Origin of the sequence: Kushneria indalinina DSM 14324, from assembly GCF_003385845.1 — a bacterium.
GTDB classification, from domain to species: Bacteria; Pseudomonadota; Gammaproteobacteria; order Pseudomonadales; family Halomonadaceae; genus Kushneria; species Kushneria indalinina.
The window spans coordinates 1-56,055 of sequence record NZ_QRDJ01000009.1 but is presented as its reverse complement, the minus strand read 5'-3'; the positions used below and the strand labels follow the sequence as shown (position 1 = coordinate 56,055).

Here is a 56,055-nt window from a genome sequence, read left to right as displayed (position 1 = left end):
GCAAGCGCTGCATCATTCGGTACGGCGCTGACGATGGCATCGGTGAAAAACACCCGGTAGAAGAATTTGCCGGCGACCGGGAACTCGCCCGCGCGATGCGGCATGTCGGGCCGGCGGCCCAGGGCCAGATCGACGGTGACCTGCTGATGGCTGACGCCGTCGACCTTCTCGAAGAGATCGCAGTGCGACTGGGAAATGCGGGTGTTGATCTCCAGCAGCCAGATGCGGTTTTGCACCTCGTCCCAGAAGAACTCGACGTTGAAGGCGGCGTTATCAAAGCCGATGTGGCGCATGACGGTGGTGGTCAGCTCGCACATTTTGGCCTGGATGGGCTCGGGCAGCCTCGACGGGTAGTGGTAGCAGAGGAAGCTGAGTACCCGGGGGTAGCGCAACGAATCGACAATACCGTAAGGGTTGACCTGCCCTTCGTGGACATAGCCCTCCACCGTGCACTGCCAGCCGCCGATGATCTCCTCGGCCATGCAGAAGCCGCCATCCACGGCGCGCACCTCATCGGGCACCTCGGCCTGGTCGAGGATGAAGTTGAACGGCGCCGAGATCAGGCCGATCTGCTCGCGCAGTTGAGCGATGGCGGCGGTGAAATCCTCGGGACTGTCGATGCGAAACCCGAGCCGGGAACCGGACGACTTGATCGGCTTGATGAAAAAGGGGAAGTAGAGCCCCGCCTGGCCGATGACCGTCAGGGCATCGTCATCAAAGGGGTCGAAAGCGGTAAAGCGCGGAATATAGTTGCCGATCACCTCGCGCTGCACCAGCCGGCTCCAGTACTTGTGCTCGCACTTGAGCAGGCTCTCGAGGCTGGGGGTGCGGGTGTGAAAGCGCTCGCACAGCAGCGGCAGCATCGTCGAGACGGGAAAGTCCATATAGCCGACGATGGCATCGATATGGCCGTCGAAGGCGGCAAGCGTGGTGCCCGCGCGTTCGACCATTGCCTCGATGGGAAAGATTTCGGTGTCGTACACCTCGGCAGGCTCGATGACCCCGAGGAAGTTGTAGTGCTCGGCGCCTCTCAGCCGACTTAATCGCGCACGATTGAAATCATTAAGGCCTACCACGAAAATATTCTGCGTATTCATGTTGTTATCCCTCTGCTTGCCGTGAAGGAGCGGGTGCAGCGGCGTGACAACCGGGGTTGCCTGCTACTCAAGCGTAGCGCGCTTCCTTTCGTCAGCGGCGTTTCCTGGACTATTGCGGCGTATCAAGGAAAGGCGCGAGCGCGGGAATAAGGCGGCGCGGTCGCCGGCGGTTCGAGCGGCCCCCGTGTGGGCGCCAGCGTGTCGGGCAGGGGATCAAAGGGCGGGGCGACCCCGGCAGGTCGCCCCTGCCGGGGCTCAGCGCGGCGCCGGCGCGTGATGCTCATGCCAGTGGCGGGCGATGTCTACACGGCGGGTGACCCACACCCGGTCATGCGCCTCGATGTGATCGAGAAAGCGCTGCAGGGCGCGAAAGCGCCCGGGCCGGCCGATCAGGCGGCAGTGCAGACCGATCGAGAGCATCTTCGGCGACTCGGCACCTTCCTCGTAGAGCACGTCAAAGGCATCTTTGAGGTAGTTGAAAAACGGGTCGCCGTAGTTGAACCCGCCCGGCGAGGCGAAGCGCATGTCGTTGGTGTCCAGCGTGTAGGGCACCACGAGATGATCGCGCGTCTCGCCATTGGCGTTATCGACCGGCGTCCAGAAGGGCAGGTCATCGCCGTAGTAATCCGAGTCGTAGAGAAAGTGCTCGTGCTCGCCCACCAGCGCGCGGGTATTGGGGCTGTCACGCCCGGTGTACCAGCCCAGCGGCAGCTCGCCGGTCAGCTCACGATGCAGCTCAATCGCCTGCACCATCATGGTGCGCTCCTGCTCGGGGCTCATGTCCTGATAGTGAATCCAGCGCAGCGCGTGGCAGGCGATCTCGTGGCCGGCTTCCTGAAAGGCGCTGACCACTTCCGGGTGGCGCGCCATCGCCATGGTGACGCCAAACACCGTCAGCGGCAGGTTACGACGCTCGAACTCGCGCAGCACGCGCCACACGCCGGCGCGTGAGCCGTACTCGTAGAGCGATTCCAGACTCATGTGGCGATCGGGGTAGGGGGCGGCGCCGACGATGTCGGAAAGAAACGTCTCGCTGTGGGCATCGCCGTGCAACACGCTGTTCTCGCCGCCTTCCTCGTAGTTGAGCACGAACTGCACCGCGACCCGGGCCCGGCTCGGCCATTTCGGGTCCGGGGGATTGGCGCCATAGCCGCGCAGATCGCGAGGGTAGTGATCGAGATAAAGATCGTGGCTCATGACAGGCTCCGGCTCAGGTGTTCAAAGGCGCCGTAAAGCGGTTTGGCCAGCGGGGCGGCGCGATCCCCTCTTTTGGAGACCGGATAGCCGGTGGCGCTGGCCGCTCCCAGCAGCGCCACGCCGGCGGTCACACCGTCGATGACCGGCACGCCCAGCGTGTCGCCCAGCCGCTCGGCCAGCTCGCTCATGCCGGCGCAGCCCAGCAGGATGGCGTCACTGTCATCCGCCTCAAGGGCCTCGCGGCAGGCGGTGAGCAGCGTGTCGTAGACGCTGTCATCGTCGGATTCAAACGCCGCCACCGGCAGCTCGCAGGCGTGCAGCCCGGCGCACTGCTCGCGCTTGCCGTATTCATGCAGCAACCGCTCGGCGATCGGCAGCGTGCGCGCCAGCGTGGTCACCACCGAGAAACGCCGCGCCACCATGGCGGCCATCTGCATGCCGGCCTCGGCCACGCCCATCACGGGGACGGAGGCCACCTCACGCGCGGCGGCCAGGCCCGGGTCACCGAAGCAGGCGATCAGGTAGCCATCGACGCGCGTGTCGCCGCGCTCGGTTTCGATCATGCGCTCGAGAAGCCCGGGGACGGCCATGGCCTCGTCAAAGTGGCCTTCAAGGCTTGCCGGGCCGTGGCGCGAGGTGTGTATGAGGATCTCGCCGCGCGCGACGCGTCGGGCGCTGGTGGCGATGCCTTCGCTCATGGCGGTGCTGGTGTTGGGATTGATGACACAGATGGTTGGGGTATGAGAGGTCATGAAGCACTCGGTTCGCGGTGGTGGCCAAAAAGATGTTCGAAATCGGGCAGGGCGTCGCCGCTGGCGGTGAAATCAAGGCTGGCCTCGATGTCGGCCAGGTGCTGCTGCATCCAGTGCTGTATGGCGGCGAGCTCGCCCGTCGCCAACAGATCGATCAGGGCCGGGTGTTCACAGGGACAGCCGGCCCGGTGGCGCCCGTAGACGGCAATGATCAGAGAGGTGCGCGAAATCAGCTGGGAGAGCGCTTCAGACAGCGATGCGTTGCCGGCAACCGCCATCAGCCGCGTATGAAAGCGCGCTGACAGGCGAATGGCCTGTTCACGGCTGGCGTGGTGCTCCTGATCGGCAATCGTGGTCAGGGCCTTAAGGTCTTCCGGCGTGAGGCGGGTGACCACCTCGGCCAGCAGCGCCCCTTCAAGCAGGCGCCGCGCCCTGAAAACGTCGCGCGCCTCGCTCGGGGTGGGGCTGGTGATCTGGGCGCCGCGGTGGGCGCGAAGCGTCACCAGCTGCTCCAGCGCCAGACGCTGCAGCACGCGACGAATCATGGTGCGACTCACCCCGAAGGCGCCGGCCAGCGCGTCTTCCGGCAGCCGGGCCCCGGGGGAAAGACGATGCTCGACGATGGCCTCCCACAGCGCCTGATAGATCGCATCATCGCTGCGGGTCTCGCGCCCGGTGGCAAGACCTGCCAGCAGGTGGAACTGACCGGTATCGTTCATGGGGCTCCTGTCATGCTTTTGCTGTCGAATGCTCTCCCTCGGAATTGTATACAAGCATTTTCCATGCCACTGCCTTTCAATGCCTGTTCCGGGCAGACGTTGTCGGCAGGAACGCTATCAGAACTTTCTGAGCGGTGCATTTTGTATACGATAAGGCGTCTTTTTGGTGCACATAAAAGGTGCGCGGCACTTTTGTGGTGCATACCTGAGATGGCCTTTTGACTATGGTTGTAGCTCTTGAGCGCGCTTTAAAAGCGCCGCGGGCGGCCTTTTGAATCAAAAATAATATTTAAAACAGAAGGTTGTAACCAAAAGGCAATTTTTTAATTGCGCATGGTCCAATCTGGCACGGGGATTGTATACGAAGAAGGTGACAGGCGATGTCGACCATCCGGCCATCGCAGGGCTGCCAGCGGCAGCGTAACGATCCTTCATGGAGTCGCTCATGAACCGCACCAAGACCGAGGGGCAGATGCCCGCTGCGCCCGACCCGCACCTCTATAACGAGGATCTGGCGCCGGCCAGACAGAACTGGAATGCCTATAACATTTTCGCCTTCTGGATGGCCGATATTCACAGCGTCGGGGGCTACGTGCTGGCGGCCAGCCTGTTCGGCCTGGGGCTGATGGGCTGGCAGGTACTGATTTCGCTGCTGGTCGGCATCCTGGTGGTGCAGATCTTTGCCAACGCCGTGGCGCGGCCCAGCCAGCGCACCGGCGTGCCCTTTCCGGTGATCTGTCGCATGGCCTTTGGCACGAAGGGCGCCAACGTGCCGGCGGTCATTCGCGGGCTGATCGCGGTGGTGTGGTACGGCATCCAGACCTGGCTTGCCTCCAACGCGCTGCTGTTGGTGCTGCTGCGCTGGTTCCCGGGGCTCGAGTCCTGGACGCAGGTGAGCTTTGTGGGTCTGTCCGCGCTGGGCTGGCTGTGCTTTGCGCTGATGTGGGTGCTCCAGGCACTGGTGTTCTGGCGCGGCATGGACACCATCCGGCGTTTCAACGACTGGGCCGGGCCGCTGGTCTATGCGGTCATGTTTGCCCTGGCCGGCTGGATCGTCTGGAGTGCCGGCCCGAGCAACATCAGCCTGTCGCTGTCCAATCAGACCTTAAGCGGCGGGGAAGCGCTGTGGCAGATGGTGGTTGCCGCGGTACTGGTCGCCGGTTACTTCGCCGGCCCCACGCTGAATTTTGGTGACTTCTCGCGCTACTGCGCCACCGAGAAGGCCGTGCGTCGCGGCAACTTCTGGGGGCTGCCGGTCAACTTCCTGGTGTTTTCCATCATCACCGTGGTGGTGGTCTCCGGTACGCCGCAGGTCTTTGGTGAAATGCTGACCGACCCGATCGAAACCGTGGCCCGCATCGACAGCGTCACCGCCGCCGTGCTGGGCGTGTTTGCCTTTGTGGCCGCCACCATCGGCATCAACATCGTGGCGAATTTCGTGGCGCCGGCGTTTGATTTCTCCCACGTCGCGCCGGAAAAAATCAGCTGGCGCATGGGCGGCATGATCGCCGCGGTCGGCTCGATCTTTCTGACGCCGTGGAATCTGTTCAACAACCCCGAACTGATCCACTACACGGTCGGCGTGCTGGCCGGTCTGATCGGGCCGCTCTACGGCATTATCCTGATGGATTTCTATCGGGTACGTCGCCAGAAGATCGATCTGGATGCGCTCTTCTCCTCTAAAGAGGGCAGCACCTATCACTATCAGGGTGGGGTCAATCCGGTCGCGCTGCGCTCCCTGATCATGGGCGGACTGGTGAGCGTGCCGATCAGCCTGGCGCCGCTGGGCGATATCAGCAGCTTCGCCGTGTTCTTCGGCGGTGGCGTGGCCGCACTCGCCCACGGCTGGCAGTCCGGGCTGTGGCGTCGCGGCACCGCCGGCAAGCCGGCCGCCTCGCGCTCCTGAGAACGGCAGGGTCGAGACGGGCATCAGGTGTCGAAGGGCACCGGATGCCCTTTTTTATGCGCCCTCTCCGGACGGCAGTGCCAGGGGTCGTGAGGCCAGTGACATATACGACTTTAGCCGTAAAAGGTCGATGTCTATACTGCAGGGCGTCCTTCGGGGCCGCCCCGACTCACGCCCATTCATGACGTACGGCCCCGCGCCGCCGGGGCCATGACTCTGACCACAACGACCTGACGGGAGCAGGAGCATGTCCTTTTCATTGATGGCGCTGGCCATCGCCGCCTTTGGTATCGGCACCACCGAATTCGTGATCATGGGGCTGCAGTCGGCCGTCATGGCGGATCTTGATATCACGCGGCTGCAGGCCGGCCTGCTGGTGTCGGGCTATGCCATGGGGGTGGTGATCGGCGGGCCGATACTGGCCGTGATCTCCTCCAAAATGCCGCGCAAGGCGACCCTGATGGGCCTGATGGGCATTTTTATCGTGGGCAACCTGGCCTGTGCGCTGGCGCCCACCTATTCCCTGCTGATGATGGCGCGCGTCTTTACGGCGCTCTCCCACGGCGCCTTCTTCGGCATCGGCGCGGTGACGGCGGCCAGCATGGTGGTGCCTGAAAAGCGCGGCCAGGCCATTTCGCTAATGTTTGCCGGACTCACGCTTGCCAACGTGCTGGGTGTGCCCTTTGGCACCTTTCTGGGGCAGCTGGCCGGCTGGCGCTCGACCTTCTGGGCCGTCACCCTGATCGGGGTCATCGCGGTGCTGTCGCTGTGGCGCTGGGTGCCGAGCCATCTGCCGCGCAGTGAGGGACGCGTGCTGGGCGAGTTTGCCGCGCTCAAGAGCAAGACCGTGCTGATGGCGCTGCTTTGCAGCGTGCTGGCCTCCAGCAGCCTCTTTGCGGTCTATTCCTACATCGAATCGCTTTTGACTGATGTCACCGGTATCCCCACCGGCTGGGTGGCCTGGGTGCTGCTGCTGTTCGGCGCCGGCCTGACGCTGGGCAGCGTGGTCGGCGGGCGGCTCTCCGGCGGCCGGCTGATGCCGCCGCTGATCGGGCTGATGCTGATGACGGCCGCCATTTTGATGATTTTCGGTATCACCGTGCATACGCCGCTGGCGGCCATGGTGACGCTGTTTCTGTGGGGCGTGGTGGCGTTTGCGCTGGTGCCGATCCTGCAGCTTCTGATCGTCGATCAGGCGGTGGAGGCGCCCAATCTGGCCTCGACCCTCAACCAGAGCGCCTTTAACCTGGGCAACGCCTTCGGCGCCTGGCTGGGCGGCATGGCGCTGGAGCGCGCGCTGCCGCTGGAAGATCTCCCCTGGCTGGGCAGCGCCGTGATGCTGGTGGCGCTGGTGGCCGCCCTGTGCACCTGGCGGGTGCTCAACCGTCGCCTGAGCCGCATCGAGGCCGGCGAGCACCGTGAGGCCCAGGCCGACACCGCCACGGTGCAGTAGCCCGGCCCCGCGCCGGGGCAGGCTCAGCCACTGTCGGGGCCGAAGGTCTGCGGCAGATACAGGATCAGGTCGGGAAAGAAGATCAACAGCGCGATCACGCCCAGCATCACCAGCAGATAGAGCATGGTGGTGCCGAGTGCCTGCAACAGCGGAATGCCGCCGATGCGCGCCGAGATCATCAGACACAGCCCGTAGGGCGGCGTGATCAGCCCAAGGCCGAGCGCCATGACGCTGATCACGCCGAACTGCAGCGGGTCGATGCCGGCCTGGGCGGCCAGCGGCTGAAAGATGGGCGCCAGAATCGCCATCGCCGGCAGCGAGTCCATGAAGGTGCCGACCAGCAGCATGACCACTGCAATCACCACCAGCAGTACGGTCGGGTCGGTGATCTCCACACCCACCATCAGCTGCGGCGGAATGCGATAAAAACTGATCAGATAGCCAAAGATCGCCGCGCCCACCAGGCTGAACAGCGACAGCGAGCAGAGCCGGACGGTATCGGTCGAGGCGTCCAGCACGCTTTTGAAGTTCAGCTCGCGATAGACCACAAAGCCCAGCAACAGCGCATAGAGTACCGCCATCACCGCCGCCTCGGTCGGCGTCATGATGCCCAGCGTAATGCCGCCGATGATCAGCACCGGAATGCCGGCGGCCAGCAGACCGTCCTTGCCGGAATGCAGGATCTCTTTGAAGGTCGCGCGCTTGCGGGTGGGCACGTCGTAACGGCGCACGTAGCCCAGGTTCATTAAAAGCTGCGTAATGGCGATCAGAATCCCGGGAATGATGCCGCCCAGAAAGAGCCCGGCAATCGAGGTGCTGGTCAGCGCGCCCCAGACGATCATGTTGATCGACGGCGGAATGATGATGCCCATGACCGAGGAGGCGGCGGTGACCGCCACGCTGAAGTGCGCCGGATAGCCCTCCTTTTTCATCGCCGGGATCAGCACCGTGCCGATACCGGCGCTATCGGCGGTCGAGGAGCCCGAGACGCCGGCAAAGAGCATGCTGACCAGCACGTTGACATGCGCCAGCGCCCCCTTGAAGTGCCCGACCAGATTGAGACACAGCGTGATCAGACGGTCGGTAATGCGCGCGGCGTTCATCAGATTGCCGGCCAGCAGAAACAGCGGCACGGCCAGCAGCACGAATGAATCCATGCCGTAGTACATGCGCTGGAACAGGATCCAGGGCGTCAGACGCGGGTCGAGCACGATCACGCTGAACGAGGTCAGCACCAGCGCCATCGCAATGGGCACGCCCAGCACGATCAGTACGCCCAGCAGCACGAACAAAAGCCAGGGCAGCAGAAACAGCAGATCACCCGTCATCATGAACGTTTCTCCTGTGGATCGTTGCGGGCGGTGGGTGGGGTGTCGATGTCGGCGGTGGGCGGGGCCGTCTCGTCGATGTTCGAGGGGGTGTCGAGCTCGCCCTCCATGACGTCCATCCCCCGAGTGGCGCCGAGCAGCAGCCGCTGCAGACTGAACAGCACGATCAGCACGCCGCAGACCAGAAACGCCGAGTAGGTCACGACCATCGGCAGCTGGGAGGCGCTGGCGATCCGGTTAAAGCCGGAGGCGGCAAACGCCTGGCCAAACACGATGAAGATGACGCCCACGCTGAGACAGGCCAGATCGCGCAGCACTCGCGTCAGCCGGCCCATCCACGTGTGGCGGGCAAAAGCTTCCAGCACGAAGTGATCGGCGTGCAGCACCCCGATCGCCGTGCCCAGCATGATCATCCATTGAAAGGCGAAGCGGCTAAGCTCCTCGGTGGCATGAACCGTGGGCAAAACGCCCAGATTGCGGCTGGCGATCTGATAGAGAATCAGCAGGATAAAGCCCGCCAGCAAGAGCAACAGCACGACGTTGAGCGCTCGCTCGATGCCGCGGTTGAATCGGCCCAGGGCCGCGATGAATCCCATGGCGCGTCTCCTCAGTCGGTGTGGATGATCAGGTTGTAAACATCGCGCAGATCCATGTCGTCGATCACCTCACCCAGCGGTTCGGCCACCATCGCCTGCATGCGCTCGCGGTCCATCGGGTAGAACGTCGCGCCTTCCGCCCTGAGCTTTTCCCGGGACTCCCGGTCCAGACGAATCTGCAAATCGCGAGCGTACTGCTCGCTCTCGCTGGCTGCCGCCTGCACCGCGCGCTGCTGCTCGGAGGACAGCGACTCCCAGGTCTGCGCCGAGACGGTCAGCAAACGCACGGTGATGTCGTGCTCGGAAAGTCCGATGTGCGATGCCACTTCGTGAAAGCGCATGCGATAAATCCACTCCGCTTCGTTGAGCAGCCCGTCGATGGCGCCGAGCTGCAGCCCGGTATAGATCTCCTGATACGCCAGTACCGTGGGCCGGGTGCCCAGCGCCGCCCAGGCGGTCACGACCGGGCGGGTCGGGTTGGTGCGAAGCTTCATGCCCTTCAGGTCATCAAGGCTTTCCAGCGGCCGGGTACTGACGATCTGGCGGGTACTGCCGCCGTAGTAGGCCAGCACCTTCACGCCGGTTTCGTCCTCGATGCGCCGGGCAATCTCGCGGCCGGCCTCGCCGTCGAGCACGTGCGCCCAGTGGTCGATATCGCGGTAGAGAAACGGGATCGAGAAGATGCTGGCGGTGTGGGAAAGCTCCGAGATCAGCCCGGGATTGACGATCGAGAAATCCAGCGCCCCGGCGGTCTGCTGCTCGAACATCTCGGTTTCATGGCCCAGCACCGAGTTGCTGTAGAGGCTGACGGTCAGTTCGCCGTCGCTCTTTTCCTTCAGCAGCTCACCAAAGCGCTCGGCGCTGGCGTGATAGGCGGTCTCCTCGGTGGCGCCGTGACCAAAGATCAGCTCGCGCGCGCCGGCCGAGGCGGGGGCCAGCACCGACAGGGCCGGCATCGTGATCGCCAGCAGCAGCGGCAGGCTGCGGCGCAGCGTGGGCAGACAAAAGGTCATGACGGCTCCCGTGAACGGTGAAGGCAGTGGTCGGCGCTGGCGCGCAGGTGCAGCGAGGTGTCCAGCACCAGGCGCTGCGGCTCGCCGCCGGGGTGATCAAGGCACGCCAGCGCCAGTTCGGCGGCGGCACTACCGATGGCGTGGGGGTGGGTGGCAATGCTGCTCAGCGCCGGTTCGCTGAGCGCCGCTTCATCGCTGTCGTCGATGCCGATGACCGCGCAGTCGACGCCCGGCGTCAGGCCCAGACGGGCCAGTGCCAGCAGGGCGCCCAGTGCCATCAGATCGTTGTGACAGATCAGCGCGGTGGGCGGTGTGGCCTCACTCATGATCTCCAGGGTGCGCTCGAGCCCGGCGCGGCGGGTCAGCTCTCCGCGCCCCGTGCGGATATCCGGGACCAGCCCCGCGTCCTCCATGGCGGCCTGGAAGCCTGCCATGCGGTCGCGGTCGGCGGAGCTGTGCCCCGGGCCGGTCAGCAGGGCGATGTGGCGATGGCCCTGGCCGGCCAGATGGGTCACGGCGCGAATCATGCCGGCGCGAATGTCGGCGCCGACATAGTGGCCGCGGGGAGACGCGCCGACGTGGCGCATCACTTCGATGCAGGGCAGGCCCCAGCGCTCGAGGGTGTCGAGCAGGGTCTCCGGGGTGTTCTCGGCCGGGCAGAGCAGCAGGGCATCAATGCGCTGCTCGCGCAGGCGATTGATCAGGCGCTGCTGGCGCTCGGGGCTGTCACCGGTGCTGGCCAGAAACGAGACGTAGTCGGCGTTTTGAAGGGTCTCGTCGATGCCGGCCACCATGGCGCCGAAAAAGGGGTTGGCGATGTCGTGCACCACCACGCCGATGGTATGGGTGCGGGCGCTGCGCAGGGTGGCGGCGCCGCGGTTATAGACATAGCCCAGCGTCCTGACGGCGGCCATCACTCGTTCACGGGTGCTTTTGGCCACCAGCGGGCTCTCCTGAAGCACCAGCGAGACGGTCGAGCGCGACACGCCGGCGTGTGCGGCCAGATCCTTGAGTGTGACGGGCTTGCCTGACGGGGGCATGGGAGTGTCCTGCCGAGTGAGCGTTTTGGATCGATCCAAATACGTCCGACAGGCTAGCGCTGGATCATGGGCAACGCCTATTGCGCTTTAGTGCTACGACCTCGGTCCAGGAGCGAGCCGGGCGGCGTCGGGGCAAACGTCACGCGGGCCAGTGTGCCGCCGTCCGGGGCTTCATGCAGAGAGATGCTCGCCCCCAGCGCCGTACAGATCTGGCGGGCGATCGCCAGACCCAGGCCGGTGCCGCTGATGGCGCGGTCGGCCTCCTCGGTCGGCGGCGCCTCTCGGCGGGCCCGGTAGAAGCGCTCGAAGACCCGCTCGCGCTCGGCTTCGGGAATACCGGGGCCATCGTCCTCGACCTCGATGACGGCGCCGGTCAGCACGCGCACCGTGATGTGGCCGCCGGCGGGGGTATAGGCCTGGGCGTTGCCGATCAGGATCGCCAGCAATTCGTTGATCAAGGCGCTGTCGGCGTGAACGCTTACCGGCTGCGGCGCCTCGAGCGCCAGGGTCAGGCCGCGCTGCCAGGCCAGCGACACCATGCTCATGCAGAAATCCCGCGCCGTGTCGGTCAGATCCAGCGGGGCGAACTCGCGCCGGCGGATATCGTTTTCCACCCGCGCCAGCGAGAGCAGCCGATTGGCCAAAAGCGTCAGCGCTTCCAGATCGCGCTGAGCGCTTTCAAGCGTTTCGCGCAGTGCGTCGGTCTCCTGCGTCTGCGTGCCCAGCTCCAGCCGGGCACGCAGGGCAAACAGGGGCGTTCGAAGCTCGTGGGCGGCATCGGCCACAAAGGTGCGCTGGGCGCGCAGGGTGTCGTCCAGGCGCTCGGTGAGGTGGTTGATGGCATCGATCAGCCCGCGCACCTCGCGCTGGACGTTGTCGGTCGGCAGCGGTTCGAGATTGTCCGGCGAGCGGCTGGCCACCATGTCGGTGATGCGCCGCAGCGGGCGCAGGGCCGCATCGATGGCCAGCATGAAAAGCAAAAAGGCGCCGATGGCAAACAGTGTCAGGCGCATCAGCGAATCTGCCAGCAGCTCGCGCATCAGCTGGGCATGGATGTCGCGATGCTCGGCCACCCGCACCTCGACCATGCCCTGATAGCCCGGCTGGCTGACCGGCACCAGCAAGGAGACCACGCGCACATCGCGCCCGCCGTAGGTGGCGTCATAAAAGCGCGCCAGCGACGGATAGCGGCTGGTCATCTCACTCGAGGCCGGCGGGGCGGGCAGGTCATCAAAGCCCGCGATCGAGCCCTGCTCCGGGGTGATGACCTGATAAAAGGCGCTGCCGCCGCTGTCGAGCGAAAACGGGTCGAGCACGGCGCGCGAGATCCTCGCCTGCAGCTGGCCCTCCCGGACGGTCAGCGACTCGCCCAGCACCCGGGCGGCGATCAAAAGCGGCCGGTCGTAGGCGCTGCTCGCCACCCGCCAGGCATCCAGCCAGGCGCCACCCACGCCGATGCCGATCAGCAGCAGAAGTGCCGCGCCGATGCGCCGGGTCAGGCGCCCGCGCAGGCTGCGCGGCGAAAGGCTCGCCTTCACGCCACAGGGCCCGGGGCATCAAGGGTCTGGGCTTCAAGCTGATAGCCCAGACCGCGAAAGGTGACGATGCGCACGTCGCTGCCCTCCAGCTTGCGCCGCAGCCGTGAGACATAGACCTCGATGGCCTCGAACGAGCTGTCCTCTTCCATCGAGAACATCTGAGCGGCCAGATGCTCCTTGCTGACCGTACGGCCCATCCGCGCCATCAGGGCCTCTAAAAGCGCCAGCTCGCGTGGGGGCAGGGTCAGCGGCTGGTCCTGCAGGGCGAAGCTGCGCGCGCCGAGATCAAAGGCCAGTGCGCCGCAGCGATGGATCTGCTGGCCGTCGTGGCGGGTGCGGCGGATCAGGGCGTTGATGCGTGCCTGAAGTTCGGACAGCGAGAAGGGCTTGATCAGGTAGTCGTCCGCGCCCAGGTTGAGCCCCTTCACGCGGTCGTTGATGCTGCCGCGGGCGGTCAGAAGCATCACCGGCAGGCGCGTGTCGCGCTTTCGCAGCCAGCTTAAAAGGGCAAAGCCGTCCATCTCCGGCAGGCCGATATCCAGCAGCAGCAGGGCGTAGCTTTCGGTCTCCAGCGCCGTGCGCGCCGACAGCCCGTCATGCATGACGTCCACCCGCCAGCCGGCCTCTTCCAGCGAGCGCCGGATACTGTCTGCCAGCGAGGGGTGGTCTTCGACCAATAGCGTACGCATTGCCGCTCCCGTGAAAGGTTGCTGAAAGCCTGCCGGACTATCGTGCCAGCAGGCGAAGCCCGGACCCATCGGTGCCGTGTCGGCCCCGGGTGAGGGCCGCCGGGACAGTATGCACGGCGAACAGTCGGTGACCAACGCAGCAACCATGACGCGCTGCGACGCCGTCAGCGTTCGGGACTTTGCAGGCCACACAGCACTTGCAGACCACACAATAACAGCGCCGGGCAGCTCGCCGGGCCGACGTGAGGAACATCCGACATGACAATGACACGACGTACTTTCGGCAAGGGTCGCATGGCAGCCGTGGCGCTGATGGGCGCTCTGAGTCTGGGCGCAGCGGTTCAGGCCATGGCCGCGGAAGAGCCCCGGCGGCCCGAGTGTATCGCGCCTGCGGCCCCCGGCGGCGGGTTTGACCTGACCTGCAAGCTGGCCCAGAGCGCGCTGGTGCAGGAAAACATTCTCTCCTCGCCGATGCGTGTCACCTACATGCCCGGTGGCGTCGGCGCGGTGGCCTACAACACGGTGGTCGCCCAGCGCCCGTCGGATGCCAACGCCATCGTTGCCTGGTCCAGCGGCTCGCTGTTGAACCTCTCTCAGGGCAAGTTCGGTCGCTTTGACGAAAGTGCGGTGCGCTGGCTGGCCGCCGTGGGCACCAGCTATGGCGCCGTTGCCGTGCGGGCGGATTCTCCCTACAAAAATCTGGATGATTTGGTGCAGGCTCTGCGCAAGGACCCCAGCAAGGTCGTGATCGGCGCCGGTGGTTCGGTGGGCGGTCAGGACTGGATGCAGACCGCCCTGCTGGCGAAGGCGGCCGGCATTGATCCGCAGAAGATGCGCTATGTCGCGATGGAAGGCGGCGGCGAGCTGGCGACCTCTCTTCTGGGCGGGCATATCCAGGTCGCCAGTACCGATATCGCCGACTCCGTGCCCCACGTTGAAAGCGGCGACATGCGCATTCTGGCGGTGTTCTCCGAAGAACGTTTGCCGGGTGACGTGACCGGGGAGATTCCCACCGCCATCGAGCAGGGTTACGACGTGGAGTGGCCGGTCATCCGCGGTTTCTACGTCGGACCGGAAGTCAGCGATGAGGCCTACAACTGGTGGAAGGATGCCTTCGACAAGCTGCTGGCCTCCGAGGACTTCGCCCAGCTGCGCGAAAGCCGTGAACTCTACCCCTTCTCCATGACCGGTGATGAGCTCAACGACTACGTCACCAAACGCGTCGGTGAGTACCGCGAGCTGGCCGGTCAGTTCGGTCTGATCCAGTAACTTCGATACCGGCGCAGGGGCGCTCCTGGGGCCCCTGCGCTGCTGGCCGTTCGTCCGGAGCCTGCCATGATCTACCAACGACTCTTTCTGGTGGCACTGCTGGTCGTCTACGCAGTGCTGGCCTACGCCGCGACCACCTATGAAGCGCCCTTTTCCTACGAGCCGGTCGGGCCGCGCGCCTTCCCGCTGCTGCTGCTGATCCTGCTGGCAGCCGGCACGGTCTATCTGATGATTCGCCCCGGACAGATGGCCGAGGAAAACGCCGACACCCCTCTGACCGGCCAGGTGCTGGGCCGGCTGGTGCTGTGTGTGCTGGCGCTGGCGCTGTTTGCGTTTTTCTTCGAAAAACTCGGCTTTATCGTCTCGGCCTTTCTCTTCGCCATCGCCATGTGCCGGCTCTACAACGGCGGCTGGGTGACCAGTGTCATCACGGGCGCTGTCATGTCGGTGGCCTTTTACATGCTGTTTGATCGAGTGCTGGACGTGCCGCTGCCGCTGGGCGTGCTGTCAGGACTGGGAGTCTGAACCATGGAAACACTGGGTTATCTGGGCCAGGGGTTTGGCGTGGCAACCACGCCGCTGAATCTATTCACGGCCCTGTGCGGCACGCTGATCGGCACCGTGGTGGGGCTTTTGCCGGGACTGGGGCCGATCAACGGCGTGGCGCTTTTGATTCCGATCGCCTTTGCGCTGGGCCTGCCACCGGAGACCTCGCTGATCCTGCTGGCGGCGGTTTATCTGGGCTGCGAGTACGGCGGACGCATCTCGTCGATTCTCTTGAACATTCCCGGTGAGGCCTCGGCGGTCATGACCGCGCTGGACGGCCACCCGCTGGCGCGACAGGGCAAGGGCGGCATTGCGCTGTCGATCTCGGCGGCCGGCTCCTTTACCGGCGGGCTGATCGCGACCATCGGCGTGACCATCTTTGCCCCGCTGCTGGCGAAGTGGGCGGTGGCGTTCGGCCCGGCCGAATACTTCGTGATGATGGTGTTTGCCATTACCTGTCTGGCGGGCATGGCCGGCAACAAGCCGATGAAAACCGCCGTGGCCTCGCTGATCGGGCTGCTGCTGGCCTGCGTGGGGATCGATGCCAACAGCGGCGTTTATCGCTTCACCTTCGGCAGTCTCGGTCTTGCCGACGGCATTCAGTTTGTGGTGCTGGTGCTGGGGCTTTTCAGCATCAGCGAGATTCTGGTGCTGCTCGAGCGCACCTATTACGGCCAGAGCGCGCTCAAGACCAGCGGTCGCATGATGTTCAACATGAAAGAGGCGATGCTGGTCAAGTGGACGGTGCTGCGCAGCGGCGTGGTGGGCTTTTTCATGGGGATCCTGCCGGGCGCCGGAGCGACCATGGCCAGTGCCGTGGCCTACATGAGCGAAAAGCGCATGGCCACGAAGGACAACCGCTTTGGCAACGGTGACCTGCGCGGGCTGGCCGCACCCGAAACCGCCAACAGCGCCGCGGCCTGTGGCTCGATGGTGCCGATGTTGACCCTGGGCGTGCCGGGGTCGGGCACCACGGCGGTGATGCTCGGGGCGCTGACCCTTTACAACATCACGCCCGGGCCGATGCTGTTTCAGACCGACCCGCAGCTGGTGTGGGGCCTGATCGCTTCGCTGTTTATTGCCAACGTCATGCTGGTGGTGATGAACATTCCACTGATTCGCGTGTTCACCAAGATTCTGGCCGTGCCCTACTGGGCGCTGGTGCCGGGGATTGCGATCGTCACCGCCATCGGTGTCTACGGCGTGCATGCCACCACCTTCGATCTGTTTCTGATGATCGTGATCGGCGTGGTGGGCTACATCCTGCGCAAGTTCGACTTTCCGCTCTCTGCCGTGCTGCTGGGCTTTATCCTGGGCGGCATCATGGAGCAGAACCTGCGTCGGGCGCTGTCGATCTCCAACGGCGAGCTCTCGATTCTGTGGTCGAGCCCGATCACCTGGGGCGGCTGGGCGCTGGTGGTACTGATGCTGGTGCTGCCGATGTATCGCGGCTGGCGTCGCCGTCGTGCCGCGGTGCCGGCCAACCCCTGAGCCCGATTGCCGTTCACGTGGATTGTCGCTCACGCAAAAGGCCCGCCATTGGCGGGCCTTTTTTATGCGGCCTTTTATGGAGCAGCCGGGACTATCGGGCCCCGGACCCGGTGAAGATGGTGCGAATGGTGCGGATCACGACCAGCAGGTCCATCCAGAACGAGAAGTTGCGAATGTAGTAGAAGTCATACTCGAGCTTGGTGCGCGAGCCTTCGACTTCCGAGGCGTAGCCCTGCTCGACCTGGGCCCAGCCCGAGATGCCGGGTCGGACCACGTGACGATAGCGAAAGAATGGGATATCGCGCTCATAGGCCTCGGTCAGTGCCGGGGTCTCCGGGCGCGGGCCGATCAGGCTCATCTCGCCCTTGAGTACGTTGAAAAGCTGCGGCAGCTCATCGATACGGTACTTGCGCAAATACTTGCCGACCTTGGTGATGCGCGGGTCTTCGCCTTCCTGAGTGGGACGAACATCGTCAGGGTTCACGTACATGCTGCGCATCTTGTAGACGTCGAACTCCTCGCCCTGAAAGCCTGAACGGCGTTGGCGAAACAGGATCGGGCCCGGGTCGTCGCGCTTGATCATGATCGCGGCCACGCCCATCAGCGGCAGCGCCGCCGGCAGCATCAAAAGCACCGCGGCGATATCGGCCAGGCGCTTGAGCAGTTCATAGCCGGTTCTGGGCATCAGGGAGCCGTAGCGATTGCCGTGGATCTGATCCAGCCCGATGCGGCCGGTGCTGGCCTCGCCGAAGCGGCGTGCATCGTAGACCGGAATACGCATGATGGTGCAGTCGGCCAGAAAGCGCTGCCATTCGTCGCTCAGGTCGCAGGAGAGATCCACGATCACGCCATCGACGCGCAGATTCTCAAGGTCCGGGCCGCTCAACCAGCGCTGATCGATGTCCTGATGGCCGAACCACTCTCCGATATTGCCCAGCGGCACCAGCGCCATCTTGCGACGGCGGTAGCGCCGCGCCACCCGATACCCCACCCAGCCGCACAGCAGTGCGAGCAGACCTGACATCAAAAGCTGCCCCATATGGAAGGGAATGGCCAGCAGCTCCAGTACCATCAGTATGAGCAGGTAAACGGCCGTCACCACCGCAAGGACATACATGCAGGGGTCGGTGCCCGGATGGCGGGAGAGCTGATGCACGGTACGAAACGCCACCATATAGGCGATGGCGCTGGCCAGCAGGGCAGTATTGGCGCCGTCATGCTCTATTGTCGAAGTGAACCAGCCCCATCCCCACAAGGCCGGCAGCAGGGAGGTCAGCACCAGGCCAAGTAGATAATGAAACCGAAAGCTCAAGAGAATGCGCTCATACCACAGCGAGTGCCGGTGATTGCTGCGCACCGGTCGTGTCGTCATTTCCATGACCTGTTCCTGAATGGATATCTTTTATTGATTAATAACGGTTTTTCAAGGCATCAGACGACTTTACGGCGACAGGGGAGCCGGTCCGTCAGCGACATTTTATTCTGATGTGGGGAGTAACATCGTTTTATTTGACAGGATTATCTATGCAATATTGTGCATTGATAAATATGTTGAGGATTATTACTTTTTTAAGTGGTTAAAATGCTTCCGGGTATTAGAGGCTGTGAAAATAAAAGTCTGACGTTCGTTGTTCATGCAGGAGCAGGTCATCTGATGAGGCCTCTTATGGGCTGACAGCCTTTCGGAACACTGTCCAAAAGTACCTTTAACGCGGGCCAGGACTGAGCGCGCGGGCATTTTGGCGTGCTTACATTTCGTTACTCCAAATAGACCTTTGGGTAATCTCGTTACCTGCAGATGTCAGGCATGATGAATGTGTCGATTAGATGACGCGAACTGAATATCGGACGATATTTGTTGTATCCGATAAATATCGAGTTGCTGATTTCAGTTATATATCCTTGTGGCCTTTAGTGTATAAAAATAATGGCTTCGTTGTCTGGCCCTTGAATAATAACAGTTGATAAAAGTGGCCTGACCCTCATTGAATATCGTGATTATCGCGATCAGGGAGTAACGTCATGGGAATTCTGATTGTTTATCTTGTAGTGACAGCACTGGCCGTCCTTGCCGTTTTCTCCGCCATGGGCGTTTCGGCCAATAGTGGTCATTTCATGGAAAGCGCTCCTGTCGCCGAGGATGAGCCCCGGCCGCAGCACTCGTAGTCATCTACAGTTGCGTGGCGCTTTACAGGCGCTTTCAACACCCGGCCACGTGCCGGGTGTTGTGCTATTCGGCCAATGTATCCGACCCGTGTGCCGGGGAGCTCAGGCGTTTGCCGAGGCGTGAGTCGGCAGCCACTTGAGCACGCGCTGAATCTGGCGGTCCCAGTAGCGCCACTGATGATCGCCGGGGCCGTCATGCCACTCCAGCGCAAGCGCGCTCTGCTGTGCGGCTTCCTTGAAGCGAAGATTGTCTTCGTAGAGAAAGTCTTCCCGCCCACACCACTGAAACAGCGCCGGCTGACAGGGCTGCGGCGTGCGATAGCGTGTCAGCAGGGCAAAAAGATCATCGTCGGTGCCGGCCGGATTCCGGTCAAAGATCAGCGGATACTCCGGCGGCGGCGTGTCGCGCTGGCCTACCGCCACGATATCCAGCGACCCGGAAAGGCTGGCCGCTGCGGCAAAGCGCTCGGGCTCGCGCAATGCCCACTTGAAGGCGCCATAGCCGCCCATCGATAGCCCCGCGACAAACGTCTCCTCCCGGCGTGTCGAGATGGGAAAGAGCCGCTCGCTGATCACCGGCAGCTCCTCGCTCAGAAAACGATACCAGGCCGGGCCAAAGGCCATGTCGGTGTAATAGCTTCGTCCCACCTGCGGCATGATCACGGCAATGCCGTAACTCTCGGCGTAGCGCTCGATGGCACTAAAGCGCTGCCAGGCGCTATCATCTTCTGACAGCCCATGCAGCAGATAAAGCACCGGCGACGGCGCTTTGGCATGCTCGGGAACAATGGCGTTGAGAGAGAGCGTCACGTCGAGTATCTGCGAGGCGAAGCGGCAGGTCAGCTGTGCCATGATGGGCTCCGGCGGTCATGTCATGTGAACGTATAAAGGTGGCGAGCAGCGCCCTGTCGGCAGACGTTATCCCTTGATCAGCGTGCGATATTCGCTGGTGCCTGTCACGTCGGTGCGCTTTCTTTCATGAGTAGAACGAGTCCCCATGGCCGCCAGCAGAAAAGTCACCATTGCCGACATTGCCCGTCATGTCGGGATGACCAATATCACGGTCTCGCGTGCGCTCAACAAGCCCGAGCTGGTCAGGCCGGCCACGCGCGAGCGCATCGAGCAGGCCGCCCTTGAACTGGGCTACGTGCCCAACGCCTTTGCCCGCGGTCTCAAGCGCAGCGACAGCCGCCTGATCGGCGTGGTCACGGCAAGCCTGGATAACCCCTTCTACGCCGAGATGATCAAGGCGATCTCGCGTCACGCCAAGCAGCATGACTACGCCATCATGCTCTTTGATACCGACAGCGACCCGCGTCTCGAGTCCACCGCCATCGACACGCTGTTGAGCTATCAGGCCGCCGGGCTGATTCTCTCCCCGGTCTCCGATGAGCCCGACTATCAGCCCGACTATCTGGTCCGACTCAAGGCCAGCGATATCGCCGTGGTTCAGCTCGATCGAACCCTCCATGACAGCGGCTTCAGCGCCGTGGTGCTGGACAATCTCTGGGCCGGCGAGCGCGTGGCGCACTATCTGCTGGAGGAGGCACTGATAGCCCAGCGTCGCACCGAGCGGGATCGCCTGCTGGTGGTGGCCGGCCCCGAGCGCTCGCGCATCACGTGTGAGCGCCTCGAGGGCGTGCGGGAAGCCTTGAGCGCTCAGGCCGGCGAGGTCACCATCGATGTGCTGTGGGGCGACTACACCCTGGCACCGGCCGTAACGCAGGTACGCGACTATCTCGGCCGCCACGGCGTACCGCGGGCCATTTTCGGGCTCAATCAACTGATCACCCTGGGCGCGCTCAAGGCGCTGCGGGAAGCCGGTATCGGTCGCGATCAGACCTGCGTGGTCGGCATTGACCGGCTGCCCTATCTGGAAATTTTCGATATCACCGTGCCGTGCGTGGTGCACGACGGCTACCGCGCCGGTGCTCAGGCCCTCGAGCAGCTGCTGGTACAGATGCGCGACCCGCAGGCAGAGGTGTGTACGCTGACCGTGCGTGGTGAACTGGTGACGTAAAATGCATCCGCCTGCTGATGATGGAGCTATCGACCGCGCACCGGCATGTCGTTGGAGATTCGGTTTTCAAAACGGATGAAAGTGCCATCATTGTGAATATCGCAATGTGGAAAATTCATCTTCCAACGAGCACTGCCATGATCATTTCCGCGTCTACCGACTATCGCCGCGCTGCAAAGCGCCGGCTGCCGCCCTTTCTCTTTCACTACGCCGATGGTGGCTCCTACGCCGAGCACACGCTTGAGCGCAATGTCAGCGATCTGGCCGATATCGCCCTGCGCCAGCGGGTGTTGACTGACATGTCGGAGCTGTCGCTTGAGACCGAGCTGTTCGGTCAGACGCTGCCCATGCCGGTCGCGCTGGGCCCGGTGGGGTTGACGGGGATGTATGCCAGAAGAGGCGAGGTGCAGGCCGCGCGCGCTGCCGAGTCGAAGGGCGTGCCCTTTACCCTGTCGACGGTCTCGGTTTGTCCGATCGAGGAGGTGGCCCGCGCGACCGACCAGGCCATGTGGTTTCAGCTCTACGTGTTGAAGGACCGCGGCTTCATGCAACATGTGTTGGAGAAAGCATGGGCGGCAGGCGTTCGCACGCTGGTCTTCACGGTGGACATGCCCACCCCCGGCGCGCGCTATCGCGACGCTCACTCCGGCATGAGCGGACCCTTTGCCGCGCAAAGGCGCATGTTTCAGGCGGTGACGCACCCGCAGTGGAGCTGGGATGTCGGTATTAACGGTCGCCCGCACGATCTGGGCAACATCTCCGAATACCGCGGTCAGGTGACGGGGCTTGAGGACTACATCGGCTGGTTAAGCAAGAATTTCGACCCGGCGATCTCGTGGAAGGATCTGGAGTGGATCCGCGATTTCTGGAAGGGAAGCATGATCATCAAGGGCATTCTCGACCCGGAGGATGCCCGCGATGCGGTGCGCTTCGGCGCCGACGGCATCGTGGTGTCCAACCATGGCGGGCGCCAGCTCGATGGCGTGCTCTCGAGCGCCCGGGCGCTGCCGCCGATCGCTGATGCCGTCAGCGGCGATCTCAAGGTGCTGGCGGATTCCGGCGTGCGTAACGGGCTGGACGTCGTGCGCATGATTGCCCTGGGGGCGGACGCCGTGCTGCTCGGACGCTCATGGATCTTTGCCCTGGCCGCCGCAGGCGAGGCGGGTGTGACCAATCTGCTTGAGCTGTTCGAAAAGGAGATGCGGGTGGCAATGACCCTGACCAGCAAGCGCTCGATCGAGGAGATCGACGAAAACGCCCTGGCCAGCGCACTGGAGACGCTCAGGCAGTAGGGCGTCTCAATGCATACAGCCGGCTAGTCCCTGCTGGGGCTCGAGCGTTGGGGCTTTTTTTGCGGGTCTTGTGCATCACGCTCACCGTCGCACCTTTCATCGTCGTTTTGATCACCCTCGTCCTTTTCAGGGTCTTTGGGGTCCTCGTTGTCATTGTTGCTGTCGCGCTGTTCCTGAAGGCGTTTCTGGCGAAGCTGCTGGCGATAGCCATAGGTGGCGTTTCGCACGGTGTCGTCACTTTCAAGCCCGGACCCCAGCGCACCGCCGACGGTTGCCAGCGAGGCGGCGAGCCATCCGAGCGCGGCAAACTCAAGTGCGCCGACTTCATGGCCAAGCGTTTGCCCCATGACCGCCGATGGCACAAAAAGAAAGGCCGTGGCAAAGAACAATAGCGTCAGCAGAAGGTAATAAAACAGCACCCCGATACTCAGCGTGCTGACCGTGGCGATATTGTAAAGATTGGCGTTGGAAAACGCGTCCTTGTGGCGCACCGGCTCCCACAGGCCGTGATCGATCATGATCCATATCACCATGGCGAACATGGAAAGCAGCATCAGGATCAAAAAACGCCATGGCTCGTAGCTGTCGGCCAGTCGCCACATCGAGTTAAAAATCATCCCGTAGGCGCCGGTCGCGAAGGCGGCGGCACCGATGCGGCGAAAGGCCGGGAAAATCGACCATGGACGATTGGCCCGGACCATGCCGCCGATCAGCTTGAAATAGCCGGGCACTTTGAAGCGGGCGATGAAGCGCACGTCGAGGTCGCTGTTTTTCTGACAGATGTCGCATCTAACAAAGGGTGCCACCCATTCAGACAGCCGCCGTTTGACCAGCCGCTCGGCTTCCTTGCGCTGGCCCCGCCGAGTTTTATCGTGGTACTGGCAGTAGGTGCTTCGCCCTTCCGGAGAGCTACCGAAGTGCAGCTCGCTGACCAGCTGAATAATTGCCTCTTCCACGCGTCGGGCGATCGGTGACGCCCCCAGTGCCGGTTGAGACAGAATTGCTACCCCGCGGTTGCCGCTGGCACTGGCCGCCAATGGCTTGCCACTGTGAAACAGGGGCAGGTCCGTCAAACACACCACGTAGGTCCAGCCGTGCTCACGCTTGAAGCGTTCGGCTTCATTCAGGATGTCATCAGCGTCCTCGTCGGTGCCAACCATCGGGTCGGTAACGGTCTCGATACGCCAGTCGTTATCGCTGGCGACCTGGCGTGAGAGTCGCTCGTTCAGGCGCTCCCGAATTTTTTCGACGATACGCGTGGGCAGTTCCGGTGCGGGTAAAATGCCCAGTACCCAGCAGGAGCGCTCTTGTTCCCGGGTGGTCTCATGCCTGGCTGTCATGTGTAGAGTAATCTTCGCTGAGGTGATGACACGGTGATGGTAATCGCTGGACGAATGAATGAGTGTGGCTGCTGGTGTCTCAAGGGGGTGATGCGTGCGACATGGCCGCAGGCGCACGGCGCTTGATGGGTATTTGCGATGCGTTGGCCATCATCGACAAAACGCCGCGCAAGGGCGCAGCGTCGAGACGAAAAGGGCACATTCGGCGTTGGCAGGCAAGTGGCTGGAATCGGTGCTCATCGTAGACAGTCGTGATGCCTGACAACATAACTTGAGTAAACACTCACCCCTGAGTCGGCATTTTTCGCTGGCACGTGGCGGGAAAGCCCCACGGGAGAGGCGTGCAGTCCACTGACCGCTGATAGCACGGCCCTATGCCCCCGTTACCCTGACCTCATCCGTGCACGGCGCTATACTTGAGATCTGAATCGTTTTTCATCGCCTCAAGGAGAGCCCATGCCGGCCCAGTTTCCCCAGGCCCGTCTTCGTCGCCTGCGCTCAAGCAGCGCCCTTCGCGACATCGTGCGTGAAACCTCGCTGAAAGCCGAACACCTGGTCTATCCGATCTTCGTTGAAGAAGACACCGACGAATTCACGCCGATCGAGGGCATGCCGGGGCAGTCCCGCATCCCGGAAAGCAGACTGGCTGATGAAGCCCGACGCCTGAGCGCGCTGGGGCTGAGAAGTATCATGCCGTTCGGCATTTCCCATCACAAGGATGAGACTGGCAGCGACGCCCTGAAGGAAGACGGCATGGTGGCGCGCATGGTGCGCATCATCAAGGAAGCCGCGCCGGAGCTGGTGGTGATTCCGGACATCTGCTTTTGCGAGTACACCAGCCACGGTCACTGCGGCATCCTGAAGGGCAACACGGTCGACAACGACCTGACCATCAAGAACCTCGGCATTCAGGCGGTGCAGGCTGCCAAAGCCGGCGCCGACATTATCGCGCCGTCGTCCGCGCAGGACGGTCAGGTCGCGGCGATCCGCGAAGCGCTCGATGAGGCGGGCTTTGAAGACATCCCCATCATGGCGTATTCCACCAAGCTTGCCTCCGCGCTGTACGGCCCGTTCCGCGAAGCTGCCGGCACTGAGCTCAAGGGCGATCGCAAGACCTACCAGATGGACCCGATGAACCGCCGCGAAGCGCTCAGGGAATCGCTTGCCGATGAGGCCGAAGGCGCGGATTTTTTGATGGTCAAACCGGCACTGGCGTATCTGGACATCATGGCCGACATCCGCCGCAACAGCCTGCTGCCGCTGGTGGCGTATCAGGTCAGCGGCGAGTACGCGATGATCAAGTTCGCCGCCGCCCAGGGCGTGATTGATGAATCCGCCGTGGTGCGTGAAACGCTGGGTTCCATGCGCCGCGCCGGCGCCGATCTGATCATGACCTACTTCGCCCCGCAGCTGCTGGAGGAAGGGTTGTAAGCACTGCCCGCTGCCAGAGTTTGAAATGAAAACCGCGCCTCGGCGCGGTTTTTGGTGGCGTTTTTTTCTGGTAGCGCCGAGCCTTTCCCGGAAACTGACGAAGGGATCCATCATGGAAAAGTTGAGAATTGACCTGGTATCCGATGTCGCCTGCCCGTGGTGCGCGATCGGTTATCGTCGCCTGGAGCAGGCACTGGAAACGCTTGATGGCGAGATCGACGTGGAGCTCGTCTGGCAGCCCTTCGAGCTCAACCGGGATATGCCGCCCGAGGGTGAGCCGATTCTGGAACACCTATGTCGCAAGTACGGCAAGGACGCGGCCACCATGGAGCAGTCCCAGCGTGAGATCATGGCGGTGGCTGAAGAACTTGGATTGAATTTCCGTGGCGCCGTTGAACGTCGAGCGAACAATACGTTCGATACCCATCGCGTGCTGGCGTGGGCCGCAACCCAGAATCGAGCGACACCCCTGCAGCTGGCACTGTTTGAGGCCTACTTCGGTGAGGCGAAAAACCCGTCAGACCCGGAGGTTCTGCGCGAGAAGGCGATCGCGGTTGGACTTGACGGTGACGCTGCCGAGGCCATCGCACGCTCTGATCAGTACGCGGACGAGGTTCGAGCGGCACAGCAGCAATTTATGGATGCAGGCGTGAGCGCCGTGCCGGGCTTCATCCTCGATGGCCGCTACCTGATTTCCGGCGCCCAGCCCGCCGATGTGCTGGTCGATGCGCTTCGTCAGGTGGCGGAAGAAAACGCTAATCGCCAATGATCCAGAAGCGCTGACCCTCTCCCAAGACACACCCTCCTCAAATCCGGATAATGGCGGGTAATTCGCCCCGCGCGTCACCCGTCACCAATCCGGTTCTGCCTCATGGAAATCAAGGTCAACTATCTCGACAACCTCCGTCAGGAGGCGAAGTTCGATGACTTCACCGTCCTCACCGACCAGCCGATTCGCTACAAGGGCGATGGCTCCGCGCCCGGCCCGTTCGATTACTTTCTGGCCTCCACGGTGCTGTGTGCGGGGCACTTCGTGCGCGTGTACTGCAACGCCCGCGAGATCCCGACCGAGAACATCCGGCTCTCCCAGAACAACATCGTCGACCCGGACAATCGCTATAACCAGATCTTTCGCATTCAGGTCGAGCTGCCGGACGACATCTCCGAGAAGGACCGCACCGGCATTCTGCGCTCGATCGAGCGCTGCTCGGTCAAGCGGGTGATCCAGAACAACCCCGAGTTCCAGATCGAGGTGGTCGATAACATCGATGAGGATGCCCAGGCGCTGCTGATGGGCGGCACGGCTGGAGAGGATGGCGAAGGGGAGAGCACCTGGATCGAGGGCAAGGACCTGCCGCTGGAGCAGACCATTGCCAACATGACCGGCATTCTCGAGCGCCTGGGGATGAAGATCGAGATCGCTTCCTGGCGCAACATCGTGCCCAACGTCTGGTCGCTGCACATCCGCGATGCGGCATCGCCGATGTGCTTCACCAACGGCAAGGGCTCGACCAAGGAAGCCGCGCTGTGCTCGGCGCTGGGCGAGTTCATCGAGCGCCTGTCCTGCAACTTCTTCTACAACGATCAGTTCTTTGGCACCGAGATCGCCAACAGCGATTTCGTCCATTACCCCAGCGAGCGCTGGTTCCAGCCGGGCGAAGATGACGCCTTGCCGGAAGGCGTGCTGGATGACCACTGCCGGGCGATCTTCGATCCGGACGGTGAGCTGCGCGCCTCGCACCTGATCGACACCAACTCCGGGCGTCGTGATCGCGGCATCGTTGCGCTGCCGTTCACCCGCCACTCGGACGGTGAAACGGTCTGGTTCCCCTCGAACCTGATCGAGAATCTGTATCTCAGCAACGGCATGAGCGCGGGCAACACGCTGGCGGAAGCCCAGGTGCAGTGCCTGTCGGAAATCTTTGAGCGGGCGGTAAAGCGTCAGATCATCGAGCAGGAAATCGCCCTGCCGGACGTGCCCGAGGAGGTGCTGGCGCGCTACCCCGGCATCAAGGCCGGCATCGATGCACTCGAAGCCCAGGGTTTTCCGGTACTGGTGAAGGATGCCTCGCTTGGCGGGCGCTACCCGGTCGCGTGCGTGACGCTGATGAACCCGCGCACCGGCGGCGTGTTCGCTTCCTTCGGCGCGCATCCGAGCCTGCAGGTCGCGATCGAGCGCAGCCTCACCGAGCTGCTGCAGGGCCGCAGCTTTGAAGGCATGGACGATCTGCCCCAGCCGACCTTCAACTCCCAGGCAGTGACGGAGCCGAACAACTTCGTCGAGCACTTCATCGACTCCTCCGGCGTGGTCTCCTGGCGCTTTTTCAGCGCCCGCGCGGATGTTGCGTTCTGCGACTGGGACTTCTCCGGCGCGACGAACGAGGAGGCCGAGCGGCTGTTCGGGATTCTCGCGGAAGACGGCCATGAGGCCTACGTGACCCACCATGAGGACCTGGGCGCGCCGGTGTGCCGCATTCTGGTGCCGGGCTACTCCGAGGTCTATCCGGTGGATGATCTGGTGTGGGACAACACCAACATGGCGCTCAACTACCGCGAGGACATCCTCAACCTGCACGCGCTGGAAGATGAGCAGCTTGCGGACCTTCTCGAGCGGCTGGAGGAGAGCGAGCTCGACGAGCAGATGAAGATCGTCACGCTGATCGGCATCGAGTTTGACGACAATACCGTCTGGTCGGAGCTGACGATCGCCGAGCTGAAGCTTCTGATCAGCCTCGCGCTGGGGCAGTACGAGGAAGCGCTCGACCGCACGCAGATGTTCTTGCAGTTCAACGACAACACCCGCGACCGCGGCCTGTTCTATCAGGCGCTCACCGCGGTGCTCGAGATCGCCATCGATGACGAGCTTGAGTTCGAGGACTACCACAAGAACCTCTCGCGCATGTTCGGCGAGGAGAAGATTCTCGCCGCGGTCGGCTCGATCAACGGCGACGTGCGCTTTTACGGTCTCACCGAAACCAACATGAATCTGGCAGGCATTGACCGGCATCAGCGTTTGATCACGAGCTACAAGAAGCTGCACGCCTGGCGGGCGGCGAACGCTAAACGCTGATGACAGGTCATCATGTTGTGCATGGCGCCCACTTTCGAGTGGGCGTTTTTGTTTTGGCTGTCGCTATACGCCGGTCCCATTATCGATCTCGCTATAACTCTATCAGCAATAACTGCCAACACACGGCAGTAGAAAAGTCACCTCAGACTTTGGTTAGCGTTGCTCTCGGTATAATAGGTAGTTACATTAAGTAGATGCTACTAGAGATGGCTTGGATTAATAGAGCTTACGCAAGGACTAACGTATGAAGGCAGCCGGCAAATTTCGATAATCCGTAGCTCCGAGCCATGTAGTAAGGTTGCTATCTACTATATCAGGTTTGATAGCCGATCCAGAGTACACATTGCCTCGTTTTTAAGCGCATATGCACTCTCAAATCAATAAGCGAGCCTACCAAAAAGAGGAAATTATGAGTCTTTTGAAAGAGTACGAGGATGAAGCTCGAGTTGAAAAGAAAGATGGATCTGTAATCGGTCCATATAAGGCCGCGTTTCCTGGCAAGACTATTTTTATTCTCGATGAGAAAGCAGATGTAGAAGAGGGCGACATAATTCTTCGTAAACTGCCCAGTGATAAAGACGAGCGTTGCATAGTCACTGAAGTTACCTTCTATAAGCGTGGTGTAACTGGCATGGGCGCACATTATCAAGTCAAGTATCGCAAAGGCGGACAATCTGAAATACAAAAACCTGCGCACACGATCAATATTCATGGAGCCCAATCGGTTCAGGTCGGCGACTACAATACCCAGAATATTGTGAATTCCTTTGAAGCCTTGGTTAAAAAAATCGAGTCTGCAGATCTTTCATCCGAGCAGAAAGAGGAAGCTAAAGGGATGCTACGTAAATTATTAGAGCATCCCGCTGTTGTATCGGTTATTGGCGCTGCGACTGGCGCTGTTTTTTAGGGGTATAGATTATCGTAAGCTATCACTTACAATACCTGCCGCAACTGAAATAATTAAACATGATCAAAAATAAAATCTGGAATTGATATGGCTTCAAAAATGCCTGCTGCTATAGATAGCAAAAGTAAAGAGGTTACTATATCTATAGCTGAAAGATTAGATTATACCTCTCCTCTTGAATGCGAGTTCTGTAATGCCAAAGTTAGTTTCGTAAATGGTTTTACACGTGAGGTGGGTGACAATATTGTTTTTGTGAATCCATACTTTAGGTTAAAAACAGGCAACGCTCATGGGCCAGAATGCAGATACAATATTAAAGGTCAGGTAAAGATAATTGCTAGAGAGTCTGATGAAAACTTTTTAGCTCAAACAGAGTCAGGTAAATTCGAGTTGCGGCTTTTAGCCGTAAAAAAAGCTATTAAAGAGCTACAAAATTTGGCAAGAGAAAAAAGAAAAAGAGGCCCATATAATCAAAAGGAAAACGAAGATAAAGAATACGTAAAGTCGGGAAAAAAGCTCGGGTCTTATATTAATAGTGCTGTAAAGGTGTTGAGGGTTCGGTCACTTTGCGAAGAAGATAAAGATATAGAAAATCTGCTAGAACTAGTTTTTGATGGTACTCGTCTTCCATGGAAAGACTTTTATTATGAAGATAAGGATTTTTTTAGATGTTACTCAAATGTACGTGAAGCAACCGTTTCTGTTCCTGTCGCAATTGTTGGAACTGTTAAGTCTGTAAAAATTATCGATGGAAAAAACGGTCAGTTTTTAGTTATAAATTTAATTGGCCCGTATAAGAAAAATGAGGAAGGAATATTGGATGCGGTTAATGTGTCTATATGGTCTTCTGATGTGGAATTGTTTAATAGCTATAAAGCTGATGATATGTTATTGGCTTTTGGTATCTTTGAGGCCAAAGAGATAAGTGAAAAAGAAATCAATTCTTCTGTATCATCTGTCAAAAAATTTCGTAATCATGACTTAAGGCTATGGCTTGTAAGCAAGTCACAGCTGTGTAAAGTGAATGGTTAAATCGACTTTTTTTATTGCATTTAATTTGTGAAAAGCAGACTGCGCAGTTGGGGGTGATTAGATTAAAATTCTTTTATTAGATGTTTCTCCGTGATTTTCGACGTTAAGTTTTTTAAAAAATGATGATGTGATTGTTGATGTTGCACTTTTTGTCACGTAATAAGTTCTATGGCGTAAAGTGGAGTGCTTATGAAAGAAAAGAGTATAAGTGTTTTAGAGTTAACGATGTTTAAGAATGGTGCATCATCCTTTCTTCATGCTTTAGACGAGGCCGGCATCGCTCACAGTCGAGTTGTTATGTTTTCTACGGCCCCCCAAGGCTCTGGGTTCAAGGAAATAGTCAGCGCTGTTTCTGACGCCATGCCTTGGAATGCAATCGCAAAGGTAATTGTTACTTGGATCGAGTCCAGAAATAGCAGAGAGGTAATTATTACCACCAAAGAGGGGGAGACATTCCATGCGAAAGGTTATTCAGTTGCGGAGGTAAAAGAACTCCTTCCACAGTCTTATAGCGTGATGGTGGTCGATGCTAAGCCTGACGAAAAATCACAATAGAGCGCGCCTCAAGGCCGTCGGTGTGCCGTTGTATCGAGACATACAAGAGAACTGGTACGACGAGGGCGAAATCCTGTCGGGCCAGCGCGAGCCTTGTTCAGGATTCGGATGGTTATCTGCTGGGCTTTACCTGGTACTTGGGCGAGAGAAGCAAGTAAGTCCTTTTTTCCTATCCTCTTGCTTCACAGTGTTACTCCCACTCGCCCAATTCTATTTGCTTTGAGGCATCTGCCCCAAAGCACCAGCCCAACCCCCTACCTCGCCGTATACCCCCCATCGATCGGCAAGCACACCCCACTGATCATGCCCGCGCCGTCGCTGAGCAGAAACAGAATCGGTTCGACCACATCGGCAAGCTCCGCAAAGCGGTGCAGCGGTATGGCCGCCAGCATCGGGTCGCGCTTTTCAGGCTCCGACCACACCTTCTGCGCCATGGGCGTGAGCGTGACGGTCGGGTTGACGCTGTTGACCCGAATCTCATTGGTGCCCCATTCCAGACACAGCGCCCGGGTGATGGCGTCCATCGCCGCCTTGGAGGCGCTGTAGGCCAAATGATCATCCAGCCCCACCAGGGAGGCCTGACTTGAGACGTTGACGATGCTGCCGCTACGACCGTCGTCGATCATGCCGCGCGCCACGCAGCGCGCCGCCATGGCGGCGGCGCGGGCGTTGGTGTGAAAGACGTGGTCGATGGCTTCCGGCGGCAGGGTCAGGGCCGGTTCCACGTGGGTGATGCCGGCGCTGTTGACCAGCCCGTCAAAGGGGCCGTGCTCGGTGATGGCATGCTCAAGCGCGTCGGTGTCGGTCAGCTCGAGAGTGCAGGTGGTGCAGCCGGCCTCTTGCAGTGCGGCCAGCGCCTCGGGGTTGCGCCCCAGCGCGACGACCTCGGCGTGCTGCTCGCGCAGAGCCAGCGCCACGGCCTGGCCGATGCCGCTGGTCGCGCCGGTGACCAGATAGCGCCGGCCCCTGAGGCCGGCGTATTGGGTGGTGGTGAGGGTCTCGCTCATCGTGTCCTCGCTTACGGTACCAGCAGTACCTTGATGGATTCAGCGGCGGTCGCCATGCGAAAGCCTTCCTCGAACTCTGCCAGCGGCAGCTCGTGGGTGACAATACCGTCGGTGGTCACCAGTCCGCGCGCCATCAGATCGATCGCCACCGGGAAAGTGTGCGGAGAGAGGTGCGCGCCGCGCACGTCGAGCTCCTTGCGATCGCCGATGATCGACCAGTCCACCGTGGTCTCCTTGCCGAACACACTGAACTCCACAAAGCGCCCCAGCTTGCGGATGATCTCGAGGCCCTGACGCACGCCGCTGGGCGCGCCGGTGGCTTCGATGTAGACGTCGCAGCCGTAGCCGCCGGTGAGTTCCTTCACGCGGGCGTTGACGTCATCCCTTGAGGGGTTGAGCACCACGTCGGCACCAAACCGCTTGGCCAGTGCCAGGCGCTCATCGATCATGTCGACCACGATCAGCTGCTTCGGCGTCTTGAGCCGGGCGACCTGCACCATGGCCAGGCCGATCGGGCCGGCACCGGCGATCACCACGGTGTCATCAAGCTGAATGTCTCCGCGGTTGACGGCGTGAATGCCGCACGCGAGCGGTTCGATAAAGGCGGACTGGGCCAGGTTAAGGCTCTCCGGAATGCGGTGCAGACGCGCCTTCGCCGGGATGCGCATGTACTCGGCCATGCCGCCCTCGGCGACTTCATGCTGAAAGCCCAGAATGTTGTGCACTTCGCACATCCAGTAGTGGCCGCCGTCGCAGTAGCGGCACTTGCCACACGGTACGATCTGCTCGGCGATCGCCTGGTCGCCCACGCGCACGTCAAAGTGTTCCTCCGCGCCCGGGCCCATCTCGATGACTTCACCGAAGAACTCGTGACCGGCCACCACCGGCGCCTTCACCCAGGCAGGCTGGCCGTTGCCACCCCAGAACATCTCGGCGCCGCCGCGACACTTCACGTCGCTGGCGCAGATGCCGCAGGCGCCGATTTTCAGAATCACTTCTCCCGGCCCGGCGGTCGGTCGGGGCACCGACTCCAGTCGGTAGTCGTTGGGGGCGTGGCACACCACCGCCTGCATGGTGTTGGGGGTAGCCGTGGTATCGCTCATGGTCGGACTCCGGTGGCAACGAGGTTTAAAAACAGGTGGCAGGGCTCAGGCATTGCGGCCGCGCCCGATATAGATGGCCAGCAAAATGATGGTCCCCTTGGCGACATCCTGAAGGTAGGGCGACACGCCCATCAGGTTGAGGCCGTTGTTCAAAATCGCCAGCAGCATGGCGCCGACCAGAGTGCCGAGAATCGCGCCGCGCCCGCCGGCGATCGCCGCGCCGCCGAGCACCACCGCGGCAATGGCATCGAGTTCAAAGCCGGTGCCGGCGTTGGGCTGGCCGCTCATCAGGCGGGAAGTGATCACCAGGCCTGCAATCGCCGCGGTCAGGCCGCTGATGGTGTAGACCAGCAGCTTGTAGCGCGGCACGCGAATGCCGGTCAGGCGGGTGGCTTCCTCGTTGCCGCCAATGGCGTAGACGTAGCGGCCAAAGGAGGTGTGGTGCAGCACCACATAGGCGACCAGATAGACCAGCAGCATGATCAGGATCGGCACCTGAATGCCCACCACCTCGCCGCGGCCAAAGAACGAAAAGCCGGCCGGCAGCCCGGAGATCGGGTAGCCGCCGGTGTAGATCAGCCCCAGCCCGCGGGCGATGCCCATGGTGGCCAGCGTGACGATAATTGGCGGCATGCGGGCAAAGGCCACGCAGGCGCCGTTGAAGGCGCCAAAGACCATGCCCAGCAACAGCCCCATGATGACCGCCACGGTGGGCGGCCAGCCGGCGGCCATCAGTCCCGCCATGATGGTGCCGGACAGCGCCATCACCGGTCCCACTGACAGATCGATGCCGCCGGTGAAGATCGCAAAGCTCATGCCCACCGCAATGATGGCGATGATCGCCCCCTGGCGGGCGACGTTGGTGAGGTTGTTGGGCAGCAGAAAGTTGTCATTGGCCAGCGCCATGACGATGAACACGGCGATAAACCCGACCAGCGGGAAGAAGACCGGCGAGTGCAGCAGGCGCGAGGCGCGCGAGCGGCGCTGGCGTCGGGGCTGGGGATTGGCGTCGGATGTTGGTGTGCTCATGAGGCGCGCTCCAGGGTGGCCACCGATTCATCCGTGGACCCCGTGGGGTTGTCGAGAGAAATCTGGCGGGTGGCGTGGGTCATGATGGTGCCGGCCTCGATCTCGTCGCCTGACAGTGCCGCCACCACGTGGCCGTGGTTGAACACCAGCACCCGGTCGCACAGGCCGGTAATCTCGGGCAGCTCCGAGGAGATCATGACAATCGAGATGCCCTGGGCGGTAAGCGTTTTCATCAGCGCATAGATCTCGGACTTGGCGCCGACATCGATGCCGCGGGTGGGCTCGTCAAAGATCAGCACCCGACAGCCGCGTTCCAGCCAGCGGGCGATCACCACCTTTTGCTGGTTGCCGCCGGAGAGCGTACCCACCACGGTGTCACTGCCGGGCGCCTTGACCCGCACCCGGTCCATCAATGCCTCGACCGCCTCGCGCTCGCGGCGCCGGCTGATAAAGGGCGGTCGTGTCTGAAAATGTTTGAGATGGTTGAGGGTGATGTTGTCCGCGCAGGTGAAGGGCAGGATCAGTCCCTGCTGCTTGCGGTTTTCCGGCAACAGGCCGATACCGCGCTTAAGGGCATCGGCCGGTGATTTGAGCGTTACCTTGTGACCCTCAAGCTGCATTTGCCGTTCGGTGACCGGCTGGGCGCCAATCATGGCGAGTGCCATTTCAGTGCGTCCAGAACCAACCAGACCCGCGAAGCCCAGAATCTCGCCGCGGGCCAGCTGGATATAGTCGGTATGCTTGCGCCCGGCCATGCGGATGCGGGCCTCGAGCACGATGTCGTCCGAATCGGCGTGGGAGTGGTGGTCGGGAAAGATGTTGTCGACCCGTCGGCCGACCATCAGCTCGACCAGCGCGCCGGCGTCGGTGTCCGCCACTTCGAGTGTGGTGACGTATTCGCCGTCGCGCAGCACGGTGACGCGGTCGCAGATCTCGAAAATCTCTTCCATGTGATGAGAGATGAACACCATCGCCACGCCCTGTTCGCGCAGCTGGCGCATGATGGTAAACAGCCGCTCGACCTCGGTGGGGGTGAGCGGGGCGGTGGGCTCATCGAGGACCAGCACGCGGGCGTTGAGTGACAGCGCCTTGGCGATTTCGACAAACTGCTGATCGGCCACGCTCAGATGGTGCACGTGAATCTGCGGGTCGATGTCGATATCCAGGCGCTCAAACAGCGCGTTGGCCTGTTTGAGCATCACGCCGTGGCGAATCAGCCCGAGGCGATTGCGCGGTTCGCGGCCCAGAAAGATGTTGTCCACCACGGAAAGCCCCGGGATCAGGCTGAACTCCTGAAAGACGATGCCGACCCCGGCGGCGCAGGCGCGGCGGTAGCTCGAGAAGTGCTGTGGCGTGCCATCGATCAGAATCTCGCCGCTATCCGGCTGGTGGATGCCGCAGAGAATCTTCATCAGCGTCGACTTGCCGGCGCCGTTTTCGCCCAGCAGAGCGTGAATCTCGCCGGCCTCGACCTGCAGGCTCACCTCATTGAGCGCACGCACGCCGGGGAACCGTTTGCTGACCTTCTCCAGTGCAAGCAGGGCCATGGGAGCCTCCAGGCCGCGCCGGGGCGCGGCCGGTCAGGGTTGCCGGTGAGCACGAATTACCAGGTGAATTCCTTGGCGTTGTCGGCGGTGACCAGGGTCACGTCGATCGGCACCTCACTGGGAGACTCTTCACCGCGGTACTTTTTCACGGCCAGCTCAAGAGCCTGGACAACCATGGTGGCGGGGTGCTGGGCGGCGATCGCGATCAGCGGCGAATTGGGCTGGGCCAGCACCTTGACCGCTTCCGGGTTGCCATCAACGCTTGCGAGTTTTACATCCATGCCGGAGGACTGGATGGCGACCAGCGCGCCGAGCGAGCCCACGTCGTTGACGCTGAAGATGCCGGCCAGATCCGGATGGGCCTGCAGCATGTTCTCGGTGACGTTCATGGCGGTGGAGCGCTCCTGATGGCCGTTCTGCTTGTCGACCACTTCGATGCTTTCGAACTCGCCCAATGCCTTCTGACAGCCCTCGACCCGCTCCAGAATGGGGATGACCGGGATGCCATCAAGAATGGCGACCTTGCCTTCACCGCCGAGCTGCTCGCCCATGTAGTGGCAGGCCTTGTAGCCGGCATCGAAGTTTTTCGAGCCCACGAAGCCGTCGATCGGGCCTTCGGCCTGGGCATCCACCGCGACCACCGGCACGCCGGCGTCATGGGCCGACATGACCGCGGACTGAATGCCCACCGAGTCGGTCGGATTGAGCAGCAGGATATCGACCCCACGCTGAAGCATGTCCTCGACGTCGTTGATCTGCTTGGCGATGTCGTGGCGGGCGTCGGTGAACACGAGGCTGGCGCCCATCTCGTTGACCGCTTCCTGCAGCGCACGCTGCATGGTCACGAAGTAGACGTTGTTGAGCTCCTGAAAGGACATGCCGATGACAAGCTCATCGTCGGCCTTGTCGCCGGTTTCGGCGGCCTGAGCGGCAGGTATGGCAAGCAGGGCGCTGACAAGTGCGGCGCCCAGAAGGCCTTTGGCGTGCGGAATCGTGATAGGCATGGCATCTTCCCCGGCAGATCATGACGGCATGGCGCGTGCCATGCGCAGTGGATAACGCGCGCGGGCCCTGTTGTCATGCAGCCGTGGGCTAACGCGCCAATGTTAACGTTGTCATTGGCCATTTAGCTGTGTTTTGCACACACTGGCAATTCACCTTTGGGTGATTGGACCAAGGTCGGCAGGGCAGGTCATTCACACTGTGGCAGGGTAGCGCCACGCCATTATCAGGAGCCGTCATGAGCGCCTATTACCTGGGAATCGATGTGGGGTCGGCCAGCGTCAGGGCCGGCGTGTTTGACGAGGGCGGGCGCTGTCTGGCGCAGGCGGCTTGCGAGATCGCGCAGTACCGCCCGCGTTCCGGCTTCGTCGAGCAGTCCAGCGACAATATCTGGTCGCAGTGCGTGGCGGCGGTGCGAGCGGCCGTCAGTGAGGCCGGCATCGACGGGAAATCGGTGCGGGCGATCGGCTTTGACGCCACCTGTTCGCTGGTGGCGCTGAATGATCAGGGCGCGCCGGTGTCGGTGTCTCCGGGCTCGGAATCAACAGACAGTGACGATGATCACAACATCGTCATGTGGATGGACCATCGCGCCATCGAGGAAGCTGACGAGATCGCCGCCACCGGGCATCCGGCGCTGGACTACATCGGCGGTCAGGTCAGCCCGGAGCTGGAGCTGCCCAAGCTGTTGTGGCTCAACCGCCATCGGCCGGATCAGTTCGAGCGGGCCGCGCTCTTTCTCGACCTGGCCGATTTCATGGTGGCGCGCGCCATCGGCGATCTGGACGGCGCCCATGAGCCGGAGCGCAGCGTGTGTACCCAGGTCTGCAAGTGGCTTTATCTCGCCCATGAAGGCCGCTGGCCGGAGGACCTGCTCGAGCGTCTGGGGCTGGATGAGCTGATGTCGCGCCCGGCGATGCAGGGCGCCATTCGCGCGCCCGGTTCCCGGGCCGGCACGCTCTCCCCTGAAGCCGCCGAGGCGATGGGGTTGTCAGAGGAAACAGTGGTGGCCACCGGGCTGATCGACGCCCACGCCGGGGCCCTCGGCATGCTGGGGGAAGACCCGGAGGGTAGTCTGGCAGTGATCGCAGGCACCTCGGCCTGTCATATCGCCTTCTCTCATGAGCCCTGTTTCGTGCCGGGCGTCTGGGGACCCTACTGGGGCGCGGTGCTGCCGGATGGCTGGATCAACGAGGGCGGGCAGAGCGCGGTGGGGGCGCTGATCGATCACGTCATTGCCGATAGCGGCGCGGGTGAGGCGCTGATGAAGGAGGCCGAGCGCGCCGACATCAGCCATTTCGAACTGCTCAATCGCCGCCTGGCCGCACTGGAGGAAGACAGCCGCGACGAGCTGACCCGGCATCTGCACCTGCTGGACTATCACCACGGCAACCGCTCGCCGCTGGCGGATGCCTCGCTCAAGGGCATGATCAGCGGGCTGGATCTGGGCCGGGACATCGATGGGCTGGCGGTGCGCTATCTGGCCACGCTGCAGGCAGTGAGCCTGGGCACGCGTCATATTGTCGAGACGCTCAACGCCCACGGCCATGCCATCAAGCGGCTGCGCCTGTGCGGCGGGGCGCTCAAGAACGTGCGCTGGCTGAAGGAGTTAAGCGATGCCACCGGGCTTGTGATCGAGCTGCCCGAGGAGCGCGAGACGGTGCTGCTGGGCAGCGCCATGCTGGCGGCCACCGCCTGCGGTGATCATGCCGGGCTGCGCGAGGCGGCGGCGGCCATGAGCGCCACGGCGCAAACCATCTCGCCGGATGCCACGCGCGCCGGGTTTTTTGACGCCAAGTACCGCGTCTATCGCCGGATGCATGAAGATCAGCTGCGCTATCGCGAACTCATGGACGCGCCTGCGGATTGATACGGCACGCTGTCAGGTGGCGGCCGGTGCGTTGCCGGAGAGCACCTTGCGCAGGAAGCTGCGGGTGCGCTCGTCCTTCGGATTGGTGAAAAGCTCGGACGGCGGCGCCTGTTCGACGATGCGCCCGCCATCCATGAACACCACCTGATCGGCGACTTCGCGGGCAAACTGCATCTCGTGGGTGACCACGATCATGGTCTGCTGCTCGGCGGCGAGCTGCTTCATCAGCGCCAGCACTTCTTCGACCCACTCCGGGTCCAGCGCCGAGGTCGGCTCGTCAAAGAGAATAACCTCGGCTTTTGCGGCCATGGCGCGGCCGATGCCGATACGCTGCTGCTGTCCGCCGGACAGCGCCGCCGGGTAGGCATCGGCCTTGTCGGCAAGGCCGATGCGCTCGAGAATCTCGCGGGCGCGAGCGTGCGCCTCGTTTTTTGACAGCCCTTCGACCACGATCATGCGCTCGGCGATGTTCTCCAGCGCCGTCTTGTGGGCAAAGAGGGCATAGTTCTGAAACACGAACGCCGTGCGCCGGCGCAGGCCCAGGATGTCGTCCTTGCCGGGGCGGGCGGCGTCCACGTGCAGATCGCCCACCGTGAGCTCTCCGGCGTCGGGGTGTTCAAGGAAGTTGATGCAGCGCAGCAGTGTGGACTTGCCGGTACCCGACGGGCCGATCACCACGATGATTTCGCCGCGCTCCAGTGACAGGTCGATCCCGTCGAGCACGGTGTGTTCGCCGAAGCGCTTGGTAATACCCTTGAGTGCAATCATCGCTGGTAGGCCCGGTTGAGACGTTTTTCCAGCCGCTTCTGACACCAGGACAGCGCCTCGACCACGATCCAGTAGATCACCGCGACCACCAGAAAGGCTTCGAAGTAGAGAAAGCTGCTGGCGGCTTCCTTCTGAGTCGCGCCCATCAGCTCGGTCACGCCCAGCGTAAAGGCCAGCGAGGTCGACTTGATCATGTCGATGAAGTAGTTCATCAGCGTGGGCGTGGCCACCCGTGTGGCCTGAGGCAGGATGATGCGACGCATGGTCTGGGCATTGGTCATGCCGATCGACTGGGCCGCCTCGGTCTGGCTGCGATCAATGCCCGTGATCGCGGCGCGAATCGATTCGGCCATGTAGGCCGAAAAGTGCAGCGTCAGCCCCATGATGGTGGCGGTCACGCCGTTAATGGAGACCAGAAAGGCGAGAAACTGCGGCAGCCCGTAATAGAACAAAAAAAGCTGCACCAGAAGCGGGGTGCCACGGAAAAACGAGATGAAAAGCTTCGCGGCCTGATCCAGCACCGGCAGACGCGAGACGCGAATGACGGCCAGACCGCAGGCCAGTATCAGGGCGCAGACCATGCCGGCGGCGGCCATGCCCAGCGTCAGCGGGAGATAGCCCAGAAGGACGGGCACCAGCCCGGCCATGTAATCAAGGTTGAGTGCTTGCATGGCGATGCGCTTTAAAACGAGCGGCCCGCGTCAAAGTCCACGAGACACCTGAAGGGTGGAAAACAAAACGCCCCGGACATGCCGGGGCCATATGGGCAGAGCATAGCGCTGATCAGGCGTCGTCGCTGTTCTTTTCAGCGCCTTCGGTCTGCGGTGCTTCGGTGATATCACCACCGAACCATTTCTCGGAAATCGCCTTGAGTTCGCCGTTGTCACGCAGGGTCTCGAGCGCCTGGTTGACGCGATCGCGCTGGGCACGACCTTCCTCGTTGTCACGAAACGGCAGGGCGTTTTCGATTCTCGAGAAGGGCTGGCCGGCGAGCTGCAGCGGCAGCGGCTTGTCCTTGATGACCTGACTGGCGCTGGTGCGGTCCATCACAAACGCATCGGCCCGGCCCAGCGCCACATCCTGCTCGATGTTGGACTCATAGGTCTTCAGGTTGATCTCATCGGCGTAGGGAAGCTCCTTGAGCAGCGTTTCATAGTTCGAGCCCAGGTTCATGATGACCGTCTTGCCCTTGAGATCCTCGACGCCGTGAATGTCGTCGTTGCCCTTTCTGACTACCACCTGCGCGCCGTCGTAGACATAGGGCGCGGAGAAGGCGTACTTGGCCTGACGTTCCGGCGTGATGGTGATCTGGTTGGCGATGGTGTCGATACGACCGGAGTCCAGCATGCCGGCCAGACCCGAGAAGCTGGCGGTCACAAACTGGATGTCGTCACCGGTCTGTTCGCCGATGGCGTTCATGACATCGACCTCAAAGCCCTGCAGCTTGTCACGCTCGACAAAGGTGAAGGGATAGTAGCCACCGGACATGCCGACCCGCAGGGTGTCGGCCTGAGCCGCCATTGCGGTACCCAGCAGGGTGGTCAGTCCCAGTGAGGTGATGGCCAGCGTGCGGGCCAGTGTCCTGAAAGCCGTCATGTGTTGACTCCTGATTAACAAGGCTGCGCCTACGGGCGCCGAATACGCCCAGCGTACCGCAACCTTTCTTAAAGGAATAAGAAAAAGTTTTTATATGCAAAGAGGTTTTCAACTATCGGCACAAAACGGCGCCATGGCCGGGAGCACCATGTTTCCGGGTGTTTTCTCGGGGAGGGGTAAAAACGCCTCGGAAACTGGCGGTGACAGAAGAGGAAGGGTCAGAATGAAGCCAGACTGGGATCGGCCTCGTTGTCGAGCTGGTTGGCCAGTACCATCTCGATGAAGTCCGCGATGATGTCCTGCACCTTGTCCTGAGTGAGATCACCGCAGGAGATCCAGGATTCCCCCTGTTCTTCATGACGGTGATGTCTCATGTAGCTTCGATCGATGCGCAGGCCGTCATGATCGGGGTCATGGCTGATGCGCAGATGATTGAAGTTGGTGAAGCCTTTTTTCATGGTGACGTGCTGAACCGGCAGCAGGTGAAACTCGACCGCTTCGATGTCGCGCGTGTTCGATTCGTCCTGGCAGTGTACGTGAATCTCGCTGGCGTAATGATTGCCACTGGCGATATCGCGTGCCCACTCCATCGCAGGAATCAGAACCCGCTGGGCGATTTCGTCAAAGCCTGCCGGCTCGTCAGGATCGGCCTCATAACCCTGCTCCTGAGCGGGATGAGGGTGCAGGGGATTCCTGCCACCGACCTGCTGCTGATAGTGTTTGAATACACGATTCAGGTCTTTCATGTGCCTCTGCCTTCTGTGCACCGCAAGCGGTTCGAATGTCTGATAAAGAAGTGAGGGGAGATGCCGGGGTCAAACGATTCAAAAGCGCATGGAAAGGGTGCCGAAGGCCCCTTCAATGGCGCAGGGAGACGCTCAGGCATTGATATCACGCTTTAAAGCGTGAGGCTACCGTCAATGATCCCTGCTATTCCTTAACCCAGGTTATCAAACTGTGCAGCCTTTTAGAGCAATAAAGCGTTGCGAACCAGAGAGATGGGGCGTCAGGGCCTTTTTTCAATTCGTGGGCGTTGATGCCATGAAAAAGCGCGATACGGCATACCTTTTTCAGCTATCAAAAAAGAGGGTGATGACATCCTCCAGGTGCACGGCCATGGGACGACTCAGATGATCAATGACGGCTGGTCCAGCTGATCGCCGCCACATGCTGTATTACTTCACCAGGGAGAACTGCATGAAACTATTGCGTTTCGGACCGAAGGGTGCCGAGAAGCCAGGGATAGTGGCCAATGATGGCAGTCTGCGTGACCTGTCCGGCCATGTGGATGACATTGCCGGCGATATCCTCCTGCCGGAGCAGCTCGCCCTACTGTCACGACTGGATGTGGCAAGCCTGCCGAAGGTGGACGATGACGCTCGCATCGGCCCCTGCGTAGGGCGGGTGGGCAAGTTCATCTGCATCGGTTTGAACTACGCCGATCATGCTGCCGAAACCGGGTCTGAGCTGCCCGCCGAGCCTGTGGTGTTCAACAAGTGGACCAGTGCCATCTGCGGCCCCAACGATGATATCGAAATTCCCCGCGACTCCCTCAGCACCGACTGGGAGGTCGAGCTGGGCGTGGTGATCGGCAAACCCGGGCGCTACATCGATGAAGCCGATGCCATGCGTCATGTGGCCGGCTACTGTGTCGTCAACGATGTCTCCGAGCGGGAATTTCAGCTCTCCCGCGGTGGCACCTGGGACAAGGGCAAGGGCTGCGATACCTTCGGCCCGCTCGGCCCCTGGCTGGTCACGGCCGATGAGATTCCGGACCCCGGTAATCTTGGCATGTGGCTGGAAGTGGATGGCCACCGCTACCAGAACGGCTCGACCAGCACCATGGTGTTCGGCGTGGCCCATCTGGTGGCGTATCTCAGCCGCTTCATGAGTCTGCAGGCCGGCGATGTGATCTCGACCGGGACCCCGCCCGGTGTGGGCATGGGGCAGAATCCAAAGGTGTATCTGCGCCCCGGGCAGACCATGCGTCTGGGCATCGACGGGCTGGGTGAACAGATCCAGCGCACCATACAGGCCTGACGCCCTGACGGGTCAATGGCAGCGCTCCCGTGACGGGGAGCGCTTTTTTAATGCCTTGCTGCGACACCCCGAGTGGGTTGATTCGTGCGTGCGCCTGTCAGCCTGCCTGTTGCGGCCAGTCATGATCGAGCCAGTGCTGAAGCTGCTCATCAAACGAACCGCTTTCCTTGAGCTGGCGCAGCCATTGATCGACGAAGAACTTGAGGTCCATGTCTTTCGGGAGCAGAACGGCCTTTTCGGAAAAATTGAACGGCTGATCGGGGTGGACGGCGCACAGTTCGGGATGCAGATTGGCCTGCAGGCGCGTCTCGATGGCATCGGTCATCATTAGATCCGCCTTGCCCTGAACGATCTGATCGAAAATGGTGACGTTATCGTCATAATCGACAATCGTGGCCTTTTGCAGATTGCCGCGCGCAAAGCGCTCGTTGGTACCGCCGGGGTTGACGATGACGCGAACGCCGGGCTGATCGATCTGCTCAAGGGTCTGATAGTCCGCCTGACGCTCACACAAAGTGATGGGCGTTTTGCCATCGCGCTGGTAGGGCCTGGAAAACCAGGCGGTTTTCTGGCGATCAAGATTGACCGAGATACCGCTCATGGCGATATCGAAGCGCTGGTCGTGAAAGTCCTGCATCAGGGTGGGCCAGCTGGTCGGCACCAGCTCAAGCTCGACGCCCAGAGCCTCGGCAAGGTCTGCGGCCATGTCAGGGTCAAGGCCGATGAAGCGATCATCGCTGGTGTGATAGCTGAAGGGTTTGTAGTCCCCGGTGGTACCCACCCGGAGCGTACCACGCTCGATAATCTGATCGAGTGCCGACGATTCGGATACGCCGGCGGCTTCGGCATGCGGAGACAGACACACGGTCAGCATCATGGCCAGGGACGTGATCCAGAGCAGGGCCGCCACCAGAGCAGAAGTAAGGCGGCGACCCGGCAGGGTGCGGACATGTGTGCGCAGCAGTCGAACCATGAGATGTTCCATCGCAGGTGAATCCGGTGACCTTGCCCGGCCAGAAGGTGTGTTGCCAGAGAGTATCGCCGCGGGAGGGTACGCTGATTGCGTCTTGTTGGCGACCCTGTTCAGTCCAATGGACGGGGGGATGTCATTGCAAGAGTTCGAGAAGATAAGGGGATGACGCCAGGCGTGGCCACGCGCGTGTTTGCTGTCGGTTTACCCACAGGCATTCATCTACACAAGGAGAGGCGGCATACCGGTTGTTGATATCCTGCAATATCTGCTCGGGGCAGCAGCAATATCGAACGGGCTGGATGAGAACTGACATTTGAGCCTGCCGAGTCCTCATGACATCGTCAAACCCAAAAGGCCGCCCGGCACTATTGCCGGGCGGCCTTTTCGATGTCGAGAAGCCGTCACGCCACGCTAAACTCGATCTCCTCACCGCTTTGCGAACAGCGGCCGATCTGCACCCGGAACAGCCCCGGTTCCTGCACACTTTCCAGTTCGGCGTTTAGAAAGTGGCGCATGTCGGGCGTGATTCGGAAGGTGACGAGCTCGCAGGCACCCGGCGCCAGTGTAAGACGCTGGAAGTCCTTGAGCTCGCGAATCGGGCGCACGACGCTGGCACTCACGTCCTGCAGGTAGAGCTGTACCACTTCGATGCCTTCGCGCTCGCCGGTGTTGGTGACGGTGAGACTCACCTCAAGCGTGTCCTCCAGGGCGATCTCCGTGGCCTCTGTTTCGATCGGGCCGTACTCAAAGCTGGTGTAGGAGAGTCCGAAGCCGAAGGGGTAGAGCGGGGCGTTGGGAATATCCAGATACTGCGAGGCGTATTTGGGATCGACGCCCTTGGGCCGGCCGGTGTTGAAGGCGTTGTAGTAGATCGGCACCTGGCCGACGCTGATCGGAAAGGTCATCGGTAGCCTGCCGGAGGGATTCACGTCGCCAAAAAGAACGTCGGTGACCGCATTGCCCGCCTCGGTGCCCGGCCACCAGGCCTCCAGAATGGCCGGCGCCATGGTATCCAGCTCGGTCAGGTCCATGGGGCGGCCGTTGAAGAGCACCGTGGCGACGGGCGTGTCGCCGGCTTCTGCCAGCACGCGGCGGGCCAGTTCGAGCTGGGCGCCCGGCAGGCCGATATCGGCGCGGCTGGCGGCTTCATCGGCATAATCTTCATCCTCACCCAGCGCCAGCACCACGGCATCGGCCTGTCGAACCAGCTCCAGCGCGTCCTCGATGCCGTCGGTATCGTTCTCACCGATCTGGTTGGAGGCGCCCTGGGCGCAGAGGATGACCGCGTCTTCCCCCAGCCGGTTGGCGATGCCTTCGCGCAGCGTGATGGTGTCGTCGTGATCGCCGTTGCCGCGCCAGGAGCCCAGCAGGCGCGGCGTGTTGCCCAGCGGTCCGATAAGCGCCACCTTGCGGTGCTGATCGGATAGCGGCAGCACGTGGCCGTCGTTTTTCAGCAGCACCATCGACTCACGCGCCTGTTCGCGGGCGGCGCGGCGGTGGGCATCATTCATAAGGCACCGGGTTTCGCGCTCGTTGTCGGCATAGCGATACGGGTCGTCGAACAGCCCGAGGGCGGCCTTGAGCCACAGAATCCGCCGCACCGCCTCGTCGATGCGCGCTTCATCGACCTGACCGCCCTGGACCAGTTCACTCAGCGTCTCCACGAAGTAGCCGGACTGCATGTCCATATCGACGCCGGCGTTGACCGACTTGCGTGATGCCTCACTTGCGTCTTCGGCCACGCCGTGGCATTCAAGCTCCATCACGGCGGTGTAGTCGGTGACCACCATGCCCTCAAAGTCCCACTCACGGCGCAGGATCTGATCGAGCAGCAGCGGGTGGCAGGTCGCCGGGATGGCGTTGAGGGTGTTGAACGCCGTCATGATGCTGGCGCAACCCTCCTCAAGCGCGGCCAGAAAGGGCGGCAGGTAGTGCTCGCGCAGGCGCCACTCGGACAGGTCGACGGTGTTGTACTCGCGCCCGGCCTCGGCGGCGCCATAGGCGGCGTAGTGCTTGACGCAGGCGGCCAGGGTGTCGGTGGCGCCCGGGTCGCTGCCCTGAATGCCGCGCACTTGGGCGCGGGCGATCCGCGAGGTCAGAAGGACGTCTTCCCCGGCGCCCTCCATCACCCGGCCCCAGCGCGGGTCACGGGAGATATCCACCATCGGCGCAAACGTCCAGTGTACGCCGGCGGCCGCGCCTTCCTCGGCCATGATACGGGTGGCGTGTTCGATGCCCTCAAGATGCCAGCTGGCGGCCTGGCCCAGCGGGATCGGGAAGATGGTGCGAAAGCCGTGGATGATGTCATAGCCAAACAGCAGCGGGATGCCAAGGCGCGAGTGCTCGATCGCCTGTTGTTGCAGCTCGCGAGTGAACTCGACCCCGAAGGCGTTAAATACCGAGCCGACCCGGCCGGCGCGCACATCCGCCTCGATATCGGTATTGGCCGGCGCCCCGGTGGTGTCGCGGCTGCCGGCCACCTGGTTCATCTGGCCGATCTTCTCTTCCGGCGTCATCTGCGAAAGCAGCGCCTCGACCTGCTCACACAGCGCCTGATCACGCTCACGATCTACCCCGAAGGGCAGACCCGCTTTCCGGTCTGACAACATCAACGACATTTCTTCCCCCTTCAGGCCGGACGTTCGAAGTAGTGCACGTCAAAGAGCTGCGCGTCGTCACACCAGTGATCGCGCCGGGTAAATCCGGCATGGCCTGCCAGTTTTTCAAAACCTTCGCGACTGTACTTCCACGAGTTTTCGGTGTGAATGTGCTCTCCGGCCGCCAAAGTGATGATCTGGTCGTCCAGGCTGAAACTCTGATCGCGCTGGCTGATGAGATGCATCTCGATGCGCGAGGCGGCCTCGTTGTAAAAGGCCAGATGCTCGAAGTCCTCTGGCGACACGCCGGCGCCCAGCTCATCGCGCAGGCGATGGATCAAATTGAGATTGAACTCGCGCGTCACGCCCGCGGCGTCGTTGTAGGCAGCCTCCAGCCGGTCACGGCCCTTGATGCGATCCACCCCGATCAGAAGGCCGCCGCCGGGTGGCAGCTGGTCATGCACGCGCGTAAGCAGCTCGCCGGCCTCCCGGGGTGTGAAGTTGCCGATCGAGGAGCCGGGGAAAAACACCACCGGGCGGGCGTCGCCTTCAAGCTCGGGCAGGGTGAACGGCGCGGTGAAATCGGCGCACAGGGCGTGGACCGCCAGCCAGGGGTAGTCATCGGCCAGCCGTCGGGTGCTTTCCAGCAGGAAATCGCGTGAGATATCCACACCCACATAGTGGTGCGGGCGCAGGGCATCAAGCAGCAGCCGGATCTTGTGGGAGGCGCCGCTGCCCAGTTCGATCAGATCGATATCCCCGCCCACGCGATCGGCGATGGCGTCCACCGACTGCTCGAGGATGCTCTCCTCGGTGCGGGTGGGGTAGTACTCCGGCTGCTGACAGATGCGGTCGAACAGCTCGGAACCGCGGTGATCGTAAAAGTGCTTGGGCGAGATCCAGCGCGGCGAATCCGTCAGCCCGATCGTGAGCGCCTCCAGCAGGCTCTGCTCGCCGCCATCTTCGGTAAGCTGGTCGTGAAACTGCACCCGGTGACGGTTGCTCGGGGAGGAAAACGCAGTGGAAAGTGCCTGTGACATGACGGCCGGTCCTTTTTCAGGAGTTCCAGTTTCAGGAATTCCAGTGATCAGGGCATCCAGATCGGGCCGCCCTCCAGAGGGCGGCCCGTACGGGGTCAGACATCGCGGGCGAGCCGGATGCCGGAGTGGGCCCAGCGCGCCTGGGGCGGGAAGAAGTTGCGATAGCTGGCGCGGATGTGATCGCCGGGCGTGGCGCAACAGCCGCCGCGCAGTACCATCTGGCCGGACATGAACTTGCCGTTGTACTCGCCAAGGCTGCCTTCCAGCGGCGTAAAGCCCGGGTAGGGCAGAAAGGCGCTGCCGGTCCACTCCCACACATCGCCATAGAGCTGCTGCGGGCCACTGCCTGACGTCTGCGAGGGGGCCTGCGGCTGCAGCACCTCATCTTCCACGAAGTGACCGTCCAGGGGCTGATCCTCGGCCGCGGTCTCCCACTCGGCCTCGGTGGGCAGGCGGGCGCCGGCCCAGCGGGCGTAGGCATCGGCTTCATAAAAGCTGACATGACAGACCGGGGCATCGGGGTCGACCGGGACCAGCCCGCCCAGGCTCATGGTGTGCCAGCGCCCGTCGACCTTCTCCCAGTACTCGGGCGCCTGCCAGCCGGTCCTGTGGATCGTGCTCCAGCCGTCCGAGAGCCACAGCTCGGTGCGCGAGTAGCCGCCATCCTCGATAAATCTGATGAACTCGGCGTTGGTCACCGGGCGGTCGGCCAGTTCGAACTCGGCCACGTACTGGCGGTGGCGCGGCGTTTCGCTGTCAAAGACAAAGCCGTCGCCGTCGTGTTCGCGTGCAGGCTGGGTCGGATAATCCACCCCGATCTGGCGCACGCCCGCGGCATAGCGGTGCCAGCGCGGCTCGCTGGGCGTCGGCGTCCGGTCGGCCTGCGAGAGCAACCGGTCGCGAATGTCCTGGCGATACACCGGATGCAGCGGGTTGCAGGAGAGGATGTGCTTGATGTCCATCACCAGCAGCTCCTGGTGCTGCTGCTCGTGATGCAGGCCGATCTCGAGGCGGTCGATGATCTCATCGAGATGCTCCGCCGGCGGCGCGCTCAGAAGCCTCTCCATCTCCCGGTCGATATGGGCACGGAACTGATAGACCTGAGCCACCGTCGGGCGCGAGATCGTGCCGCGCAGATGCCGAGGGAACGGTTTGCCGTGGGTCTCGTAATAGGAGTTGAAGAGGAAGTCATACGCCGGGTCGGGCGTTTGATAATCATCAAGGTAGGGCGAGAGGATAAAGGCTTCGAAAAACCAGCTGACATGGGCCAGATGCCACTTGGGCGGGCTGACGTCCGCCATGCTCTGCACCATGTAGTCCTCGGTTTCCAGCGGCGCACAAAGCATTTCACTGGCGCTGCGCACGCGCTGAAAGCGGCGCATCCATTCGCGGGTATGCGCGCTTTCGGCGCGCTCGACCGGCGCTCGGGTCGTCTGGGTCATGACGTGTCCTCTGATGAGTTCGCATCAAACATTTGACGGGTAGCGGTCCGGCGCTGATGCAGGCGCCGCACCATACTTTCCTTCAGCGTAGCAACGCCTTCCCGGCATGTGCGCGCCGAGGCGTGGAAATTTGTGACGGTGGGTAAGGCAGGCCGCAAGGTGAGCGGGCGTCACGGTGCTAGACTGCGCCTTTCGTGATTCTTCCTGCCGGTGTTCAAGCGCTCATGTTTCGCACTCCCCGTCTGTCCGTTTCCCTTTTGTGGCTGCTGGCCTTTGGCCTGGCCGCGATCAACCTGCGCGCGCCCATCGTGGTCATCGGCCCGGTGCTGGAGCCGATCATGGCGTCCCTTGAGATCGGCGCCGGTGCGGCGAGTCTTCTCACCACCGGCATGATTCTCTGCTTCGGGCTGCTGTCACCGTTTGCCCCGGCACTGGCGGGCCGGCTGGGGCTGGACCGGGCCATTGCGCTGGCGCTGGCGGCCGTCGCGCTGGGCAGCGTGCTGCGTGGCATCGAACTCTTCCCCGTCATGCTGATCGGGACGCTCCTTGCAGGGCTGGGCATCGCCTTTGGCAACGTCTTCATGCCGAGTCTGGCCAAGCGCGACCGCCCCGACCGGCTGGGTCAGACCATGGGGCTCTATACGGTGGTGATGGGGATCGGCGCGACGCTGGCGGCGGGCACGGCGGTGCCGCTGTTGCAGGCCACCGGCCACTGGTCGACGCCGATACGGCTGTGGGCGGGGCTTGCCGTGATCGCGGCGCTGTATTGGCTGTGGCGGGCCTTTCGACGCGCCGCGCAGCCGCAGACGGGCGGGCCGGTGCGCATGGCGGCGCTGTTTAAAAGCCCGGTCGCCTGGGCGCTAACGATCTTCATGGGCATGCAGTCGCTGGGCTTTTACACCCTGCAGACCTGGATGCCGTCGGTGGCCATCAGTACGGGCGTATCGACCACCATGGCCGGCAACATGGTGTCGCTGCTCAACCTGGTGAGCATTCCGGCCAGCTACGTGATCGCCCGCATCGCGGCGCGCATGCACCATCACAGCCTGCTGGTGCTGGGGTTGTGTCTGCTGATTGCCAGCGGCCTTCTCGGACTGTTGCTGGCGCCGACGCTGTCCCCCGCGCTGTGGGCCATCCTGCTGGGCGCCGGGCAGGGCGGCTGTTTCAGCTTTGCGCTGACCATGATCGTGCTGCGCACGCGCCAGTCGCAGCACGCTGCGATGCTCTCGGGCATGTCACAGAGCGTGGGCTATCTGCTGGCCGCCAGCGGGCCGCTGCTGTTTGGCGCGCTCAAGGGCGTCACCGGTGGATGGGGCGTGTCGCTGGGGCTTTTGCTGGTGCTGCTGGGCGTTCAGACCGTGACCGGCCTTCTGATCGGCCGGCCGCGGATGGTCACGCTGCGTGAGGAGGCTCAGTGAGCGTCCGGCGGTGACGCGCGACCAAAGGCCAGGCGCCATGGTGCGCGGAATTGATCACGATCAAGATGAGCCGGCCGGCGTTGCGTCATGCTGACCGGATCCGATGGCGCATTCCGGCGCCATCGCGGTCACTGGAGGATGCGCCATGTTCACTTCCCTGCTGGTCCCCGTGGATGGGTCGGTCCATTCCCTCAAGGCCCTGAGTATTGCTGCGCAGCTGGCCGGCCCGAACGCCACCCTGCACCTTTTGCACGTGCGCGAGCTGCTGCCGCATCTGCACTACGGCAGCCTGCTCAGTCTTCAGGAGGCCATCCAGGCGTCCTCGCCGGAGGCCGCCGAGACGGAAATTCAGGAGATACTCGAGCGGGCGCAGGTGCATCTTCGCAGCCGCTTTGACGGGCGAATCGAGACCCACGGCCGCCATGGCGACCCGGCGCGGGTCATCGCCCATGAGGCCGAGACGTTCGAGGTGCAGGTCATTGTGATCGGCAGCCGGGGCTTAAGCGACTGGAGCGGCATGCTCATGGGCAGCGTCTCCCACAAGGTCAGCCATATCGCCAGCTGCATGGTCATCAGCGTGCACGATGATGACTCGCCCGTGTCAGCGGAGGAGACCGCTGACAACCCGTATGCCGGGCTGTAGACCGGGAATACAGCGCCCGGCGGGGGCGGCAGGTCACTCGTGGCGCGGGTGCACCTCACGCAGGATCATGCCGCTGTCGGGCAGGGCCGGGATCTCGCTTAAATCGATGGCGAGATCCTGCTCGGGGACCGTCCAGTGCATGGCGTCCAGCCGCCGGATCGTCTCTTCCATCAGGCGGATGGTGATCCACTCGCCGGGGCAGCGGTGATTGACGTGATGATCGCCGCCGCCCTGCGGGATCAGCTGCCAGGCATCCACCTCACGATGACGAAAGCGCTCGGGATCAAAGGTCTCGGGCGCCTCCCAGCCGTCGGGATCATGATTGGTGCCGTACAGATCCAGCAGCAGCCGCGTGCCGCCGGGCAGGGTGTAGCCCTGCCACTCCACGTCATGACGCAGCCGGGCCGCCGCGACCGGGAAGAAGGGATAGTAGCGGCGCACCTCCTGCACGAAGCGGTGGATGGCGTCATCATCGTCGACGTCCGGGCGGGTCTCGGGCCAGCAGTGCAGCGCGTGGGCGATAAAAACCATGTAGCGGGACACGGCCAGCGTCGGGCGCAGCACGTTGAGGATCTCCACGGCGACCACGCGAATCGGCAGCAGCTCGCCGTGCTCATCGCGGTGCAGTGAAAAGCGGATCAGCGCGCTCTGTTCGCGGCTCTCCTCGTAATCCTCGGGGGTGCGGCGAACCTTCTCCACCAGCTTGCCGATCCAGTTCTCGGCATCATCGCGGCTGCGGCGCGCCTGCCAGTGGCGCGGCCCGACCGCGCCGGCGCCGTCGATCATCGCGGCCAGCTGATGGGTGCGCCGTTCGAGATCGGCCTCCGGCAGCGGCACGCCGGCCCAGGCGCACACGGCGCGACAGAGAATGAACTGACACTCCTTGAACAGATGGACCTCTGCCATCGTCTCCCACCGCGTCAGCGCGCGCTGCCACTCGGTGTTGACCCGATTGACCAGCGCATCAATACCCTCCGGCGACATCAGGTCCATGAACATCGCCTTGCGGTGGCGATGCGCCTCGTCATCGAGGCCCTGCACGCCGCCGACGCCAAAGAGCGTTTTCTGCAGCCGCATGGGTGCGGCGCCGGCGCGCCGGCAGGTCTCGGTGTTGTAGAACAGCTTCGCGGCTTCCGCCCCGCGCAGGCACAGCGTGTTTTCAAACAGGATGCGCGCCCTGAAGATGGGGCTTGCGTGCGTCTGGCAGCGGTTGCCGATGTAAAGATAGCCCTCGCCCATCAGATCCAGCGTGCTGTCCAGGCGGTGTTCGGCAGGAAGGTCGGTCATGGCGTGTCCCCGTGGCAACAGGATGAGGGGTCAACAGGGCGGCAATCGACAAATGCCCCGGGCTGGCTTTTAGCATAGGAAAGCCAGCCTGGCGGGGCTTTAATAAAAGCAGATTTCTGCCCGGGGTGGGGCGTTATACGAGATGTGACAGCCCCAGCGCGTCCAGACAGGCGGTGAGCGAGCGCTCGCTGCGGCGCTCGTAGAGCGCGAACTCGTCTTCCACCGCCACGCCGAGGGCGGCTTCAAAATCACTGTGGCTGTCGGTGGCGGCGTAGTGCTGCGCGCTGCTCTCGCCCAGGTTGGATTGAAAGATGCCCGCGGCGCTGACCGGCAGAAAATCCTCGTAGGTGATGGGGCGCGCTCGGATGGCGTTTCGCTCGATCAGCGCCTCGACCAGCGCGTCACGCTCGACGGGCAGAGCCTCGGGATCATCGATCCGTGCGCCCTCGAGCGGCTGATAGTCAAACCAGGCCAGCCCCTCGCGGCGCAGGGTCGCCTCGTCATCGGGGAAGGCGTGAAAGGCATCGTGCAGGGCGCGCTGGTGGCTTTCTCCTTCCAGGCCGTGGGTCGTGTCACGCGAGGCGGCCAGCAGCTCGTCGTAGCGCTCGCGGCCGCGCCGGGTGAGCGCGGCGCCGCGCTGTTCGATCTCGCCAAAGCGCGCCGTGTGGGTGCCGGCCTCCTCGCTATCACCGGAGGGGAAGAGGATCGGCTCCTCCAGCGCCTTGAAGCTGGTCTGGCGCAGCAGGATCGGGCAGTTGCGCCGCGGCGGGCCTTCGATGGTCGCCTTCGGCGTGATGCCCCACTCGGGCATGGCCTGCTGGGTGGCATCGATGTCCAGCGTGCGCGGCGTGAGGTGGTTGATATGCGGGCCGTGAAAGCACACCACATCGGCGATCAGGCGGTGGGCCTGGTGAAAGGCGTGGTAGGTCTTCGCATCGACCGTGGCATGGCGGTGCCAGCGAAAGGTCTCCAGCGCCTCGATCACAAAGGCGGTGGCGTCCTCATCGTTGAGCCCGCCGTCCGCATCAAATTGATCCAGCAGGGTCATCAATCGATCGGTGAAGATCTGCCGGCGCTCCAGAATGGCCGCGGCGCGCGCGCGCAGATCCTCATCCTCGATCAGCTCGAGACGCAGCAGCGAGGTAAACACTCGAAACGGATTGAGGGCGAGCGCCTCGTCCTCCACCGGGCGAAAGGCGGTGGCGTGCACCGGCATGCCGGCTGGCGCCAGATCGTAATAGCCCACCGGGAACATGCCCATCACCGCAAACACCCGCCGCATGGTGTGAAGCTCGCCGGCCGTGCCCAGCCGGATCGCGCCGTGGCGCTCGATCTCGATGCGCGCCATCTCGCTGCCGCCCTGGTTGGTCAGGGCGTTGTCACCGGGGGCGTGATAGAGCGTCTGTGCGTTGATGTCGGCGACCAGCTTCAACAGCGTGCCGTACTGGGGCACCTCGGCGCGGTACATGTCGGACATGGCGAGGGAAAAGCGGGTGCGAATATCATCGGAACTGACGTGCCGGGCCATGAGGGTGCTCCGTGGCAACAATGAACGTGTCTCGATTTAACGCCCGAGGGCGGCCGGCGTTCAAGCGCCGTGATGGTGGTCACGGCCGTTGATCCGCCTCATCGGTTACGCTGTTGCCTCGAAGGTCGCCAATACTGAACAAGGAGTGCCCATGACAAGCATTGAATATTACCTGCTGGATGTGTTTACCGATGCGCCGTTTTCCGGCAATCAGCTGGCGGTATTCATGAATGCCGACGGGCTTGAAACCGCCACCATGCAGTCGGTAGCCCGCGAGCTCAACCTGGCCGAAACGGTATTTCTGGGGGCTGCCAGTGCCCCGAATCACTACCCGATGCGGATCTTTACGGCGACTCATGAGCTGCCATTCGCCGGGCACCCCACCGTGGGCACCGCCCAGCTGCTCGCCGAGCTGGGTCTGGTAAGCCGTGAGCAGACGCTGATCCTTCAGCCGCCGGTAGGGGAGCTGTCCATTGATTACGTGGGCGAGAAAGCCACGTTCACCACCGCCCGGCCTGCCAGTATTACCCCCAGCGCGCTGGACCAGACCACCGCTGCCGCGCTGCTCGGCCTGCAGGGCCATCAGGTTGTCGGCGCACCCGTGGTCTCTTCCTGCGGACTGGCGTTTCACCTGATCGAACTCAGCGATACCCGGGCCCTGCAACACCTGCAGATCTCCGAAGCTGTGTGGGCAAACGCAGTGGCGCCGAGCGGCACCGAGCAGGTGTACCTGTATGTGACCGGCGTGTCGGCGGGCGAAGAGACCGTGATTTGCAGCCGGATGTTCTCCAGAGAGCACGGCCTGTGTGAAGACCCCGCTACCGGCAGTGCTGCGGCCGCGCTGAGCGGCTATCTGGCAACGGTAGAGGACGCCAGGCGCTGGGTGATTCACCAGGGCGTGGAAATGGGCCGGCGCAGCGTGATTGAAACCGCCATGCATCACGACCGGGTTCAGGTTGGTGGCAACGCTGTGCTGGTGGGGAAGGGGGAACTTTATCTGCGCGAGTGATACCGCCTTGCCTGCCCGCCGGGGCGTTGGCCCGGTTTTTTCAGACGACAGGTGAAAGGCGCCCGCCCGTCGATGGCCGGCGTTCTGCCTGGTCATGATTCAGGGCAAAAGCGCCCTGAGGTGGGCGAGCAGTTCGCCGTGATAGAGCACGCTGACCATTAAGCTCAGCCCCACCAGCGCGACGGTCAGCGCCGTCACCCGCATGGCCCAGGTGGCCGATACGGTCACGGGGGCACTGCTGATCGTAATGACGCGCAGGCGCACGCCCGCCCAGGCGTACGTCGCCCCGGTGGTCACCAGCAGGACCACGCCCGCCCAGGTCAGCCAGTACTCGTGATGGGCAAACCCGCCACGCAGCAGCAGCGCCGAGAGCAGCAGCATCACAAAGGCGGTGCGCGACCAGGCAAGCCCGGTGCGTTCGGGCTGCAGGCCGGGGTCGCGCTGAGCAGCCGGTTCAGGCTTGAGCATGGATCAGCCCCACACCAGCAGCAGACCCAGCACCAGCGCCACCAGGGTGACAAACAGCGCCAGAATCAACAACAGCCGCGTATAGGGCAGGGCGGCATCACTGCGCATGGCGCGTTCGTTGCTCGCCCAGCGGCGATAGGCCGCCAGCGACAGCAGGGCACCGGCCAGCGAGAGCAATACCGCGACGGCCTCGCGCGCCCAGGGCGTGGCGACATCCGGGGCGAACTGATAGATGCCCACGGCGCCGGCCATGAACGCCAGCGCGGTGCGAATCCAGGCGAGGAAGGTGCGCTCGTTGGCCAGCGAGAAGCGATAGTCCGGATGGTGGCCCTGGCGCTGCCAGCGGGGGCGGAAGGCGCGGCGGCGGTTGGGGTCTGGAGACGGTGTGGTCATGGTCGAGACTGCGTGATCGGTGGCGTAAAATGGGCGCATGACACGCACCCGGCGCTGACAGGGCCGCGGTGCGCCTCACACGATAATGATTCATGGTAGCAGGAGACAGGCATGACCCTTCTCACACGAAGCTGCGCCCTCGGCGCGCTGATGCTGCTGGCGGGCTATCTGTTTGGTGCCGCGCTGCAAAGCGACTGGGCCTTTATGCACTGGCCGCTGCCGGTACGGCTGACGGTCATCGTGTTTGCCCTCGCCGCCGTGGTGGTGTGGGCCGGCGTGCATCTGTTCGTCCGCGATCAGGACTGAGACTGATATCCCACCATGATGACCAGCGTCCCGGCCAGCGCCAGCCCACCGCCGAGATAATCGCTCATCTGCAGCGGCTGACCATCCACCAAGCGCAGCCACGCAAGCGCGGTGATGAGATAGACCCCGGCATAGGCGGCATAGATGCGCCCGCTGGCGGCGGGGTGCAGCGTGAGAAGCCACGCAAACAGCGCCAGTGCCACCGCCGCCGGCACCAGCCACCAGGCGCTATTGCTCAGCACCCACCAGCGATAGACCAGATAGCAGCCGACGATCTCGGCCAGCGCCGTGACGATAAAGAGCAGGGTGGTAATGACAGGGGCCATGGCCGCTCCGAAGACGAACAAAGGGCGCCCTACTCTGACACAGGGGCTGGGCAAGGCAAAAAGGGATGTCGTAGAATGTGGATCGGGTTCGCCGGTATAGCTCAGCTGGCAGAGCAACGCATTCGTAATGCGTAGGTCGGTGGTTCGAGTCCACTTACCGGCACCATATATATCAGGGAGTTAGCGCCAATAAGCGCTGACTCCCTTTTTATTTGC

Annotated in this window: 51 protein-coding genes and 1 tRNA gene (1 of these 52 only partly in view); 21 read left to right on the top strand and 31 right to left on the bottom strand. The window is 62.4% G+C overall.

Annotation, left to right across the window (positions count from 1 at the left end; genetic code table 11):
• The 4 genes from C8D72_RS14635 to C8D72_RS14620 form a co-directional block, all read right to left on the bottom strand.
• A protein-coding gene (locus C8D72_RS14635; RefSeq protein WP_115855197.1) for an ATP-grasp domain-containing protein crosses the window boundary here: on the bottom strand, positions 1–1,097 show its 5' portion. It extends 205 nt beyond the left edge of the window; 1,097 of the gene's 1,302 nt are visible here — the first part of the coding sequence; the start codon lies at positions 1,095–1,097; its stop codon lies off the left edge, out of view.
• 255 nt (positions 1,098–1,352) lie between these two features.
• Positions 1,353–2,294 (bottom strand): allantoinase PuuE, encoded by a 942-nt coding sequence (gene puuE / locus C8D72_RS14630; protein ID WP_115855196.1) that lies wholly within the window; start codon positions 2,292–2,294, stop codon positions 1,353–1,355.
• A complete protein-coding gene (locus C8D72_RS14625) occupies positions 2,291–3,046 on the bottom strand; it encodes an aspartate/glutamate racemase family protein (protein WP_115855195.1) in 756 nt (251 codons plus the stop codon). Before C8D72_RS14625 ends, puuE begins: the two co-directional genes overlap by 4 nt.
• Complete coding sequence (locus C8D72_RS14620; protein ID WP_115855194.1) at positions 3,043–3,765, bottom strand: GntR family transcriptional regulator; 723 nt, start codon at positions 3,763–3,765, stop codon at positions 3,043–3,045. The genes C8D72_RS14625 and C8D72_RS14620 overlap by 4 nt, the downstream gene beginning before the upstream one ends.
• A 445-nt stretch (positions 3,766–4,210) precedes the next feature.
• Between C8D72_RS14620 and C8D72_RS14615 the strand changes: the two genes are divergently transcribed.
• Both C8D72_RS14615 and C8D72_RS14610 read left to right on the top strand, forming a co-directional pair.
• Positions 4,211–5,671, top strand: a complete 1,461-nt coding sequence (locus C8D72_RS14615) for an NCS1 family nucleobase:cation symporter-1 (protein ID WP_115855193.1) — start codon at positions 4,211–4,213, stop codon at positions 5,669–5,671.
• Positions 5,672–5,918: 247 nt separating this feature from the next.
• Positions 5,919–7,124 (top strand): MFS transporter, encoded by a 1,206-nt coding sequence (locus tag C8D72_RS14610; RefSeq protein WP_115855192.1) that lies wholly within the window; start codon positions 5,919–5,921, stop codon positions 7,122–7,124.
• A gap of 23 nt (positions 7,125–7,147) precedes the next feature.
• Here C8D72_RS14610 and C8D72_RS14605 read toward each other — a convergent pair whose 3' ends face one another.
• The 6 genes from C8D72_RS14605 to C8D72_RS14580 all read right to left on the bottom strand — a co-directional run bounded on the left by C8D72_RS14605 (position 7,148) and on the right by C8D72_RS14580 (position 13,328).
• Complete coding sequence (locus C8D72_RS14605) at positions 7,148–8,455, bottom strand: TRAP transporter large permease (protein ID WP_115855191.1); 1,308 nt, start codon at positions 8,453–8,455, stop codon at positions 7,148–7,150.
• Positions 8,452–9,048, bottom strand: coding sequence for a TRAP transporter small permease (locus tag C8D72_RS14600; protein ID WP_115855190.1), 597 nt, complete (start codon positions 9,046–9,048; stop codon positions 8,452–8,454). The genes C8D72_RS14605 and C8D72_RS14600 overlap by 4 nt, the downstream gene beginning before the upstream one ends.
• 11 nt (positions 9,049–9,059) lie before the next feature.
• Positions 9,060–10,061 carry a TRAP transporter substrate-binding protein gene (locus C8D72_RS14595; RefSeq protein WP_115855189.1) on the bottom strand — a complete coding sequence of 334 codons (1,002 nt, stop codon included), beginning with the start codon at positions 10,059–10,061 and terminating at the stop codon, positions 9,060–9,062.
• Positions 10,058–11,101 (bottom strand): LacI family DNA-binding transcriptional regulator, encoded by a 1,044-nt coding sequence (locus tag C8D72_RS14590; RefSeq protein ID WP_115855188.1) that lies wholly within the window; start codon positions 11,099–11,101, stop codon positions 10,058–10,060. The genes C8D72_RS14595 and C8D72_RS14590 overlap by 4 nt, the downstream gene beginning before the upstream one ends.
• 77 nt (positions 11,102–11,178) lie before the next feature.
• Positions 11,179–12,639 (bottom strand): sensor histidine kinase, encoded by a 1,461-nt coding sequence (locus C8D72_RS14585; RefSeq protein ID WP_115855187.1) that lies wholly within the window; start codon positions 12,637–12,639, stop codon positions 11,179–11,181.
• Positions 12,636–13,328 (bottom strand): response regulator, encoded by a 693-nt coding sequence (locus C8D72_RS14580; protein WP_115855186.1) that lies wholly within the window; start codon positions 13,326–13,328, stop codon positions 12,636–12,638. The genes C8D72_RS14585 and C8D72_RS14580 overlap by 4 nt, the downstream gene beginning before the upstream one ends.
• Before the next feature lie 258 nt (positions 13,329–13,586).
• Between C8D72_RS14580 and C8D72_RS14575 the strand changes: the two genes are divergently transcribed.
• From C8D72_RS14575 to C8D72_RS14565, 3 genes are all read left to right on the top strand, one after another.
• Positions 13,587–14,597, top strand: a complete 1,011-nt coding sequence (locus tag C8D72_RS14575; protein WP_245955284.1) for a Bug family tripartite tricarboxylate transporter substrate binding protein — start codon at positions 13,587–13,589, stop codon at positions 14,595–14,597.
• 66 nt (positions 14,598–14,663) lie between these two features.
• The gene (locus C8D72_RS14570; RefSeq protein WP_115855185.1) at positions 14,664–15,122 is read left to right on the top strand and encodes a tripartite tricarboxylate transporter TctB family protein; all 459 of its coding nucleotides are present in this window, start codon (positions 14,664–14,666) and stop codon (positions 15,120–15,122) included.
• Between the two features lie 3 nt (positions 15,123–15,125).
• Positions 15,126–16,634 (top strand): tripartite tricarboxylate transporter permease, encoded by a 1,509-nt coding sequence (locus tag C8D72_RS14565; protein ID WP_115855184.1) that lies wholly within the window; start codon positions 15,126–15,128, stop codon positions 16,632–16,634.
• Between the two features lie 91 nt (positions 16,635–16,725).
• Here the strand turns inward: C8D72_RS14565 and C8D72_RS14560 are convergent, their stop codons facing one another.
• Positions 16,726–18,012, bottom strand: coding sequence for an exopolysaccharide biosynthesis polyprenyl glycosylphosphotransferase (locus C8D72_RS14560; protein ID WP_115855183.1), 1,287 nt, complete (start codon positions 18,010–18,012; stop codon positions 16,726–16,728).
• Between the two features lie 644 nt (positions 18,013–18,656).
• Here C8D72_RS14560 and C8D72_RS17550 point away from each other — a divergent pair.
• The gene (locus C8D72_RS17550; protein ID WP_170140618.1) at positions 18,657–18,800 is read left to right on the top strand and encodes a hypothetical protein; all 144 of its coding nucleotides are present in this window, start codon (positions 18,657–18,659) and stop codon (positions 18,798–18,800) included.
• Positions 18,801–18,902: 102 nt separating this feature from the next.
• On the opposite strand, the gene C8D72_RS14555 is transcribed toward C8D72_RS17550, so the two are convergent.
• On the bottom strand, positions 18,903–19,652 hold the full coding sequence (locus C8D72_RS14555) for an alpha/beta hydrolase (RefSeq protein WP_115855182.1): 750 nt from the start codon (positions 19,650–19,652) through the stop codon (positions 18,903–18,905).
• 145 nt (positions 19,653–19,797) lie between these two features.
• Between C8D72_RS14555 and C8D72_RS14550 the strand changes: the two genes are divergently transcribed.
• Together C8D72_RS14550 and lldD are read left to right on the top strand one after the other, a co-directional pair.
• Positions 19,798–20,820 carry a LacI family DNA-binding transcriptional regulator gene (locus C8D72_RS14550; protein ID WP_115855181.1) on the top strand — a complete coding sequence of 341 codons (1,023 nt, stop codon included), beginning with the start codon at positions 19,798–19,800 and terminating at the stop codon, positions 20,818–20,820.
• Positions 20,821–20,957: 137 nt separating this feature from the next.
• Entirely contained in the window at positions 20,958–22,112 is a 1,155-nt protein-coding gene (lldD, locus tag C8D72_RS14545) for an FMN-dependent L-lactate dehydrogenase LldD (RefSeq protein WP_115855180.1), read from the top strand.
• Positions 22,113–22,135: 23 nt separating this feature from the next.
• On the opposite strand, the gene C8D72_RS14540 is transcribed toward lldD, so the two are convergent.
• Complete coding sequence (locus tag C8D72_RS14540; protein WP_115855179.1) at positions 22,136–23,452, bottom strand: hypothetical protein; 1,317 nt, start codon at positions 23,450–23,452, stop codon at positions 22,136–22,138.
• Between the two features lie 456 nt (positions 23,453–23,908).
• Between C8D72_RS14540 and hemB the strand changes: the two genes are divergently transcribed.
• The 6 genes from hemB (at position 23,909) to C8D72_RS14515 (ending at position 30,447) form a co-directional block, all read left to right on the top strand.
• On the top strand, positions 23,909–24,883 hold the full coding sequence (gene hemB / locus C8D72_RS14535; RefSeq protein WP_115855178.1) for a porphobilinogen synthase: 975 nt from the start codon (positions 23,909–23,911) through the stop codon (positions 24,881–24,883).
• A gap of 112 nt (positions 24,884–24,995) precedes the next feature.
• Positions 24,996–25,652 (top strand): DsbA family oxidoreductase, encoded by a 657-nt coding sequence (locus tag C8D72_RS14530; RefSeq protein ID WP_115855177.1) that lies wholly within the window; start codon positions 24,996–24,998, stop codon positions 25,650–25,652.
• Positions 25,653–25,754: 102 nt separating this feature from the next.
• The gene (locus tag C8D72_RS14525; RefSeq protein ID WP_115855176.1) at positions 25,755–27,953 is read left to right on the top strand and encodes an OsmC domain/YcaO domain-containing protein; all 2,199 of its coding nucleotides are present in this window, start codon (positions 25,755–25,757) and stop codon (positions 27,951–27,953) included.
• A gap of 409 nt (positions 27,954–28,362) precedes the next feature.
• A complete protein-coding gene (locus C8D72_RS14520) occupies positions 28,363–28,860 on the top strand; it encodes an RIP homotypic interaction motif-containing protein (protein ID WP_170140617.1) in 498 nt (165 codons plus the stop codon).
• 87 nt (positions 28,861–28,947) lie between these two features.
• Positions 28,948–29,892, top strand: coding sequence for a hypothetical protein (locus tag C8D72_RS17400; RefSeq protein ID WP_147301548.1), 945 nt, complete (start codon positions 28,948–28,950; stop codon positions 29,890–29,892).
• Positions 29,893–30,081: 189 nt separating this feature from the next.
• Positions 30,082–30,447, top strand: a complete 366-nt coding sequence (locus C8D72_RS14515) for a hypothetical protein (RefSeq protein ID WP_115855174.1) — start codon at positions 30,082–30,084, stop codon at positions 30,445–30,447.
• Positions 30,448–30,701: 254 nt separating this feature from the next.
• On the opposite strand, the gene C8D72_RS14510 is transcribed toward C8D72_RS14515, so the two are convergent.
• Genes C8D72_RS14510 through C8D72_RS14490 form a run of 5 tightly spaced genes read right to left on the bottom strand, consistent with a single transcriptional unit; the run spans position 30,702 to position 36,137 of the window.
• Entirely contained in the window at positions 30,702–31,454 is a 753-nt protein-coding gene (locus C8D72_RS14510; protein ID WP_115855173.1) for an SDR family oxidoreductase, read from the bottom strand.
• An 11-nt stretch (positions 31,455–31,465) separates the two neighbouring features.
• Entirely contained in the window at positions 31,466–32,557 is a 1,092-nt protein-coding gene (locus tag C8D72_RS14505; protein WP_211308859.1) for a zinc-binding dehydrogenase, read from the bottom strand.
• A gap of 45 nt (positions 32,558–32,602) precedes the next feature.
• Positions 32,603–33,586 (bottom strand): ABC transporter permease, encoded by a 984-nt coding sequence (locus C8D72_RS14500; RefSeq protein WP_115855172.1) that lies wholly within the window; start codon positions 33,584–33,586, stop codon positions 32,603–32,605.
• Entirely contained in the window at positions 33,583–35,133 is a 1,551-nt protein-coding gene (locus C8D72_RS14495) for a sugar ABC transporter ATP-binding protein (protein ID WP_115855171.1), read from the bottom strand. Before C8D72_RS14495 ends, C8D72_RS14500 begins: the two co-directional genes overlap by 4 nt.
• Before the next feature lie 56 nt (positions 35,134–35,189).
• On the bottom strand, positions 35,190–36,137 hold the full coding sequence (locus tag C8D72_RS14490; protein ID WP_115855170.1) for an ABC transporter substrate-binding protein: 948 nt from the start codon (positions 36,135–36,137) through the stop codon (positions 35,190–35,192).
• 236 nt (positions 36,138–36,373) lie between these two features.
• Between C8D72_RS14490 and C8D72_RS14485 the strand changes: the two genes are divergently transcribed.
• Positions 36,374–38,005: an FGGY-family carbohydrate kinase gene (locus C8D72_RS14485; RefSeq protein WP_115855169.1), complete on the top strand. Its 1,632-nt coding sequence runs from the start codon at positions 36,374–36,376 to the stop codon at positions 38,003–38,005.
• A gap of 12 nt (positions 38,006–38,017) precedes the next feature.
• On the opposite strand, the gene C8D72_RS14480 is transcribed toward C8D72_RS14485, so the two are convergent.
• The 4 genes from C8D72_RS14480 to C8D72_RS14465 all read right to left on the bottom strand — a co-directional run bounded on the left by C8D72_RS14480 (position 38,018) and on the right by C8D72_RS14465 (position 41,115).
• Positions 38,018–38,773 (bottom strand): amino acid ABC transporter ATP-binding protein, encoded by a 756-nt coding sequence (locus C8D72_RS14480; protein WP_115855168.1) that lies wholly within the window; start codon positions 38,771–38,773, stop codon positions 38,018–38,020.
• Complete coding sequence (locus C8D72_RS14475) at positions 38,770–39,444, bottom strand: amino acid ABC transporter permease (RefSeq protein WP_115855167.1); 675 nt, start codon at positions 39,442–39,444, stop codon at positions 38,770–38,772. The genes C8D72_RS14480 and C8D72_RS14475 overlap by 4 nt, the downstream gene beginning before the upstream one ends.
• Before the next feature lie 112 nt (positions 39,445–39,556).
• Positions 39,557–40,369 (bottom strand): amino acid ABC transporter substrate-binding protein, encoded by an 813-nt coding sequence (locus tag C8D72_RS14470; RefSeq protein WP_115855166.1) that lies wholly within the window; start codon positions 40,367–40,369, stop codon positions 39,557–39,559.
• 218 nt (positions 40,370–40,587) lie between these two features.
• Complete coding sequence (locus tag C8D72_RS14465) at positions 40,588–41,115, bottom strand: hypothetical protein (RefSeq protein ID WP_115855165.1); 528 nt, start codon at positions 41,113–41,115, stop codon at positions 40,588–40,590.
• A 451-nt stretch (positions 41,116–41,566) separates the two neighbouring features.
• Here C8D72_RS14465 and C8D72_RS14460 point away from each other — a divergent pair, with 451 nt between their 5' ends.
• Positions 41,567–42,409 (top strand): fumarylacetoacetate hydrolase family protein, encoded by an 843-nt coding sequence (locus C8D72_RS14460; RefSeq protein ID WP_115855164.1) that lies wholly within the window; start codon positions 41,567–41,569, stop codon positions 42,407–42,409.
• 97 nt (positions 42,410–42,506) lie between these two features.
• Here C8D72_RS14460 and C8D72_RS14455 read toward each other — a convergent pair whose 3' ends face one another.
• The 4 genes from C8D72_RS14455 to egtB form a co-directional block, all read right to left on the bottom strand.
• Positions 42,507–43,382, bottom strand: coding sequence for a transporter substrate-binding domain-containing protein (locus tag C8D72_RS14455; protein WP_211308858.1), 876 nt, complete (start codon positions 43,380–43,382; stop codon positions 42,507–42,509).
• 401 nt (positions 43,383–43,783) lie between these two features.
• A complete protein-coding gene (gene bglX / locus C8D72_RS14450; RefSeq protein ID WP_115855163.1) occupies positions 43,784–46,000 on the bottom strand; it encodes a beta-glucosidase BglX in 2,217 nt (738 codons plus the stop codon).
• A gap of 11 nt (positions 46,001–46,011) precedes the next feature.
• Positions 46,012–47,019: an L-histidine N(alpha)-methyltransferase gene (egtD, locus tag C8D72_RS14445; protein ID WP_115855162.1), complete on the bottom strand. Its 1,008-nt coding sequence runs from the start codon at positions 47,017–47,019 to the stop codon at positions 46,012–46,014.
• A 95-nt stretch (positions 47,020–47,114) separates the two neighbouring features.
• A complete protein-coding gene (egtB, locus tag C8D72_RS14440) occupies positions 47,115–48,461 on the bottom strand; it encodes an ergothioneine biosynthesis protein EgtB (protein WP_115855161.1) in 1,347 nt (448 codons plus the stop codon).
• Between the two features lie 224 nt (positions 48,462–48,685).
• Between egtB and C8D72_RS14435 the strand changes: the two genes are divergently transcribed.
• Both C8D72_RS14435 and C8D72_RS14430 read left to right on the top strand, forming a co-directional pair.
• Entirely contained in the window at positions 48,686–49,879 is a 1,194-nt protein-coding gene (locus C8D72_RS14435) for a CynX/NimT family MFS transporter (protein WP_115855160.1), read from the top strand.
• 145 nt (positions 49,880–50,024) lie between these two features.
• On the top strand, positions 50,025–50,522 hold the full coding sequence (locus C8D72_RS14430) for a universal stress protein (protein WP_115855159.1): 498 nt from the start codon (positions 50,025–50,027) through the stop codon (positions 50,520–50,522).
• 33 nt (positions 50,523–50,555) lie between these two features.
• On the opposite strand, the gene C8D72_RS14425 is transcribed toward C8D72_RS14430, so the two are convergent.
• Together C8D72_RS14425 and hglS are read right to left on the bottom strand one after the other, a co-directional pair.
• On the bottom strand, positions 50,556–51,809 hold the full coding sequence (locus tag C8D72_RS14425) for a cytochrome P450 (RefSeq protein ID WP_115855158.1): 1,254 nt from the start codon (positions 51,807–51,809) through the stop codon (positions 50,556–50,558).
• A gap of 133 nt (positions 51,810–51,942) precedes the next feature.
• Positions 51,943–53,337 (bottom strand): 2-oxoadipate dioxygenase/decarboxylase HglS, encoded by a 1,395-nt coding sequence (gene hglS / locus C8D72_RS14420; protein ID WP_115855157.1) that lies wholly within the window; start codon positions 53,335–53,337, stop codon positions 51,943–51,945.
• Between the two features lie 151 nt (positions 53,338–53,488).
• Between hglS and C8D72_RS14415 the strand changes: the two genes are divergently transcribed.
• Complete coding sequence (locus C8D72_RS14415; protein WP_115855156.1) at positions 53,489–54,346, top strand: PhzF family phenazine biosynthesis protein; 858 nt, start codon at positions 53,489–53,491, stop codon at positions 54,344–54,346.
• A 99-nt stretch (positions 54,347–54,445) separates the two neighbouring features.
• Here C8D72_RS14415 and C8D72_RS14410 read toward each other — a convergent pair whose 3' ends face one another.
• Together C8D72_RS14410 and C8D72_RS14405 are read right to left on the bottom strand one after the other, a co-directional pair.
• The gene (locus tag C8D72_RS14410) at positions 54,446–54,814 is read right to left on the bottom strand and encodes a DUF202 domain-containing protein (protein WP_115855155.1); all 369 of its coding nucleotides are present in this window, start codon (positions 54,812–54,814) and stop codon (positions 54,446–54,448) included.
• Between the two features lie 3 nt (positions 54,815–54,817).
• Positions 54,818–55,246 carry a YidH family protein gene (locus C8D72_RS14405; RefSeq protein ID WP_245955283.1) on the bottom strand — a complete coding sequence of 143 codons (429 nt, stop codon included), beginning with the start codon at positions 55,244–55,246 and terminating at the stop codon, positions 54,818–54,820.
• A 72-nt stretch (positions 55,247–55,318) separates the two neighbouring features.
• Between C8D72_RS14405 and C8D72_RS14400 the strand changes: the two genes are divergently transcribed.
• Entirely contained in the window at positions 55,319–55,513 is a 195-nt protein-coding gene (locus C8D72_RS14400) for a hypothetical protein (RefSeq protein WP_115855154.1), read from the top strand.
• Here the strand turns inward: C8D72_RS14400 and C8D72_RS14395 are convergent.
• Complete coding sequence (locus C8D72_RS14395) at positions 55,504–55,839, bottom strand: YnfA family protein (protein WP_115855153.1); 336 nt, start codon at positions 55,837–55,839, stop codon at positions 55,504–55,506. The genes C8D72_RS14400 and C8D72_RS14395 overlap by 10 nt on opposite strands.
• 90 nt (positions 55,840–55,929) lie before the next feature.
• Here C8D72_RS14395 and C8D72_RS14390 point away from each other — a divergent pair.
• Positions 55,930–56,005, top strand: a tRNA-Thr gene (locus C8D72_RS14390).
• Positions 56,006–56,055 lie beyond the last annotated feature (50 nt).

Bases quoted from the DNA above. Each gene is read 5' to 3' on its own strand.
- C8D72_RS14515 (WP_115855174.1), top strand. From the start codon at position 30,082: ATGAAAGAAAAGAGTATAAGTGTTTTAGAGTTAACGATGTTTAAGAAT.
- C8D72_RS14485 (WP_115855169.1), top strand. From the start codon at position 36,374: ATGAGCGCCTATTACCTGGGAATCGATGTGGGGTCGGCCAGCGTCAGG.
- C8D72_RS14430 (WP_115855159.1), top strand. From the start codon at position 50,025: ATGTTCACTTCCCTGCTGGTCCCCGTGGATGGGTCGGTCCATTCCCTC.
- hemB (WP_115855178.1), top strand. From the start codon at position 23,909: ATGCCGGCCCAGTTTCCCCAGGCCCGTCTTCGTCGCCTGCGCTCAAGC.
- hglS (WP_115855157.1), bottom strand. From the start codon at position 53,337: ATGGCCCGGCACGTCAGTTCCGATGATATTCGCACCCGCTTTTCCCTC.
- C8D72_RS14495 (WP_115855171.1), bottom strand. From the start codon at position 35,133: ATGGCCCTGCTTGCACTGGAGAAGGTCAGCAAACGGTTCCCCGGCGTG.
- C8D72_RS14595 (WP_115855189.1), bottom strand. From the start codon at position 10,061: ATGACCTTTTGTCTGCCCACGCTGCGCCGCAGCCTGCCGCTGCTGCTG.
- C8D72_RS14525 (WP_115855176.1), top strand. From the start codon at position 25,755: ATGGAAATCAAGGTCAACTATCTCGACAACCTCCGTCAGGAGGCGAAG.
- C8D72_RS17550 (WP_170140618.1), top strand. From the start codon at position 18,657: ATGGGAATTCTGATTGTTTATCTTGTAGTGACAGCACTGGCCGTCCTT.
- C8D72_RS14520 (WP_170140617.1), top strand. From the start codon at position 28,363: ATGAGTCTTTTGAAAGAGTACGAGGATGAAGCTCGAGTTGAAAAGAAA.
- C8D72_RS14490 (WP_115855170.1), bottom strand. From the start codon at position 36,137: ATGCCTATCACGATTCCGCACGCCAAAGGCCTTCTGGGCGCCGCACTT.
- C8D72_RS14610 (WP_115855192.1), top strand. From the start codon at position 5,919: ATGTCCTTTTCATTGATGGCGCTGGCCATCGCCGCCTTTGGTATCGGC.
- C8D72_RS14395 (WP_115855153.1), bottom strand. From the start codon at position 55,839: ATGGCCCCTGTCATTACCACCCTGCTCTTTATCGTCACGGCGCTGGCC.
- C8D72_RS14510 (WP_115855173.1), bottom strand. From the start codon at position 31,454: ATGAGCGAGACCCTCACCACCACCCAATACGCCGGCCTCAGGGGCCGG.
- egtB (WP_115855161.1), bottom strand. From the start codon at position 48,461: ATGACCCAGACGACCCGAGCGCCGGTCGAGCGCGCCGAAAGCGCGCAT.
- C8D72_RS14555 (WP_115855182.1), bottom strand. From the start codon at position 19,652: ATGGCACAGCTGACCTGCCGCTTCGCCTCGCAGATACTCGACGTGACG.
- C8D72_RS14575 (WP_245955284.1), top strand. From the start codon at position 13,587: ATGACAATGACACGACGTACTTTCGGCAAGGGTCGCATGGCAGCCGTG.
- C8D72_RS14625 (WP_115855195.1), bottom strand. From the start codon at position 3,046: ATGACCTCTCATACCCCAACCATCTGTGTCATCAATCCCAACACCAGC.
- C8D72_RS14400 (WP_115855154.1), top strand. From the start codon at position 55,319: ATGACCCTTCTCACACGAAGCTGCGCCCTCGGCGCGCTGATGCTGCTG.
- C8D72_RS14620 (WP_115855194.1), bottom strand. From the start codon at position 3,765: ATGAACGATACCGGTCAGTTCCACCTGCTGGCAGGTCTTGCCACCGGG.
- C8D72_RS14530 (WP_115855177.1), top strand. From the start codon at position 24,996: ATGGAAAAGTTGAGAATTGACCTGGTATCCGATGTCGCCTGCCCGTGG.
- C8D72_RS14470 (WP_115855166.1), bottom strand. From the start codon at position 40,369: ATGACGGCTTTCAGGACACTGGCCCGCACGCTGGCCATCACCTCACTG.
- C8D72_RS14560 (WP_115855183.1), bottom strand. From the start codon at position 18,012: ATGGAAATGACGACACGACCGGTGCGCAGCAATCACCGGCACTCGCTG.
- lldD (WP_115855180.1), top strand. From the start codon at position 20,958: ATGATCATTTCCGCGTCTACCGACTATCGCCGCGCTGCAAAGCGCCGG.
- C8D72_RS14615 (WP_115855193.1), top strand. From the start codon at position 4,211: ATGAACCGCACCAAGACCGAGGGGCAGATGCCCGCTGCGCCCGACCCG.
- C8D72_RS14570 (WP_115855185.1), top strand. From the start codon at position 14,664: ATGATCTACCAACGACTCTTTCTGGTGGCACTGCTGGTCGTCTACGCA.
- C8D72_RS14405 (WP_245955283.1), bottom strand. From the start codon at position 55,246: ATGCGCCCATTTTACGCCACCGATCACGCAGTCTCGACCATGACCACA.
- C8D72_RS14435 (WP_115855160.1), top strand. From the start codon at position 48,686: ATGTTTCGCACTCCCCGTCTGTCCGTTTCCCTTTTGTGGCTGCTGGCC.
- puuE (WP_115855196.1), bottom strand. From the start codon at position 2,294: ATGAGCCACGATCTTTATCTCGATCACTACCCTCGCGATCTGCGCGGC.
- C8D72_RS14600 (WP_115855190.1), bottom strand. From the start codon at position 9,048: ATGGGATTCATCGCGGCCCTGGGCCGATTCAACCGCGGCATCGAGCGA.
- C8D72_RS14580 (WP_115855186.1), bottom strand. From the start codon at position 13,328: ATGCGTACGCTATTGGTCGAAGACCACCCCTCGCTGGCAGACAGTATC.
- C8D72_RS14540 (WP_115855179.1), bottom strand. From the start codon at position 23,452: ATGACAGCCAGGCATGAGACCACCCGGGAACAAGAGCGCTCCTGCTGG.
- C8D72_RS14590 (WP_115855188.1), bottom strand. From the start codon at position 11,101: ATGCCCCCGTCAGGCAAGCCCGTCACACTCAAGGATCTGGCCGCACAC.
- C8D72_RS14475 (WP_115855167.1), bottom strand. From the start codon at position 39,444: ATGCAAGCACTCAACCTTGATTACATGGCCGGGCTGGTGCCCGTCCTT.
- C8D72_RS14550 (WP_115855181.1), top strand. From the start codon at position 19,798: ATGGCCGCCAGCAGAAAAGTCACCATTGCCGACATTGCCCGTCATGTC.
- C8D72_RS14565 (WP_115855184.1), top strand. From the start codon at position 15,126: ATGGAAACACTGGGTTATCTGGGCCAGGGGTTTGGCGTGGCAACCACG.
- C8D72_RS14605 (WP_115855191.1), bottom strand. From the start codon at position 8,455: ATGATGACGGGTGATCTGCTGTTTCTGCTGCCCTGGCTTTTGTTCGTG.
- C8D72_RS14500 (WP_115855172.1), bottom strand. From the start codon at position 33,586: ATGAGCACACCAACATCCGACGCCAATCCCCAGCCCCGACGCCAGCGC.
- C8D72_RS14460 (WP_115855164.1), top strand. From the start codon at position 41,567: ATGAAACTATTGCGTTTCGGACCGAAGGGTGCCGAGAAGCCAGGGATA.
- C8D72_RS14505 (WP_211308859.1), bottom strand. From the start codon at position 32,557: ATGAGCGATACCACGGCTACCCCCAACACCATGCAGGCGGTGGTGTGC.
- C8D72_RS14410 (WP_115855155.1), bottom strand. From the start codon at position 54,814: ATGCTCAAGCCTGAACCGGCTGCTCAGCGCGACCCCGGCCTGCAGCCC.
- C8D72_RS14425 (WP_115855158.1), bottom strand. From the start codon at position 51,809: ATGACCGACCTTCCTGCCGAACACCGCCTGGACAGCACGCTGGATCTG.
- egtD (WP_115855162.1), bottom strand. From the start codon at position 47,019: ATGTCACAGGCACTTTCCACTGCGTTTTCCTCCCCGAGCAACCGTCAC.
- C8D72_RS14480 (WP_115855168.1), bottom strand. From the start codon at position 38,773: ATGATTGCACTCAAGGGTATTACCAAGCGCTTCGGCGAACACACCGTG.
- C8D72_RS14465 (WP_115855165.1), bottom strand. From the start codon at position 41,115: ATGAAAGACCTGAATCGTGTATTCAAACACTATCAGCAGCAGGTCGGT.
- bglX (WP_115855163.1), bottom strand. From the start codon at position 46,000: ATGTCGTTGATGTTGTCAGACCGGAAAGCGGGTCTGCCCTTCGGGGTA.
- C8D72_RS17400 (WP_147301548.1), top strand. From the start codon at position 28,948: ATGGCTTCAAAAATGCCTGCTGCTATAGATAGCAAAAGTAAAGAGGTT.
- C8D72_RS14415 (WP_115855156.1), top strand. From the start codon at position 53,489: ATGACAAGCATTGAATATTACCTGCTGGATGTGTTTACCGATGCGCCG.
- C8D72_RS14455 (WP_211308858.1), bottom strand. From the start codon at position 43,382: ATGGTTCGACTGCTGCGCACACATGTCCGCACCCTGCCGGGTCGCCGC.